Source organism: Achromobacter sp. 1014246743, assembly GCF_059760725.1.
On the sequence record NZ_JCBANA010000026.1, the window covers coordinates 1 to 55242 of the forward strand.

At 63.0% G+C, this 55242-nt stretch carries 57 protein-coding genes; 31 read left to right on the forward strand and 26 right to left on the reverse strand.

Annotated elements, in window-relative coordinates:
• The 3 genes from trbL to trbJ all read right to left on the reverse strand — a co-directional run.
• Positions 1-1023: P-type conjugative transfer protein TrbL (gene trbL, locus AC6LJ2_RS12850; RefSeq protein ID WP_498151492.1), on the reverse strand; the 1023-nt coding region annotated here is incomplete at its 3' end.
• Positions 1020-1250, reverse strand: a complete 231-nt coding sequence (gene trbK / locus AC6LJ2_RS12855) for an entry exclusion lipoprotein TrbK (protein WP_034043834.1) — start codon at positions 1248-1250, stop codon at positions 1020-1022. The genes trbK (AC6LJ2_RS12855) and trbL, both read right to left, overlap by 4 nt.
• 12 nt (positions 1251-1262) lie before the next feature.
• A complete protein-coding gene (trbJ, locus tag AC6LJ2_RS12860; protein WP_498151493.1) occupies positions 1263-2111 on the reverse strand; it encodes a P-type conjugative transfer protein TrbJ in 849 nt (282 codons plus the stop codon).
• Positions 2112-2779: 668 nt separating this feature from the next.
• Here trbJ and trbK (AC6LJ2_RS12865) point away from each other — a divergent pair.
• Positions 2780-2995: an entry exclusion lipoprotein TrbK gene (gene trbK / locus AC6LJ2_RS12865; RefSeq protein WP_498151540.1), complete on the forward strand. Its 216-nt coding sequence runs from the start codon at positions 2780-2782 to the stop codon at positions 2993-2995.
• 667 nt (positions 2996-3662) lie between these two features.
• Here trbK (AC6LJ2_RS12865) and AC6LJ2_RS12870 read toward each other — a convergent pair.
• The 3 genes from AC6LJ2_RS12870 to AC6LJ2_RS12880 form a co-directional block, all read right to left on the reverse strand.
• Entirely contained in the window at positions 3663-4313 is a 651-nt protein-coding gene (locus AC6LJ2_RS12870) for a hypothetical protein (protein ID WP_498151494.1), read from the reverse strand.
• Between the two features lie 88 nt (positions 4314-4401).
• Positions 4402-5280, reverse strand: coding sequence for a helicase RepA family protein (locus AC6LJ2_RS12875; RefSeq protein WP_200012266.1), 879 nt, complete (start codon positions 5278-5280; stop codon positions 4402-4404).
• Between the two features lie 3 nt (positions 5281-5283).
• A complete protein-coding gene (locus AC6LJ2_RS12880; protein ID WP_200012268.1) occupies positions 5284-5508 on the reverse strand; it encodes a helix-turn-helix transcriptional regulator in 225 nt (74 codons plus the stop codon).
• A gap of 94 nt (positions 5509-5602) precedes the next feature.
• Here AC6LJ2_RS12880 and AC6LJ2_RS12885 point away from each other — a divergent pair, with 94 nt between their 5' ends.
• Positions 5603-6574 (forward strand): LuxR family transcriptional regulator, encoded by a 972-nt coding sequence (locus AC6LJ2_RS12885; protein ID WP_233622052.1) that lies wholly within the window; start codon positions 5603-5605, stop codon positions 6572-6574.
• A 444-nt stretch (positions 6575-7018) separates the two neighbouring features.
• Here the strand turns inward: AC6LJ2_RS12885 and AC6LJ2_RS12890 are convergent, their stop codons facing one another.
• The 3 genes from AC6LJ2_RS12890 to guaB form a co-directional block, all read right to left on the reverse strand.
• A complete protein-coding gene (locus AC6LJ2_RS12890; RefSeq protein WP_498151495.1) occupies positions 7019-8227 on the reverse strand; it encodes a tyrosine-type recombinase/integrase in 1209 nt (402 codons plus the stop codon).
• Between the two features lie 308 nt (positions 8228-8535).
• Positions 8536-10128 (reverse strand): glutamine-hydrolyzing GMP synthase, encoded by a 1593-nt coding sequence (gene guaA / locus AC6LJ2_RS12895; RefSeq protein WP_175192160.1) that lies wholly within the window; start codon positions 10126-10128, stop codon positions 8536-8538.
• Positions 10129-10248: 120 nt separating this feature from the next.
• Positions 10249-11709 carry an IMP dehydrogenase gene (gene guaB, locus AC6LJ2_RS12900; RefSeq protein ID WP_175192159.1) on the reverse strand — a complete coding sequence of 487 codons (1461 nt, stop codon included), beginning with the start codon at positions 11707-11709 and terminating at the stop codon, positions 10249-10251.
• A 209-nt stretch (positions 11710-11918) separates the two neighbouring features.
• On the opposite strand from guaB, the gene AC6LJ2_RS12905 reads away from it, so the two are divergent.
• From AC6LJ2_RS12905 to AC6LJ2_RS12930, 6 genes are all read left to right on the forward strand, one after another.
• The gene (locus tag AC6LJ2_RS12905; RefSeq protein WP_498151496.1) at positions 11919-12545 is read left to right on the forward strand and encodes a DUF2239 family protein; all 627 of its coding nucleotides are present in this window, start codon (positions 11919-11921) and stop codon (positions 12543-12545) included.
• A gap of 8 nt (positions 12546-12553) precedes the next feature.
• On the forward strand, positions 12554-13066 hold the full coding sequence (locus tag AC6LJ2_RS12910; RefSeq protein ID WP_498151497.1) for a hypothetical protein: 513 nt from the start codon (positions 12554-12556) through the stop codon (positions 13064-13066).
• A 69-nt stretch (positions 13067-13135) separates the two neighbouring features.
• Positions 13136-13519, forward strand: coding sequence for a DCC1-like thiol-disulfide oxidoreductase family protein (locus AC6LJ2_RS12915; RefSeq protein WP_263914051.1), 384 nt, complete (start codon positions 13136-13138; stop codon positions 13517-13519).
• A 136-nt stretch (positions 13520-13655) separates the two neighbouring features.
• The gene (locus tag AC6LJ2_RS12920; protein WP_263914052.1) at positions 13656-14159 is read left to right on the forward strand and encodes a sigma-70 family RNA polymerase sigma factor; all 504 of its coding nucleotides are present in this window, start codon (positions 13656-13658) and stop codon (positions 14157-14159) included.
• Between the two features lie 15 nt (positions 14160-14174).
• Positions 14175-15122, forward strand: a complete 948-nt coding sequence (locus tag AC6LJ2_RS12925; protein WP_498151498.1) for a FecR family protein — start codon at positions 14175-14177, stop codon at positions 15120-15122.
• 227 nt (positions 15123-15349) lie between these two features.
• Complete coding sequence (locus AC6LJ2_RS12930) at positions 15350-17758, forward strand: TonB-dependent receptor (protein ID WP_498151541.1); 2409 nt, start codon at positions 15350-15352, stop codon at positions 17756-17758.
• A gap of 76 nt (positions 17759-17834) precedes the next feature.
• Here AC6LJ2_RS12930 and AC6LJ2_RS12935 read toward each other — a convergent pair whose 3' ends face one another.
• Positions 17835-18713 carry a LysR family transcriptional regulator gene (locus AC6LJ2_RS12935; RefSeq protein WP_263914054.1) on the reverse strand — a complete coding sequence of 293 codons (879 nt, stop codon included), beginning with the start codon at positions 18711-18713 and terminating at the stop codon, positions 17835-17837.
• 237 nt (positions 18714-18950) lie between these two features.
• Between AC6LJ2_RS12935 and AC6LJ2_RS12940 the strand changes: the two genes are divergently transcribed.
• The 6 genes from AC6LJ2_RS12940 (at position 18951) to AC6LJ2_RS12965 (ending at position 23418) form a co-directional block, all read left to right on the forward strand.
• Entirely contained in the window at positions 18951-19946 is a 996-nt protein-coding gene (locus tag AC6LJ2_RS12940; RefSeq protein ID WP_498151499.1) for a Bug family tripartite tricarboxylate transporter substrate binding protein, read from the forward strand.
• A gap of 123 nt (positions 19947-20069) precedes the next feature.
• Positions 20070-21035, forward strand: coding sequence for a 2-hydroxyacid dehydrogenase (locus AC6LJ2_RS12945; protein ID WP_498151500.1), 966 nt, complete (start codon positions 20070-20072; stop codon positions 21033-21035).
• 282 nt (positions 21036-21317) lie between these two features.
• Positions 21318-21764, forward strand: coding sequence for a GNAT family N-acetyltransferase (locus AC6LJ2_RS12950; protein WP_263914057.1), 447 nt, complete (start codon positions 21318-21320; stop codon positions 21762-21764).
• Positions 21765-21805: 41 nt separating this feature from the next.
• Positions 21806-22072, forward strand: a complete 267-nt coding sequence (locus AC6LJ2_RS12955; RefSeq protein WP_263914058.1) for a hypothetical protein — start codon at positions 21806-21808, stop codon at positions 22070-22072.
• A gap of 87 nt (positions 22073-22159) precedes the next feature.
• Positions 22160-22546: a hypothetical protein gene (locus AC6LJ2_RS12960; RefSeq protein ID WP_263914059.1), complete on the forward strand. Its 387-nt coding sequence runs from the start codon at positions 22160-22162 to the stop codon at positions 22544-22546.
• A 179-nt stretch (positions 22547-22725) separates the two neighbouring features.
• On the forward strand, positions 22726-23418 hold the full coding sequence (locus AC6LJ2_RS12965; RefSeq protein ID WP_263914060.1) for an aspartate/glutamate racemase family protein: 693 nt from the start codon (positions 22726-22728) through the stop codon (positions 23416-23418).
• Between the two features lie 43 nt (positions 23419-23461).
• On the opposite strand, the gene AC6LJ2_RS12970 is transcribed toward AC6LJ2_RS12965, so the two are convergent.
• Positions 23462-23614 (reverse strand): hypothetical protein, encoded by a 153-nt coding sequence (locus AC6LJ2_RS12970; RefSeq protein ID WP_263914061.1) that lies wholly within the window; start codon positions 23612-23614, stop codon positions 23462-23464.
• Positions 23615-23760: 146 nt separating this feature from the next.
• On the opposite strand from AC6LJ2_RS12970, the gene AC6LJ2_RS12975 reads away from it, so the two are divergent.
• A complete protein-coding gene (locus tag AC6LJ2_RS12975; RefSeq protein WP_263914062.1) occupies positions 23761-24054 on the forward strand; it encodes a hypothetical protein in 294 nt (97 codons plus the stop codon).
• Between the two features lie 126 nt (positions 24055-24180).
• Here AC6LJ2_RS12975 and AC6LJ2_RS12980 read toward each other — a convergent pair whose 3' ends face one another.
• Entirely contained in the window at positions 24181-24390 is a 210-nt protein-coding gene (locus AC6LJ2_RS12980; RefSeq protein ID WP_057286732.1) for a cold-shock protein, read from the reverse strand.
• 599 nt (positions 24391-24989) lie between these two features.
• Between AC6LJ2_RS12980 and AC6LJ2_RS12985 the strand changes: the two genes are divergently transcribed.
• The 10 genes from AC6LJ2_RS12985 (at position 24990) to AC6LJ2_RS13030 (ending at position 36585) form a co-directional block, all read left to right on the forward strand.
• Positions 24990-25967, forward strand: coding sequence for a LysR family transcriptional regulator (locus AC6LJ2_RS12985; RefSeq protein ID WP_445656721.1), 978 nt, complete (start codon positions 24990-24992; stop codon positions 25965-25967).
• Entirely contained in the window at positions 25964-27442 is a 1479-nt protein-coding gene (locus AC6LJ2_RS12990) for a SidA/IucD/PvdA family monooxygenase (RefSeq protein WP_498151501.1), read from the forward strand. Before AC6LJ2_RS12985 ends, AC6LJ2_RS12990 begins: the two co-directional genes overlap by 4 nt.
• On the forward strand, positions 27439-28413 hold the full coding sequence (locus AC6LJ2_RS12995) for an ABC transporter permease (RefSeq protein WP_263914065.1): 975 nt from the start codon (positions 27439-27441) through the stop codon (positions 28411-28413). The genes AC6LJ2_RS12990 and AC6LJ2_RS12995 overlap by 4 nt, the downstream gene beginning before the upstream one ends.
• Positions 28410-29327, forward strand: coding sequence for an ABC transporter permease (locus AC6LJ2_RS13000; protein WP_498151502.1), 918 nt, complete (start codon positions 28410-28412; stop codon positions 29325-29327). Before AC6LJ2_RS12995 ends, AC6LJ2_RS13000 begins: the two co-directional genes overlap by 4 nt.
• A complete protein-coding gene (locus AC6LJ2_RS13005; RefSeq protein ID WP_498151503.1) occupies positions 29324-30358 on the forward strand; it encodes an ABC transporter ATP-binding protein in 1035 nt (344 codons plus the stop codon). Before AC6LJ2_RS13000 ends, AC6LJ2_RS13005 begins: the two co-directional genes overlap by 4 nt.
• Positions 30355-31425 carry an ABC transporter ATP-binding protein gene (locus tag AC6LJ2_RS13010; protein ID WP_445656725.1) on the forward strand — a complete coding sequence of 357 codons (1071 nt, stop codon included), beginning with the start codon at positions 30355-30357 and terminating at the stop codon, positions 31423-31425. Before AC6LJ2_RS13005 ends, AC6LJ2_RS13010 begins: the two co-directional genes overlap by 4 nt.
• 77 nt (positions 31426-31502) lie before the next feature.
• Positions 31503-33074 carry an ABC transporter substrate-binding protein gene (locus AC6LJ2_RS13015; protein ID WP_175192145.1) on the forward strand — a complete coding sequence of 524 codons (1572 nt, stop codon included), beginning with the start codon at positions 31503-31505 and terminating at the stop codon, positions 33072-33074.
• 10 nt (positions 33075-33084) lie between these two features.
• A complete protein-coding gene (locus tag AC6LJ2_RS13020) occupies positions 33085-34407 on the forward strand; it encodes an acyl-CoA thioesterase/bile acid-CoA:amino acid N-acyltransferase family protein (protein ID WP_263914071.1) in 1323 nt (440 codons plus the stop codon).
• Between the two features lie 20 nt (positions 34408-34427).
• Positions 34428-35600 carry a CMD domain protein gene (locus AC6LJ2_RS13025; protein ID WP_498151504.1) on the forward strand — a complete coding sequence of 391 codons (1173 nt, stop codon included), beginning with the start codon at positions 34428-34430 and terminating at the stop codon, positions 35598-35600.
• 127 nt (positions 35601-35727) lie between these two features.
• Complete coding sequence (locus tag AC6LJ2_RS13030) at positions 35728-36585, forward strand: class I SAM-dependent methyltransferase (RefSeq protein WP_263914073.1); 858 nt, start codon at positions 35728-35730, stop codon at positions 36583-36585.
• A gap of 106 nt (positions 36586-36691) precedes the next feature.
• Here AC6LJ2_RS13030 and AC6LJ2_RS13035 read toward each other — a convergent pair whose 3' ends face one another.
• A complete protein-coding gene (locus AC6LJ2_RS13035; protein WP_445656727.1) occupies positions 36692-36901 on the reverse strand; it encodes a hypothetical protein in 210 nt (69 codons plus the stop codon).
• Between the two features lie 226 nt (positions 36902-37127).
• Here AC6LJ2_RS13035 and AC6LJ2_RS13040 point away from each other — a divergent pair, with 226 nt between their 5' ends.
• On the forward strand, positions 37128-37787 hold the full coding sequence (locus AC6LJ2_RS13040) for a DUF7716 domain-containing protein (protein WP_498151505.1): 660 nt from the start codon (positions 37128-37130) through the stop codon (positions 37785-37787).
• A 46-nt stretch (positions 37788-37833) separates the two neighbouring features.
• On the opposite strand, the gene AC6LJ2_RS13045 is transcribed toward AC6LJ2_RS13040, so the two are convergent.
• Together AC6LJ2_RS13045 and AC6LJ2_RS13050 are read right to left on the reverse strand one after the other, a co-directional pair.
• A complete protein-coding gene (locus AC6LJ2_RS13045) occupies positions 37834-39090 on the reverse strand; it encodes a hypothetical protein (protein WP_498151506.1) in 1257 nt (418 codons plus the stop codon).
• Positions 39091-39258: 168 nt separating this feature from the next.
• Positions 39259-40206, reverse strand: a complete 948-nt coding sequence (locus tag AC6LJ2_RS13050; RefSeq protein ID WP_498151507.1) for a cupin domain-containing protein — start codon at positions 40204-40206, stop codon at positions 39259-39261.
• 117 nt (positions 40207-40323) lie between these two features.
• On the opposite strand from AC6LJ2_RS13050, the gene AC6LJ2_RS13055 reads away from it, so the two are divergent.
• The gene (locus tag AC6LJ2_RS13055) at positions 40324-40665 is read left to right on the forward strand and encodes a carboxymuconolactone decarboxylase family protein (protein WP_498151508.1); all 342 of its coding nucleotides are present in this window, start codon (positions 40324-40326) and stop codon (positions 40663-40665) included.
• A gap of 125 nt (positions 40666-40790) precedes the next feature.
• Here the strand turns inward: AC6LJ2_RS13055 and AC6LJ2_RS13060 are convergent, their stop codons facing one another.
• The 4 genes from AC6LJ2_RS13060 to AC6LJ2_RS13075 all read right to left on the reverse strand — a co-directional run bounded on the left by AC6LJ2_RS13060 (position 40791) and on the right by AC6LJ2_RS13075 (position 44185).
• Positions 40791-41111 (reverse strand): hypothetical protein, encoded by a 321-nt coding sequence (locus AC6LJ2_RS13060; protein WP_498151509.1) that lies wholly within the window; start codon positions 41109-41111, stop codon positions 40791-40793.
• Between the two features lie 160 nt (positions 41112-41271).
• On the reverse strand, positions 41272-42132 hold the full coding sequence (locus AC6LJ2_RS13065) for an 8-oxoguanine DNA glycosylase OGG fold protein (RefSeq protein ID WP_498151510.1): 861 nt from the start codon (positions 42130-42132) through the stop codon (positions 41272-41274).
• Positions 42133-42296: 164 nt separating this feature from the next.
• Positions 42297-43328, reverse strand: a complete 1032-nt coding sequence (locus AC6LJ2_RS13070) for a DUF4238 domain-containing protein (RefSeq protein WP_498151511.1) — start codon at positions 43326-43328, stop codon at positions 42297-42299.
• Positions 43329-43744: 416 nt separating this feature from the next.
• A complete protein-coding gene (locus tag AC6LJ2_RS13075; protein ID WP_498151512.1) occupies positions 43745-44185 on the reverse strand; it encodes a bleomycin resistance protein in 441 nt (146 codons plus the stop codon).
• A 167-nt stretch (positions 44186-44352) separates the two neighbouring features.
• Between AC6LJ2_RS13075 and AC6LJ2_RS13080 the strand changes: the two genes are divergently transcribed.
• Positions 44353-44925, forward strand: a complete 573-nt coding sequence (locus AC6LJ2_RS13080) for a VOC family protein (protein ID WP_498151513.1) — start codon at positions 44353-44355, stop codon at positions 44923-44925.
• A gap of 159 nt (positions 44926-45084) precedes the next feature.
• Positions 45085-45396 carry a hypothetical protein gene (locus tag AC6LJ2_RS13085; protein WP_498151514.1) on the forward strand — a complete coding sequence of 104 codons (312 nt, stop codon included), beginning with the start codon at positions 45085-45087 and terminating at the stop codon, positions 45394-45396.
• A gap of 61 nt (positions 45397-45457) precedes the next feature.
• On the opposite strand, the gene AC6LJ2_RS13090 is transcribed toward AC6LJ2_RS13085, so the two are convergent.
• Positions 45458-46132 carry an SOS response-associated peptidase gene (locus AC6LJ2_RS13090; RefSeq protein WP_498151515.1) on the reverse strand — a complete coding sequence of 225 codons (675 nt, stop codon included), beginning with the start codon at positions 46130-46132 and terminating at the stop codon, positions 45458-45460.
• 80 nt (positions 46133-46212) lie between these two features.
• Positions 46213-46596 carry a hypothetical protein gene (locus AC6LJ2_RS13095; RefSeq protein ID WP_025136104.1) on the reverse strand — a complete coding sequence of 128 codons (384 nt, stop codon included), beginning with the start codon at positions 46594-46596 and terminating at the stop codon, positions 46213-46215.
• 168 nt (positions 46597-46764) lie between these two features.
• On the opposite strand from AC6LJ2_RS13095, the gene AC6LJ2_RS13100 reads away from it, so the two are divergent.
• Positions 46765-47358, forward strand: a complete 594-nt coding sequence (locus AC6LJ2_RS13100) for a BPSL1445 family SYLF domain-containing lipoprotein (RefSeq protein ID WP_498151516.1) — start codon at positions 46765-46767, stop codon at positions 47356-47358.
• A 27-nt stretch (positions 47359-47385) separates the two neighbouring features.
• Here AC6LJ2_RS13100 and AC6LJ2_RS13105 read toward each other — a convergent pair whose 3' ends face one another.
• On the reverse strand, positions 47386-49299 hold the full coding sequence (locus AC6LJ2_RS13105) for a B12-binding domain-containing radical SAM protein (RefSeq protein WP_498151517.1): 1914 nt from the start codon (positions 49297-49299) through the stop codon (positions 47386-47388).
• Positions 49300-49398: 99 nt separating this feature from the next.
• Here AC6LJ2_RS13105 and AC6LJ2_RS13110 point away from each other — a divergent pair, with 99 nt between their 5' ends.
• Positions 49399-49821: a hypothetical protein gene (locus AC6LJ2_RS13110; protein WP_263914084.1), complete on the forward strand. Its 423-nt coding sequence runs from the start codon at positions 49399-49401 to the stop codon at positions 49819-49821.
• Positions 49822-49828: 7 nt separating this feature from the next.
• On the opposite strand, the gene fhuE is transcribed toward AC6LJ2_RS13110, so the two are convergent.
• The 4 genes from fhuE to AC6LJ2_RS13130 all read right to left on the reverse strand — a co-directional run bounded on the left by fhuE (position 49829) and on the right by AC6LJ2_RS13130 (position 55112).
• A complete protein-coding gene (gene fhuE / locus AC6LJ2_RS13115) occupies positions 49829-52024 on the reverse strand; it encodes a ferric-rhodotorulic acid/ferric-coprogen receptor FhuE (RefSeq protein WP_498151518.1) in 2196 nt (731 codons plus the stop codon).
• A 236-nt stretch (positions 52025-52260) separates the two neighbouring features.
• Positions 52261-53016 (reverse strand): hypothetical protein, encoded by a 756-nt coding sequence (locus AC6LJ2_RS13120; RefSeq protein ID WP_498151519.1) that lies wholly within the window; start codon positions 53014-53016, stop codon positions 52261-52263.
• Positions 53017-53070: 54 nt separating this feature from the next.
• Positions 53071-53733 carry a hypothetical protein gene (locus tag AC6LJ2_RS13125; RefSeq protein WP_263914088.1) on the reverse strand — a complete coding sequence of 221 codons (663 nt, stop codon included), beginning with the start codon at positions 53731-53733 and terminating at the stop codon, positions 53071-53073.
• Between the two features lie 233 nt (positions 53734-53966).
• Positions 53967-55112: an alpha-hydroxy-acid oxidizing protein gene (locus AC6LJ2_RS13130; RefSeq protein WP_263914090.1), complete on the reverse strand. Its 1146-nt coding sequence runs from the start codon at positions 55110-55112 to the stop codon at positions 53967-53969.
• Positions 55113-55242 lie beyond the last annotated feature (130 nt).

Genomic DNA, 55242 nt, shown 5'->3' on the forward strand with positions numbered 1-55242 from the left:
TAGTTTTATATCTATATCTTGCTTCTTTTTTTGTATAGAGCCACCGCCCGCACCAGATATCAAAAAGAGCCCTTTTGCTCGGAGCGCGCAAATGGTGTAAAAGACACAATCCCCGCCCCCCCCCATGCCCGCCCCTACAACCGCGCCAGCCCCGAAGTTGCCGAGACCGCCGGCCGCGCCAACGCCGCCGCCGGTGATGATGCCGGAGATCAGAGGCGGCACCCGGTTAATGAGCAACAGCAGTGCCAGGCAGAAAACCAGCATCACACCCATTTCTTCAAAGTTGAGCGTGCCCTTGCCCATCTTGGCGTAAAACCCGGTCAGCAGATCGTTGCCGATCCCGACCAGAGCGACCATGACAAGCAGGTTGACGCCAACCCCGAGGACGGTCTTGTAGTAGTTGATCGCCATATCAGAGGTCCAGCGCGATCCGCCGAAGCCAAGGAAGAAAATTCCCAGGTACATCAGGCACCAGGACGACACCAGAACAAGCAGCATATTGACTGCAATGGTGGCGAGCAGCAGCAGGATTCCGAGGCTAAGAATTGCCCCGATGACGGTATCAACCGGACTCCACAGGGACGAATTCTTGACGTGCTGCTGAAAGATCATAAAGCCCACATCGACGATACCGGAGGGCGTCACGGACGATATGCCGGTGGCTTTCGAGCCGAGTTGCTGCAACGACTGAATAATCGCATCTGCGATTTCTGGCCCGTTTCGCAGCAGCCAAAGGTAGAAGCCGAAAAACAGGATGAAGCGCACGAACTCCGCAAAGAACTCGCCAACATCGGCCCTTTTCAGGGCCAGTGTGCCGCCCGTCCAGACCAGGGAAATCGTACCCAGGGTCCAGAAAAGCCAGGTCGCGGCATCCATGATGACCGTTTTCCAGCTCGATGCCTTGCTAGCGAATTCCGTCACCACCTGGTCAAGCATGCCCTGGTTGGTCAGCTCGGCCGAGGCACCCGTTGAGAACAATGCGAAGGCCAGGCCGACGCTAAGGGCGAACGCCATTCGTTTCATGGTTTCACCTCCAGCCAGTTCTTAGGATTCTCGGTCGGTGCAATCACCGACCGGCGGGAGCACGCGCCGGCGAACTGCTCGCGCGTTGGCCGATCCTCGATTTTCTGTATGCGGTCGGGCGCGCAGTTTTCCGCGTTCACCTCGGGCATTTGGGCCGGCTGCTTGTTATCGCAGCCGGCCACCAATGCGACGAGAAGGGCGGTCAAGAGGACCGTTGATTTCTTCATGTTCTGGCCCTCCTACGGCTTCACTTGCAGCCAGTTTTTCGGGTTGGGAGTCTTCCCGATCCTGGGTTCCGTCGATGCCTTATGCGCGGCTTCCTGTTGCGCCTCACGGTCGGTTTGGGCCTGCAATTGCGCACCGATGGCGTTCTGCTGTGCCAGCAGCAGGCCACGGATTTGCAGGAGCTGGTTGGACTGCTGGCTGGCGATCTGATTGGCGTAGCCGATGGCTTCCATCTGCCCTTTTGCGCCCTGCGCCTGCGATTGCAGCCGTTCGAGCTGCCGCGCGTCCGCCTGTAGGTTTTCCTGCTGATCTTTGATGCCTTTGAACAGCGCGTCATTCGCGGCCTTTTGCGACTGCGAACCCAAGGCGCGGGTTTTCTCCAGCGCGGCGCGTTCGGTGTCGGAGCAGCCGGCCGAGGTGAAGCAGGGCGACGACTTGTAGTAGGAAACGTCCTGGAACTTGCCCAGGTAGGCGTCCAGGCTACCGACCTGATTGGTTAGGCTGTTCAGGCTGTCAATGGACTGCATCAGCCCGTTGATGGTGGACTGCGCTTGATCCCAAATGTAGGCGGCTGGCGCGACCGTGTTTTGCAGCATGTTTTCGTACTGCTGCAACTGCGTTGCGTACTGCTCGATTTGCTTCTGGACCTGCGCGACTTGCTGAATCGCGGTGACGGTCGTTTGCGACAGGTTAGTCCCGTCGATGACCGGGATGCCCGCTTGCGCCGGCATCGAGCCGACGCCAAGGGTCACGGCGATGGACAGAGCGATTTTAGCCGCTAAATTTTGCGGCTTCGCAGTGAGTAGCTCTCGCTTGTTGCTCAGGGTGCTGATTGTTTTTGCATGCATTGCTTTGACCTCCATCAGTCACTTTCGAATGTGTGCCTGATAATGCCCTGCAATGCGGAATCATATCGACCTAATAATTGGCAAAAACGGTTGACACGAGAAATAGTCATTCAAAAACGCTGGGACTCCGGTGACGTTTTCGTGTGCATCTGTCTCGCCGGCCTGTTCGGCTCAACCTCAGGAACCGGCGGTAGCCGGCCAGCCTCGCAGAGCAGGATTCCCGTTGAGTGCCACCGGCGCGAATAAGGGACAGTGAAGATAGATAATCGGCTCCGCCGATTAGCTAACTTCACACATCCTGCCCGCCTTACGGCGTTGTTTACACCAAGGAAAGTGTTGGTCGCGTTTTGTGGATTCATCTGTAAATGCCGAGCCGAACGTGTGTACGCGTCAAATACACGGCATTACAGGAAAACACAGAGGTTTCCTGCCGATTTCCGCGCGAACTCCTAGACATTTCCCCGCGATTTACACACGCTGTTTGCAGATGCAGCCGATCCGAATTCGAAGTTGCAGGAGCGAGCGCTGCGGACCGCTGGGAACAATCTCTCAAGATTGGAATACTGTTTGGACGCCGAGGGAATTGGGTTTTAGCTGCTAAAGAACATTGGCGGCCTTACTCTGCGCAATGATGAGGTCCGGCTATCATGTCGCCTCCGATATCTCGTGTGGAGACAGAAGTGATGGCGTTGAAGGGGCTTGTGGTTGGCGTGCTGATGGGAGCAGTGTTGGTCGGCTGTGGTGACGATGCCATTGCGGATAAGCAATACGACGTGAGCGACGAAACATGCAAAGTGGATTACTGGAAGACCTTGCCGGCAGGAAAGTCGCGCGATGACCTGGTAGCGCAATGCTTGCGCCGTGGCGAATACAAGCACTCAGAGCCGAAAACCTGGTAAAGCGGCCCGGGCCGGCTCGGCTCGACTTCCGCACCTGACGACCGAAACGGTCAACGAACGGCCTGTACGAACGCAGAAAAGCCCATGTTTTCCGTGCTTTCGTAATCCTATGTTCTTGATTTGTTCCGACTTTATTGACACTTGAGGGGCGGCTTCTCGCGGAAAGAATAATAATATTCTTACCGACATCAGGCCGCCGGCTCACTCCGTGCCGACCAGTCGCAACCGGCGCCAGCCTGAAAACGCGATGTACGGTCCGTGGTGCGATTTTCGGGTCGCGAGGCTACCCAACCATTACCGAACCGCTTTGAACGGCCTCCTGGCCGTCCTGCGCGCTCTTGCAGGGTGTCTGATCTGGTCGCCTCCTATTCCGTCCTCATTGGGCGGATGTAGGACGCTTCATGAAGGGAAACCGGAAACCGACGTTTTTGGTTGAACGCCAGGAGGGGCAGTAGGCGCATTCGGTGGACGCTCTCCTTCCTTGGTGTTCAACCGTCGGCCCATGGCCGACCGGCAAGGCCGGACCGCGCCTCAAGCGCGGGCTGTGCCGCGCAGGATCTGAATATCCTGAATATCCTGCTAACTCCGGGCGGGTGTGCCACGTTTCGGGCGACTGTGCCACGCTATCGGGCGGGTGTGCCACGCCATCGGGCGGCTGTGCCACGCTTTAGGTGTTGCCTGTGCCCTTCTTCTTGATGCGGTCGCCGTCAATCACAAGCCCGATTTGCCGTAATTTTTCGGCGTCCTCTTTGAGCCTTCGACGAGCATCGCGCATGGTTTGACTTGAGGCTTCCCCGGTTACTGCCACGATAACGGTGTCGATATACCACCCGCCTGTTGGCTCTACTTTGTGGCTCAAAACGTGCCGCGCGACAGCCTGGCTGATGCCATGCTGGAGGCGGGCGATGGGGGCTGGGTCGTAGTACAAACGCAAGTCATGCTCAAGCAGCATCACCAGTGCAACGCCAAGCCGCACCCGCCACAAGTTCCGCTCGCCCCCCGTCAGCGGATCGGGACGCGTCATGGGCGAAGGGATAACATGGTCAATCAATCCGCCGATGATTGGGAAATCGAATTGCGGCGTCTCGATAGTGATCGTCGCGGCACGTAACTCAACCAACAGCTTTTCGATCTGCGTGAAGCTGTACCGGCTGTCAGACAGTGTTTTTCGCACACGGGCGGGGTCCACCAAAAGCTCAACGCCACCATCAGAGACATCGCGCCGACGTTCGGCGCAGTACAAAATCGCTTCTACGATATCGGCGTGCCGCTGGCCTAACCTCCCGGTTACGCGACAGCGGCCGAAAGAGGTATCCATCCAATCGCCTTCGCGCGGGCGCGGGCGCAGGCTAGGCTGATAGAGCATCACCCGTGCCTGCGCGCTCGTACTGGTAGGGGTCACGGCATTACCACCGCTCATCGTCCCTCCCATTCACGACGTGCAGGCTGCTCTCCTTCTTCACGTCCACTAGCTCTACCGGCCGCAACACGCCGCCGGCGTGCCTCAAATACCAGCGATCAAGTTCGGTGGCGTCGTAGTTCTGTTTGGATACGCCGAAGCGCACGAAGTAGCCGCGCCGCTCGTTGCCAATGGGCTGCCGCTCATAGACGCGATCACTCAGACGCTTGGCCTCATCCGCGGTCATCTTCGCCACGAAGCCACACCAGCGGGCATTGTCGATTAGAGCTGACGCGCCTCTCGCAGCCTGCTGCTGATCGGCCAGTCCCTCGCGGGCGCTACCTTTGCTGACGTGGTGCAGGTACAGGACTGATGCGCCGGTGCTGGCCGCGACGTACTCAAGGGTGGCGACAAGACGCGCCATGTCGCCGTTGCTGTTCTCATCCAAGCCGTGAATCCGGCTCAAAGTATCGAGCACAATCAGCCGAGCACCAGCGCTAGTCTCAATTAGACGGGCCAACTCTGATTCTTTCATCACGTCCATGCGCTGCCCCATGATCGGCATAACGCTCAGGTTCTCCGCGATGGCTTCCCGAGCCTGCTGATCAAGGTACTTGCCAATAGCGTGAACTCGGCACACAAGCGCCGGCAGCGGGTCTTCTCCAGCGAGATAAATCACGCGTCCGGTGTGCTGCGGGTTGAAGCCCACAAGGTCACCGCCCGCAACGCTGCACGCAATGGACATTGCTGCTTCCAGCGCCCAGAAGCTCTTGCCAGTGGCTCCAGGCGCTACCAGCGCTCCGACTGTTCCCGCAAGGAAGCCGGGCCATATGAAGTCAAGTACAGGCGGCTCATTCTCGAATGCCGCCCGCAAATCAATGGACACAATTCAGCCCCCCATTCCGGGGCGACGGGCCTGGATGCCCGACAACTTGCGGGCCTCAATCCATTCCTCGACATCGGCCAAATCCCACACGACATTTCGGCTAGTGAGCGCAATCCGGCGGGGGAATTCTCCCCGTTGCTCCAGGTTGTAAATCGTGCGCTCGCACAGCGGGATCATCGCCAGTAGTTTTTTCTTGTTGATTAGAGTCCTGTTCGTCGTTGCCTGCATGCATGAACCTCCGTCAGTCACTTTCTAATGTGTGCCTGATCATGCCTTGCAACGCAGTATTGCATCAGCCTAATAATTGGCGATAATGGTTGACATGAAAATTAAATCTACCATTACCGTTTGGGAGGGATGCGATCCCACAGTCTCAGAAGCCATCGGACAGCTTCAGGATCGCTGGCATCCATACTCCAGGTATTCAAAGCGCTACCCCATCGTTCGGCTGATACAGGAGCTGATCGACCCCGCTATGGCCGCATATACGGCGGCGCTGCCGCAACGCTACCTGGGCTACGTCCCTGGCGCGGGAACAGGGGTGAGCTTCAGCGAGATCATTCGGTTGGTGGGGCTTGATGCGATGGTTCGCGTGCAGCGGCAGTTGCTACGCCAGTTCGTCAAAACCGAGGACAAGCAATCCACGAGGGATGAGCGATTTGTGGCGACACTGGAAACGTTGATCGAATTGGTTGGGGACTGCGCCTGCAAACGACCGGCAAAGTCCCGAGTACGCACCACCCGCCTGAATGGCGAACGTCGACAAAGTTTTTGCAGGTTCTGTGGTTCACTAACCGAACTCGCCTTGTACGCTGACGGGAGCGACACCCCGAAGGCCAATGATCTGGAAGAAGAACTTCGACTGAGCAGCCAATACTGCCTAGATCATCGGCCAAGGTTGCCAAGCGGCACATGGAATCCCGCCTATCGGCAAGCGAGGCGATCAGTCGCTCAATTCGATCTCGAATTGAGCAGGCTTAGCCAGCAATGCGCAAAGCCTGCCACTCCCCAAGCGAAATCGGGCAATCAGCTAGTTGATAGCTACGTCTTTCACTACGTGGCGGGTCAATGCTTGCAGCCGGCAGACACAAGCGAACTTCGTAATCAAGCACGGCAGATGGTGGACGCGAAGCTGTCGGATCGTAAAAAGCAGATGCTGATGCTCCAGTGGTCAGGACACAATCAGTCGGATATTGCACGAAGGCTGGGCATCGAACGCCAAGCCGTCTCTAAGGCCATTGCCGCAATCCCCGAGAGATTTCACCTAAAACCAACGAAGCGCCATGGCCGGTAAATCCTTTGCGCCTGGACCCTTTTTGCTCGTGTGGAAATCACGGGGGAACTGTTGAGGAATTCGCGCGGAAATTGGCAGGAAACCGATTGGAAAATGCTATTTTTCCACTATTGGAGCCCGATTCTTCCGCGATTCTGGCCGATTTCGGCGCGACAACCCCGTTTCCTCGCCGATTCCAACGCGATCGCGGCGAAATAGCGGTTCTTTCCACACAGACGTACGCGGAAGAAACGCGGCTGAGGTGCGGGCAGGATAGGTGAAGTAGGCCCACCCGCAAGCGGGTGTTCCTTCTTCACTGTCCCTTATTCGCGCCGGTGGCACTCAACGGGAATCCTGCTCTGCGAGGCTGGCCGGCTACCGCCGGCTAAAGAGGTTGAACGATGGAGTTCTTTAGCGGCTAAAACTGCGTGGGTAAGAAAAGCCCTCCACGCTCCCATCCAAAATTCACGGTTTCAGGCTTGGCTTCCTGAGCGTCCACTCATCGATCATGTCCGCCCAATCCTGTAGCATCGACGTGCGCTGCTCGCGGTACTCGGCCTTGTTGTAAACGGCCCTGACGCCCCTCTGCTCGTGCGCCAAGCACTTCTCGATCCAGTCCGTGTTGTAGCCGGCCTCATGCAGCAGCGTGCTGGCCGTGCGTCGTAAGTCATGCGGGCCGAACTTGGCGAGCGATTTCCCCTCCTTCTGCGCCAGTCGGTACGTCAGCGTTAGCACCTGGTTGAGCGTGGCGCTGCTCATGGGCAGGTCCGAGTCGTACCGCGACGGAAGCACGTAGTCGGACCCGCCGGCAAAGGTCTTGAGGGCGATAAAAATGTCCAGCGCCTGCCGGGACAGGAACACCAGATGAGGATTGCGCCGTTTCATCCGCTCCTTCGGGATCGTCCAAAGCGCCTGACTGAAGTTGATCTCGCTCCAGGTCGCGTTGGTCAACTCGCTCTTACGCACCATCGTTAGCAACAGCAGCTTGGCCGCCGCCCGGATGGAAGGCGTCGTGCCGATGCGCTCCATGTACTGGTACATCAAGCCGATTTCATCGGGCGTCAGCGCCCGGTCGCGTGGCTCGAACTTGGCGATGGTCGTAGGACGTACCAGATTGGCCGGGTTCTCAACCTTTTGGCCGCGCTCGATGGCCCAACGATAGACCTGCAATACGATTTCGCGGGAATGCACTGCCGTTGCCGGTGCGCCTCGCTCCACAATGGCATCGGTCAGCGTACGCAAGTCTTCGTGGGTGATCTCCGCCAGTTTTTGGTTGCCGAATTTCGGCTTCAGTTCACGCTCGAAGACAGAGCGGCGCATGTCACGCGTGGATTCGGCCATCTGATAGCCGCGCAGCCACTTTTCGGCCCACGCACCGAATGTCTCAGCATCCTTGACGCGGGCCTTGTCCCGCGCCTTCTCTTTGGCCGGGGATTTCCCTGCGGCGATCATCTTCTTGGCTTCGCCCAGCCGTTCGCGGGCTTCCGCAAGGGTGATCCCGCCGACACCGTAGCGGCCGAAGGTGATGGTCTCCTGCCTGCCGTGGATTGAGTAGTTGTAGCGGAACGAGATCGACCCGGCAGGCGTCACGGCCACATAGAGGCCGTCGCGGTCATTCACCTTATAGAGCTTGTCCTGTGGCTTGAGGTTGCGCAGCTTGGTATCGGTCAGCATGGGTTGGGTGGCTCTCCACGTCAAAATACCATGCTCAGAACACTCGTATTTTCTCCACTTAAATTCATATAGATCAACGAGTTAGGTAAATTTGATACCATGAACCACTCGTTCTGAGCGACATGGTATCAACTGCCAAGCATGGCATCAGGTTCATTCGATACCCTCTACCATGCCATAAAAAAATGGTGCTTGGCTATGCGAAAATTTACCAGACGGTGCCACTCAAAGAATCAAAAAAGCCCGCATTTACGCGGGCTTAGGTGCTCTTTCTTGCTGTCTGGTGCCGGACTGTACTAGACGTCCGATCACTCCCACTCAATCGTCGCCGGCGGCTTGCTCGACACGTCGTACACCACCCGATTGATCCCACGCACTTCATTGATAATCCGCGAAGACACGCGAGCCAGCAACGGATGCGGCAGCGGCGCCCAATCTGCCGTCATGAAGTCAAACGTCTGCACGGCACGCAGGGCCACGACGTATTCATACGTACGGCCATCGCCCATCACGCCCACCGATTTCACCGGCAGGAACACGGCAAAGGCTTGCGAGGTCAGCTCGTACCAGGTCAGGCCGCTGGCTTCGTCCTTGGTGTTGCGCAGTTCTTCGATGAAGATCGCATCCGCACGACGCAGCAGTTCGGCGTATTCGTGCTTCACTTCGCCCAGGATGCGCACGCCCAGGCCGGGGCCGGGGAACGGGTGGCGGTAGACCATCTGCGGCGGCAGGCCCAGGGCGACGCCCAGTTCGCGGACTTCGTCCTTGAACAGTTCGCGCAGGGGTTCCAGCAGTTGCAGGTTCAGCGTGTCGGGCAGGCCGCCCACGTTGTGGTGCGACTTGATCGAGGTGGCCTTGCCGGTCTTGGCGCCGGCCGATTCGATGACGTCGGGGTAGATGGTGCCCTGGGCCAGCCACTTGGCGCTTTGCTGCTTGCCGGCTTGTTCCTGGAACACTTCGACGAATTCGCGGCCGATGATCTTGCGCTTGGCTTCGGGGTCGGCCACGCCGGACAGCTTGCCCATGAATTGGGCGGTGGCGTCGACGTGGATGATCTTGACGCCCATGTTCTCGGCGAAGGTCTGCATGACCTGCTTGCCTTCGTCCAGGCGCAAGAGGCCGTGGTCGACGAAGACGCAGGTGAGCTGGTCGCCGATGGCCTTGTGGATCAGCGCGGCAGCCACCGACGAATCGACGCCGCCGGACAGGCCCAGGATGACTTCGTCGGTGCCGACCTGCTCGCGGATGCGGGCGACGGCTTCGGCGACGTAGTCGGGCATGTTCCAGTCGCCCTGGCATTCGCAGATCTCGTTGACGAAGCGGGCCAGCATGGCCTTGCCTTGAACGGTGTGCGTGACTTCGGGGTGGAACTGGACGGCGTAGAAGCGGCGGTCTTCGTCGGCCATGCCGGCGATGGGACACGACGGCGTGGACGCCATGATCTTGAAGCCCGGGGGCAGCTCGGTGACCTTGTCGCCGTGGCTCATCCAGACCTTGAGCATGCCGTGGCCGTCGGCGGTGGTGAAGTCTTCCAGGCCTTCCAGCAGCTTGGTGTGGCCATGGGCGCGGACTTCGGCGTAGCCGAATTCGCGGTGGTCGGAGAAGCTGACCACGCCGCCCAGTTGCTGCGCCATGGACTGCATGCCGTAGCAGATGCCCAGCACGGGCACGCCCAGCTCGAACACGGCGTGGGGCACGCGCATGGAGCCTTCTTCGTAGGCCGAAGCGTGGCTGCCCGACAGGATGATGCCCTTGAGGCCTTGCGCCATTTGTTCGCGCACGAAGGCGTCGTCGACGTCGCCCGGATGCACTTCGGAATAGACGCCGGCTTCGCGAACGCGACGGGCGATCAGTTGGGTGACTTGCGAACCGTAGTCGAGAATGAGGATGCGCTGGTGCATGGAGACTCTACCGGTAATGAATGAAACCGCAGTAAATAAAACCGCACCGGCAGACCCGCTGACTGATTTTGCGGTTCTGCCGGTGCGTGATGCATGACATTGTAGTTGACTGTACGGGAATCAGTCGGCGCGGTAGTTGGGCGCTTCCTTGGTGATCTGTACGTCGTGCACGTGGGATTCGCGGACACCGGCCGAGGTGATTTCCACGAATTCGGCCTTGGTGCGCATGTCGTCGATGGTGGCGGCGCCGCAGTAGCCCATCGAGGCGCGGATGCCGCCGACCAGTTGGTAGATGATGGCCAGCACGCTACCCTTGTAGGGGACGCGGCCTTCGATGCCTTCGGGGACCAGTTTGTCGGCGTTGTTGGCCGGGTCCTGGAAGTAGCGATCGGCCGAACCGTCGGTCATGGCGCCCAGGCTGCCCATGCCGCGGTACGACTTGTACGAACGGCCTTGGAACAGCACGACTTCGCCCGGGGCTTCTTCGGTGCCGGCGAACATGCCGCCCATCATGCACGAGAAGGCGCCGGCCGCCAGGGCCTTGGCGACGTCGCCCGAGTAGCGGATGCCGCCGTCGGCGATGAGGGGCACGCCCGTGCCTTCGAGCGCCTTGGCGACTTCGGAGATGGCATGGATTTGCGGCACGCCGACACCGGCGACGATGCGGGTGGTGCAGATCGAGCCGGGGCCGATGCCGACCTTGACGCCGTCGGCGCCGTATTCGACCAGCGCGCGCGCGGCGGCGGCGGTGGCGATGTTGCCGCCGATGACTTCGACCTTGGGGTAGTTCTGCTTGACCCAGCGCACGCCTTCCAGCACGCCCTTGGAGTGGCCGTGGGCGGTGTCGACGATGAGGACGTCGACGCCGGCGGCGACCAGCTTTTCGACGCGCTCTTCGGTGCCGGCACCCACGCCGACCGCTGCGCCGACGCGCAACTGGCCCTGGGTGTCTTTGCTGGCGAGCGGGTGTTCGGTGTTCTTGACGATGTCTTTGACGGTGGCCAGGCCACGCAGTTCGAAGCCGTCGTTGACGATCAGCACGCGCTCGAGGCGGTGCTTGTGCATCAGGGCCTGCGCTTCATCGAGCGTGGCGCCTTCTTTCATGGTGACCAGGCGTTCCTGCGGCGTCATGATGTTGCGCAGGGGTTGGTCGAGGTTTTCTTCGAAGCGCAGGTCGCGGTTGGTGACGATACCGACCAGCTTGCGGCCTTCGACGACCGGCAGGCCCGAGATGCCATGCTGGCGCTGCAACGCAATGGCGTCGCGCACTTTCATCTGGGGGGTGACGGTGACCGGATCGATCACGATGCCGAATTCGTGGCGCTTGACGCGGGCGACTTCACGGGCCTGGGCGTCGGCGGACAGATTCTTGTGGATGATCCCGATGCCACCTTCCTGGGCCATGGCGATGGCCAGGCGGGACTCGGTGACGGTGTCCATGGCGGCGGACACGAGGGGGATGTTCAGGCTGATGTTGCGGGTGAGGCGCGTGGCCAGGGAGGTGTCGCGCGGCAACACCTCGGAATACGCAGGCACCAACAACACATCGTCGAAGGTGAGCGCTTTTTGAACGAGACGCATGGGTAACTCCGGGCGCAAAGCAAGATTATACGCCGCCTGTGTGTTTTGACTAGGTATTGACCCTAGGTCGGCGCAGGATTTTTGCGACTTTTTTCATGGGCGTGGCGCGGCCGCGACTATTTTTACCCGGATCATATTGACAGGCGCTTTTTGTCGGATCACAATGCATTCCATAAAATTTACCCGGGCAAAATTTAGCCTTGACCGCCATGACCACGATTCCCTCCCCCGCCGCAGCGTCCGCGGCCGCCCTGCACACCGCCTTCGAAGGCCACCGCCTGCTGGCGCGCGGCCCGCTGGCCGATGTAGCGCTGGCCGTGCGGCAGACCTCGGCCGCCGGCAGCGATGCCGCCATCCTGGTGTTCGATGACCAGACCGGCAAGCAGGTCGACCTGGACCTGCGTGGCGACGAGGCGCAGATTCGCCAGCGCTACCAGCCGCAGCCGGCTGCCGACGCCGCGCCAACGGAAGATGCACCCGACGCCGCCCCGCGTGGCCGCGGCCGGCCCAAGCTGGGCGTGGTGCCGCGCGAAGTGACCCTGCTGCCGCGCCATTGGGACTGGCTGGCCGCGCAACCCGGCGGCGCCTCGGTGGCGCTGCGCAAGCTGGTGGAACAGGCGCGCCGCGACAACGAGGCGCGCGACCAGCAACGCCAGCGGCAAGAGGCCGCGTACCACTTCATGTCCAGCATGGCGGGCAACCTGGCCGGTTTCGAAGAAGCCACGCGTGCGCTGTATGCGGGCGACCGAGAGCGGTTCGCGCGGCAACTGGCCGACTGGCCGCAGGACGTGCGCGACTACGCGATGCACCTGGCGTGGGCGGACGCGGCGGCGTAGGCAGCACGATGAACCGCCGTGTCTGGTCATGTGGCGCCCTGGTCGCGGTGGCGTTGGCGCTGGCCGGCGCCTGGGGCTGGCACGCCTGCCGGCAACCGGGCGCGTCCGACGTACCCCGGTTGGAGGCCCTGCTGGCCTACGTGCAACCGCTACGCATCGCGGGCTATTCGGCCAAGGGGCCGAAGCAATTGGCCTACGGGGCCGTTCGGTATTGCGAACCGGCAGGTGCATCGTGCGCGTTGCCGGATCGGCCGGCAAGCCAGGCCTTTGATGCGCAAGCGGCAGCGCAGCATGCGGATTTGCGCAGGCGTATCCGCGAGCTGGGATTGGCCATCGACGCCTTTCGTATCGAGTACGACGCGTCGGGCGCGGTGGCGCATGCCACGCTGGATGTGGCGGACCGTCACCTGCTCTGGTACGAATATTCGCCGCAGGAACCGCTGCTGCCGTCGCACCCGCAATTGGTCGTCACGCCCCTGGCCGGGCCGTGGTATCTGCAGGAAGATATCGACTGGAACTAGGGCCACGCCCCGGCCACCGCCCCGGCCCACGGCAGCACCGCGCCGCGCACGCTGGTAAGCTCTGTCTATATGGATGCCACCCCCCGGAACTTCCTGCTGTACGACGGCGACTGCCCGTTCTGCACGAATTACGTGCGGATGGTGCAGTTGCGCAAAGCCGTGGGGCCGGTGGCGCTGTTGAACATGCGTGAACATCCGGACCTGGCCGCGGCCTTTCGCAAGCAAGGCTACGACCTGAACGAAGGCATGCTGCTGCGGCTGGACGGCAAGACCTACTGGGGCGCCGACTGCATCAACCGGCTGGCGTTGATCAGCACCGACAACGACCTGTTCAACAAAGTGAATGCCGCGGTGTTTCGCAGCCCGTGCCTGTCGGCGGCGCTGTATCCGTTCATGCGGCGCGGGCGCGCGCTGACGCTGGCGCTGATGGGCAAGAAGAAGATGCCGGCCTGACGTCGCGGCCCGCCGCGGCAGCGAGCCGCGGCAAGCATCGCGTGCCCCACCCGCTGGCCGAGCGCTTCGGCGAAAGCCGCTTGCCACAACCAAATGCAACGCATTATCATTCCGGTCCCACTTTACGGCCACCGGTATGGCAAGCCGCTTATCACGCGCGAAGGGATTCCTGCCCTTCTACGAGGAATTGCTGCGCACGTGGACGCGACGCCTGGGCAACCGGCCCGCGGCCGAAGACCTGTCGCACGACACCCTGCTCAAGTGCCTGGAGGCGGACGACGCCACCGTGCGGGAGCCGCGCGCCTATCTGCATCAGACGGCGCGCAATCTGGTCATCGACCAGCATCGGCGAGAAGGCGGCGTCGAGATGCTGCCGCTTGATATCATTGCGGCCCATCCCAGCCGCCTGGGCGACCCGCTGTCGCAGGCCCGGTCGGGCCAATTGACGCAAGACCTGGAACGCGCCCTGGCCGAGCTGCCCGAAAAATGCCGCCAGGTGTTCCTGTGGCAACGGCTGGAAGGCCTGAGCCAGGCCGAGATCGCCGAGCACATGGGCCTTAGCAAGAACATGGTCGAAAAATACATGATCCGCGCCTTGCGCCACCTGCGGCAGCGCCTTAGCGCGCATGCGCCGCACTAGCCGCGCGCCGCTGCCATGACGCACTCCCTGCCCGCCCCGCCCCCTCCGGATGAAGCCGCCGCGCGCTGGTTTGCGCGCGCGCAGTCGGGCGACATGACCGAGGCCGAGCGGCAGGCGCTGCGCGATTGGTTGGAAGCCGATCCGCGCCACCGCTACGAATACGATTTTCTTGACCGCCTATGGCAAGCGTCCGGCCAGGTGCAGCCCGAACGCGTGCAACGCCAGGCCGCTGCGCCACGCCGCCGGCGTTTTCTGGTGGGCGCGGGCGCGACGCTGGCGCTGGCGTTGGCAGGCGGCGTCGTGCTGATGATGCCCGGGGACAAGGTGATGGCGTTGGCGACCGGCATCGGCGAGCGCAAGCAATTGCAGCTGCCCGATGGCTCGCTGCTGGAACTGAATACGCGCAGCCAGGTTCGGGTACGGCTGGGCAAGGCGCAGCGCCTGGTGGAACTGGTGGCGGGCCAGGTGATGTTCACGGTGGCGCACGATTCGCAGCGGCCATTCGTCGTCGATGTGGGCCGCGGGTCGGTCACGGTCACGGGAACGCGCTTCGAGGTGCGGCGCGGCGACACCGGCGCGGACGTGGTGGTCGAGTCCGGGTCCGTGCGGGTCGACGGGCCGCCCGGCCTGGCGGGCGCCACGGCGGCGCTGACGGCCGGACAGCGCGTGGCGCTGGACGCCCAGGGCCGCCTGGGGCCGGTGACGGCGGCCGATGTCGACGCCGTGCTGGCCTGGCGCAACGGCAAGCTGGTGTTTTCCAACGCGGCGCTGGCCGACGTGGCGCGTGAAGTGTCGCGCTACCGCCGAGTGCCGATCGTGGTCGATGCCGCGTCGGCACGCATGCGCCTGACCGGCATGTTCAATACCGCCGACCCCGACAGCCTGCTGGCCGCCCTGCCCCAGTTGCTGCCGGTGACGGTGCGCCTGCTGCCGGACGGCACGGCGCAGGTGAGCGCGCGCTGATCGTTGCCGGAATCGGCTGTCGCGCCATCGTTACAAATTCCCATTCAGGTTTTTTTGCCGGATTGCGTCTTCCGCAAAAGCCCTCCGATGTCATGGCGCCTGTCCCGGGCGCCGACAACGGCGGGCCCCCTTTGGCAAAGAACAGGAGCAGGAACGTGCAGGCAGGGTTGGAACACTTGGGATTGGACGCGCGCAGCCCGTTGCGCAGCGCTGGGCGAACCGGCGCGCTGCGCCTGGCGCCGGTCGTGCTGGCGCTGGCTTGCGCGTTTGCGTCGGCCGCCTCGCAGGCCCAGGGCACGACGGCGGCGCCGATCGCATTCAGCATGCCCGCCCAGCCGCTGGACGCCGCACTCAAGCGCCTGGCGCAGCGCACGCCACTGCAACTGTTCTACGCCCCCGAGGTGGTGGCAGGTCTGCAAGCGCCGGCCCTGTCGGGCAGCTACACGCCCGAAGAGGCGCTGGCCCGGTTGCTGCGCGGCAGCGGCCTGGAGCAGCGCCGCGAAGGCAATGCCATCGTGCTGCAACGGGCTGCCGCGGCCCAGGCTGGCCCGGTGACGCTGGCCGCGGTGGAAGTGAGCGCGTCACGCACCCAGTCGGACCTGGCCAGCCCGACCCGGCAGACCACGGTGATCGAGCGTGACCAGCTGCAGGAATTGCGCACGGGTTCCGACAGCCTGGCCACGGTGCTGGCCAAGGCGGTGCCGGGCATGGCCGATTCCAGCCGCACCATTACCGACTACGGCCAGACGCTGCGCGGGCGCAGCATGCTGGTGCTGGTCGACGGCATTCCGCTGAACACCAACCGCGATTCCGCGCGCAACCTGGCCAATATCGACCCGGGGCTGATCGAACGGGTGGAAGTCCTGCGCGGCAGCAGCGCGATCTACGGCGCCGGCGCCACGGGCGGCATCGTGTCCATCACCACGCGCCCGGCCGGCGGCCCGGACGTGGCCGAGACCACGCTGACCGCCACGTCGCCGTTGACCCGCCTGCGCGCCGACGGCCTGGGCGGCCAGTTGCAGCAACACTTTGCCGGCAGCCAGGGCAAGCTGGACTATGCCTTCGACGTGGGCGGCCGGCATATCGGCAGTTCGTACGACGCCAACGGCCACCGCATCGCCCCCGAGCCCAGCCAGGGCGACATGTTCAACGCCAACGCCTTCAACGTGGGCGCGAAACTGGGCGTGCGGCTGGACGACAATCAGCGCGTGCAGTTGTCGGTCAGCCACTACAACGCCGACCAGGACACCCACTACGCGTCGGACCCCGCCGTGGCGCGCCTGCCGCCGGGGTCGGCCACGGCCCGCCCGCTGGACGGGCTGCAACTGGACGACCAGAACCAGATCCGCAATACCCTGGTCAACCTGGAATACCAGCATCAGTCGCTGTGGGGCAGCAAGCTCAGCACCCAGGTGTATTACCGCGACTACTACACCCGCTTCACGCCGTTCGATGCGCGCGCCGTGGTCACGCGCGGCAACAACGTCGACCAGGTGATGCAGAATTCGCACGTGCTGGGCAGCCGCATCACGGTGGACACGCCGCTGGGCGATGCCAAGCGCACCAAGCTGCTGTGGGGCCTGGATTTCAACCAGGAACGCAGCGACATGCCCAACGACATCTTCGACCCCGTGGCGTACGACGCCAGCGGCGGCCGGGTGTTTCGCCGCACCGGCACGGTGACCTACATGCCCGAGCTGACCACCCGCAGCACCGGCCTGTTCGGCCAGCTGGAACACAAGTTCGACGACCAGTGGTCCGCGCAGGGCGGCGTGCGCTACGAGTATTCCAGCGCCCGTTTCGACGATTTCGTGCCGCTGTCGCAGTCGCGGGTGGCGAATCCGCAGACGATCAAGGGCGGCTCGGTCAGCTACGACGCGCTGCTGTTCAACGCGGGGCTGGCCTATTCGCCGGTGCGGGGGCAAGAGTTCTATACCTCGTTCAGTCAGGGCTTCCAGTTGCCGGATATCGGCGTGCAGATGCGCAATGCCCGCCCGGGGTTCAACATCGCCTCGTCGGACCTGCAACCGGTCAAGACCAACAACTATGAAGTGGGTTGGCGCGGCGGCTTCGGCAATACGTCGGCGACGCTGGCGGTGTTCTATTCGACGTCCAAGCTGGGCGACGTGCAAAGCTTCAACAACGGGCTGATCCTGACCCGCACGCAAGAGAAGATCTTCGGCGTCGAAGGCAGCCTGGACTACAGCACCGACGATGACCGCTGGGGGGCCGGCGGCACCTTCACGTGGACGCGCGGCCGCGAAACGCCGGACGGCCAGCCCAGCCAGCCGATGACCGGCTACCGCATTGCGCCGCTCAAGCTGACCGGCTATCTGCAATACCGCCCCAGCGAGCACTGGAGCAACCGCGTGCAGGTCACGTATTTCGGCAGCAAGGACTACCGGCTGGACGGCGTGAACAGCTTCGGACGCCGCGAGGTCAGCAGCTACACCACGGTGGACCTGATCAGCCGCTACGAACTGAGCAAGCAGGACACGCTGACGCTGGGCATCGAAAACCTGTTCAACCGCGACTATTACCCCCAGTACAGCCAGTTGATGCGCAACAGCCTGAACAGCAGCCGCCTGCCGGCCGCGGGCATGGCGCTGACGGCGATGTACACGCATCGCTGGTAGGCGCGGAGCGCCTGGGCGGCTCGCGCGGGTGGAACGACGCCGTCCGCGCGGGCAGCTCGGACGGCGCCGGCCTCGATCACGCCGTTTCCGCGACTTGCGTGAGAAACGCGGCCAGCGCGGGGTTGTCGTGCTGCGCGTGCCAGGCCAGGTACATGTCGGCGTAGAGATCGCGCTGGCCCAGCGGCCGGAATTCCACGCCTTCCAGGCGCAGCTCGCGCGCCGAATCCGGCACGATGCCCACACCCAGGCCGGCCCGCACCAAGGCCAGCAGGGTGTGCGTCTGGCTGGCGCGCTGCACGTATTGCGGCTGCACGTCGGCCAGCCCGAAGGCGCCGACGATGCGGTCGTAGAAGTATTTGCCTTCGCGCGGCGAATACAGCACGAATGGCTGGCCCTGCAACAGGCGCAGCGGCACGACGGCGTGCGCACATAGCGGCGAACCGGCAGGCAGCGCCAGCATCAGCGGCTCGCGTTCGATCAGGCGGGCCTCGATGCCGCTTTGCTGCGGCACGCTGCGCGCCAGGATCGCATCCACCTCGCGCGCCACCAGCAGGCGCGACAGATCCGTGCTGACGGTTTCGCGCAACTGGATGTCCACGCCGGGCAGCCGCTTGCGCGCCCGCACCACCAGTGACGGCATCAGCCGGTACGACGCCACCGCCGTGAACCCCAGCGTGATGTGGCCGGCCTCGCCGCCCGAGGTGCGGCGGGCGATGGCCGCGGCGCGCGCGGAATATTCCAGCAGGTGGCGGGCATCGCGCAGAAATGCCCGGCCCGCCGCGCTCAGTTCCACCTGGCGGCTGCTGCGTTCGAACAGCGTCACGCCCAGGTCTTGCTCCAGCAACTGGATCTGGCGCGACAGCGGCGGCTGCGTCATGCACAGGCGCTGCGCCGCGCGGCCAAAGTGCAGTTCTTCGGCCACGGCGATGAAACATTCAAGCTGGCGGAATTCCATCGATTCAATCCTTGAATTGATCAATGCTATTTATAGCTCGAACAGTCATCCATCGGCAGGCATTCCTATACTCGGCCGCAAGGGTCAGACCCAGGTCCACCGACACAAAAGGAGGCGTTGCGCCGTGTCGGCGGACCCTGCCCCCAGCACATCGAGGCGAGCCGCCGCAGCCCCATTTTTCGCGGCCGGAATTGCCCGACCTTCGTCGCTCCACCCATCCACCACAAAGAGAAAATCATGGAGACAAACCGACCCGCGCGCCCCCGCATCCGGCTTATCGCCGCGCTGCTGGCCCTGGCCGCCAGCAGCGTCCTGCCGAGTGCGGCGCAGGCTGCGCCCTACCCTGAACGCCCCATCAACCTGATCGTGCCGTTCGCGCCGGGCGGCGGCACCGACATCTCGGCGCGGCTGCTGGCCGCGGCATTGGGCGACAAGCTGTCCGCGTCCGTCGTGGTGGACAACCGCCCCGGCGCGGGCGGCCAGATCGCCGCCGACCTGGTGGCGCGCGCCAACGCCGACGGCTACACGCTGCTGTTCGCCAATTCCGGCATGCTGGCCATCAACCCGTGGATCTACAAGCTGCATTCGGACCCGGCCAAGGCCTTTGCACCCGTGTCCTTATTTTCGGACCTGCCATTCGTGCTGGTGGTGCCAGCCACCCTGCCGGCCAAGGACGTGTCGGAACTGGTGGCGCTGGCGCGGACGCAGCCCGGCAAGCACACCTATGCCAGCTCGGGCACCGGCGGCGCGCCGCACCTGTCGGGCGAGATCTTCCAACAGGCCACCGGCGTCGACCTGATGCACGTGCCCTACAAGGGAGGCGGTCCGGCCATGACGGACCTGATGGCGGGCCGGGTCGACATGCTGTTCGCGTCGGTGCTGGAGACCATTCCCTACGTCAATTCCGGCAAGCTGCGCGCGCTGGCGGTGACGGGCGCCACGCGCTCGCCCGCCCTGCCCGGCGTGCCCACCATCGACGAGGCCGGCGTGAAGAACGCGCAGACGGGTTCGTGGACGGCGGTGCTGGCCCCCGCCGGCACGCCGCAAGCGGTGATCGACAAGCTGTCCGCCGCGATTCGCGAGGTGGCCAGCGACCCCGTCATGAAGACCAAACTGCAATCCCAGGGCGCCGTGGCCCATGGCTCCACGCCCCAGCAACTGGAAGCCCTGGCCGCCAGCGAGCGCGAACGCTACGGGCAGATCATCAAGACCCGGCATATTCAAGTCCAGTAGTTCACGTCCGGTAGCGGTGCCGGTCCGCCGCCCCAGGGCAGCGGGCCGGCGATATCCCTGCCGCGTCCTTCCCCCTCGGCAGCCCGCGCGATGCAGGCCGCCTTTTAACCCCGCACCCCAGCCATGACATCCACTTTGACCGCCCCCGCCGCCGACCTGCTGATGGTCGGCCCCCTGCTGCCCGAACTGACCGCCGACCTGGAATCGCGCTACCGCGTGCACCGCTGGTGGGAAAGCCGCGACCAGGCCGCGCTGCTGCGCGAACACGGCCCGGCCATCCGCGGCATCGCCACCAGCGGCCGCTTTGGCGCATCCCGGTCGTTGATCGATGCGCTGCCTGCCCTGGAAGGCGTGTTCAGCTTCGGCGTCGGCTACGACACCATCGACGTGGCGGCGGCGCAGGCGCGCAACGTGCTGGTCACCAACACCCCCGGCGTGCTGGACGCCTGCGTCGCGGACACCGCGCTGGCGTTGATGCTGGCGGCCCCTCGCCGCATTGCCGAAGCGGACCGCTTCGTGCGTGCAGGCCGCTGGCCGCAAGAGGGCTTCGGCCTGGGTACCCGCATGAGCGGCAAACGCTGCGGCATCGTGGGCCTGGGCAATATCGGGCGGCAGATCGCATGCCGCGCCGAAGCCTTCGACATGCCCATCCTGTACACCAGCCGCAAGCCGCGGGCAGATGCGCCCGGCCACTATCAATACTGCGCCGACGTGCTGGAACTGGCCGCCCAAAGCGACTTCCTGGTGCTGGCCGTGCCGGGCGGCGCGGCAACCCGGCATCTGGTCAACGCCGCCGTGCTCGACGCGCTGGGGCCCCAAGGCTGGCTGATCAACATCGCCCGGGGCAGCGTGGTGGATGAAACCGCACTGGTCGCCGCGCTGCGCGACGGGCGCATTGCCGGCGCGGGCCTGGACGTGTTCGAACACGAGCCGGCCACGCCCCCGGCGTTGAACGGGATGGACAATGTGGTGATGCTGCCCCATATTGCCAGCGGCACCCACGAAACCCGGCGCGCCATGGCGGACCTGATGCTGGCAAACCTGGATGGCTGGTTCCGGGACGGCACGACGGTGACCCGGGTGGTCTAGGTAAATGTGTCCGACTTGTGGACACTGGACCTTGCAATCTATCGCATATCTGATAAATTTCTCATTGCACTGGCTCGTGCCGGCGAGCCGTTGTGCTTGTTGTTGTAATTTTCTCCGGCCTTCGGGCCGGATTTTTTTTGCCTTTTTTCATCATCCCTGTGCCATCCGCCTGCATCAAGCCGGCTTTGGCGCCTATCAGGCCGGCATGGCCCGCCTCAGCGCGCCGCTCGCATTTGCAGCCGTGGTAGCCTGACCGCCCGACAAAACATCGCTGGGCATTCCATGATCGCAGTCCACAGAATCGAGCCGTCCCATTGGGCGCTGGCCTATCCCCTGATCGCACAATTGCGCAAGCTGGACGAAGCGGAATTCCTGCATCGCGTGCGGCGTCAATCGCACACGGGCTATGAGCTGGTCGGCGCGTACCTGGACGGCAAACTGGTCGGCGTGATGGGTATCCGGCCGGTGCATACCCTGGCGCGCGGCCCGCACCTGCACGTGGATGATCTGGTGGTCGACGCAGCCGTCCGCGGCAGCGGCGCCGGACGGGCGCTGATGGCGTACGCCGAAGCCGATGCCCGGGCTCGCGACATGGGCGCCGTGTTCCTGGATGCCCGGCCCGATGCGGTGGCGTTCTATGAACGCGAAAAATATGTGTTGCACCCGGCCCCGTCGATGAAGAAGATCATCGACAAAGGCGCCGACACCCCGGTGACGCAGGCTTCCTGACGGGAGTATCGTGGCATTGGCTGTTCGAAAAGGAGCCGGCCATGCCTGACAGTCCCGCCCTCGAAGCCAGCGCGTCCCAACTGGGCAACCTGGCGCAGTTCCTCATCTGGGTGTCCGAACACCCGCGCACCTATGCCGACATCATGGACGCCTGGCGCACGTCGTGCCCCCGCCTGTCGGCCTGGGAAGACGCCACGGCCAACGGCCTGATCGACCTGACCCGCGGCCACGCCAGCGGCCCGGCCGTTGCGGTGCTGACGCCCAAGGGCCGCGCCTGGCTGGATGCGCGCGAAAAAAGCGCAGCGTGACCGAAGCCAGGGCAGCGTGGTGCTATGGTGCGGACATGACGGCCGACAACCGGCCGTCGCCCAAATACTTCCCCTGAAGGCACGACCATGGAAAATCCCTTTGGCGATTCGGACGACACGTCCAGCAACCGGCGCCAGTACCTGGTCCTGATCGCGGCCTCGAAAGACAACGCGTCGATGGCCCAGAAGCTGCTGGAAAACCTGAAGACGCACGTGGACGAACGCGCGGCGCCCCTGTGGATCGATGCCAAGGGCATCGGCGTGTTGCTCACCACCGAATTGGTCGCCTCGGAAATCTGGCAGGCCATGTTCCAGAAGGCGCCGGGGCAAGATTTCGGCGACACCCGCAACATGCTGGTGCTGGAACTGGGCAAGGACTGGGCCGCCCGCCGCGACGACAAGATCGAACACTGGCTGGCCAGCCACGTCGGCACGCCGCTGCCGGCCCCGCGCCGCCCGGATAAACGGCGCTGACGGCAACGAGCCGGCGGACATGCTCGCCCCGCAGCCGACGCGGGGGGGCAAAGTATCCATATGCTTCAACGCTATTCCAATGGATAAGAATTCGCGAAGAAAGCCCGGCACCGGCCACAATCGCTGCCTTGCCGTATTTCGCATCCCGCATTCGGCCCGACTTACCGGAGCAGCAATTCTTGAAAACCATAGGCATTCTGGGCGGTATGTCCGCCGCCTCGACCCAGATCTATTACCGTGAACTCTGCAACCAGACCCGAGCCCGCCTGGGCGGGCTGCATTCGCCGGAACTGCTGATCCGTTCGCTGGATTTCGCCAGGATCGAAACGCTGCAGGCGCAGGGACAATGGGACCAGGCCGCCGATATCCTGAACCACGAAGCGCGCGCCCTGGAGCGCGGCGGCGCTGATTTCCTCCTGCTGGCGACCAATACCATGCATAAGCTGGCAACGCCGATGATGCAGGGCGTGTCGATTCCGCTGCTGCATATCGCCGATGCCACCGCCGCCAGCATCCAGCGCCGCGGCTTGCGCTCGCCCGGCCTGATGGCCACCGCCTTCACGATGGAACAGTCTTTCTACACGGACCGTCTCGTCGCCGCCGGCCTGGAGCCGGTGATTCCCGAGCCGGCCGACCGTGCTCGAACCCATCGCATCATCTACGAAGAGCTCTGCCGCGACGAGATCAATGAAGACAGCCGGGCCGAGTTCGTCGCCATCGCCAGCCGCCTGATCGACCGCGGGGCCGATTGCCTGATTCTGGGCTGCACCGAGGTCGGCATGCTGCTCAACCAAGGCAACGTCGCCGTGCCCGTGTTCGACACGACCCTGGTGCATTGCGAAGCCGCGCTGAGCCTGGCCCTGGCGCAGTGAATACGTCGGCCCGCCGCGGCCCCGCGGGCAGGCCGACCACAGCCTAGCAGTTGCCTTTCTTTGCCTGCCCCGGCGGACAGAAACCGCCACGGCCACCGCCGTCGTGGGGATCGACCACGATGGACCCGCTGGGGGTATAGACCGCACAGCCGGTCAGCAACAAGACGATGGCGGCCAGGCTACAGAGCGTTTTCATGATGCAACTCGCAAGATTGAGACGCCGCGAGTGTAGGAGAGGATCGGGAAACAGGGTTCGGCGATTGGTAACACTTGGCCGACCCGCAACAAACCTGGCCCTGTTTTTGGCGGATTATACTGGATATATAACCAGTGTTTTTCGCCATGCCGTTCAAAGTCCCCCTCACCCATGCCGAGCTGCGCGTCATCCGCGAGCGCCAGCCCTGGAACGCCGATGTGCTTGCCCTGCTCTGGGAGGTCAAGCGCATGCGCTCGCTGCTGCTGCGCATGCATCAGGTCTCGTGCGACCTGAAACGGCCCGCCGGGCTGATGGGCGATATCTACGACGAACTGCTGGCCAGCCTGGCCCAGGAACCCTGCATCCTTGAACGCGACCAGATGACGGCCGAACTACTCGAAACGCCTGCCGGTCAGCGCAAAGGCATGGCGCCGCGCTGAAAGGCCTTCGTGTTGGTCCAGATGGCGAGTGCGGCCCAAAACGAAAGGGCCGGATCCAATGTTTCAAAGGATCCGGCCCCACAACCTGCTACCGAACTGCTTGCATTGCAGCAAGCAGCCCAGCGATTAAATCGATTTGATCATGGTCGCCGTAGGACCTTTTTGCCCTTGGCCGGCGACGAACGAAACACGCTGGTTCTCTTCAAGAGATTTGTGTCCATCACCCTGAATTTCAGAGTAATGGGCGAAGAGGTCTTTGCCACCGAGCTCCGGCATGATGAAGCCGAAGCCCTTGTCGTTGTTAAACCACTTCACGATACCAGTTTCAATCTTCAATGTAAGTCCTAGATTTGCAGGGAAAAATGTTCCCGGCGCCACTATCAGTCATTGCCCTGAACAAAGATACGCCTGTTTCAGAATAATACATCTACCCTTCCCTCCCCGCCCCGTCCACCGACGCCCCCGTCATCGATCAGATCGTCCGCTTTCATCGCGACGCTGATCGAGGGAATCCACGATGGAGTCAGCGTGCCCCCCCGAGCAATGCCGTTCAGGCGTCAGGAAAGCGACCCGCCCACTGCCTCATCTCGCTTGTCGTGGAAGTCGTCCCACTCCGCGCCACATGCCGAGCAGACAAACGCCTCGTGGGTCACGCCTTTCCGCGCCATAGCGAGGCTGCGGACATAGCCAAGGCTGAGCAGCCCAGCATGCCCCTGGGCGCCCCGCTGGTTCTGAATGATCCCTCTGCACGCCGGGCACAACGATCCCCGCTTGCGACGGGCGGCTTAGGGGAAACCCGGTAAGTCATTGAAATAACGTGCAGTAATGAAAAGGCATCAGGAAATCCCCATTAGGGAATTTGCTTATGCCCTTTAATTATTTGTACAGCGCATACTGGGTGGGCAAGAATGCGTTCTGAGCATAAAGCACCCCAGATGGAACTTCGCCAACTCGAGGCCTTCGCGGCCGTCATGTCCACAGGCAGCGTCACCGCTGCCGGGCGGCTGCTCGGCCGCTCGCAACCGGCCATCAGCCGGCTGCTGCAAGAACTGGAAGCCGAGATCGGCTACGCCCTGTTCGCCCGCAGCGGCCCCCGCGTGACCCCCACCGACCAGGGCTTCCTGCTGTACGACGACGTCGAACGCGCCCTGTCCAGCCTGCAGCAGATACGCGGCCGCGCCGAGGAAATCGCGCGCGGCCAGGCGCAGCCGTTGCTGCTGGCCGCCACGTCGGCGCTGGCGGCCGGGCTGGTGCCCGATGCCCTCAAGCGCATCGAAGCGCAAAGCGGCGCCGCGCGCATCCAGTTGCGCAGCGCATCGCCCGAACGCGTGGTGCACGCGGTGCTGAGCGGCGCAGCCCAGTTGGGCGCGACCAGCCTGCCACTGGAACACCGCGGCCTGACGGTGCACTGGATCGGGCAGGCGCCCTGTGTGGTCGCGCTGCCGGAAAACGACCCGGCTGCACGCCATGACGTGGTGCCCGTGGCCGAGCTGGCCGGGCGCCGCGTCATCACCATGGCCAACCCGTACCGTCTGCGTCGGCGCCTGGACGCCGCGCTGCCGCCCAACGGCAACCCGCTGGGCGCCATTGAAACCAATTCGTCCGTCAATGCCCTGGCCGCCGTGCGCGCCGGCCTGGGCGTGTCGGTGCTGGAACCCATTACCGCCTACGGTGCGCCGATGGCGGGCGTGGTGATCCGGCCGATCGACCTGGACATCCCTTTTTTCTTCGGGGTCATCACCCCGCAGTCGCAAGCGCTGACGCCGGCCTGCCAGGCCTTGGCCGATGCCCTGGCGCAGGCCGCGGCGGCGCTGCTGCCCGGCTTCGTGCTGCACGACGCCTGCCAGCACGGCGCGCTGCTGCAGTCCATCTACGGTGATGAAGCCCCTCTTACGGATACCCCCGCACTATGACTTTGCCCATTGCCGCCCCGGCGCCCGCGCCGCAAGGCCTGGCCGATCTGGAGGCCCGCCTGCGCCAGGACCTGTCCTGGCTGGAAATCCCCGCCAAGAACTGGGTCACGCCGCGCCTGGTCGACGGCCAGCCCGTGCTGGACGTGGCCATCGTGGGCGGCGGCATGGCCGGCCTGGCCGCGGCGGCGTCGCTGACGCACCTGGGCGTTGTCGCCCCCATCTTCGACCAGGCGCCCGAAGGCTATGAAGGCCCCTGGGCCACCACGGCCCGCATGGAAACGCTGCGCTCGCCCAAGCAACTGACCGGCCCCGCGCTGGGCCTGCCCGCCCTGACCTTCCGCGCCTGGTTCGAGGCGCAGTTCGGCCTTGAGGCCTGGGAAGCGCTGGACAAGATTCCGCGCCTGCAATGGATGGACTACCTGCGCTGGTACCGCCGCGTGCTGAACCTGGACGTGCGCAACGAACACCGCATCCTGGCCGTGCTGCCGCGCGCCGACCAGTTGGTGCAGCTGGACATCGAATCGCCCGCGGGCCGCAGCACGGTGCTGGCGCGCCGCGTGGTGCTGGCCACCGGCCGCGACGGCCTGGGCGGCGCCTATGTGCCGGCCTTTGCGCACAAGCTGCCGCGCGACCGCTGGGCCCATTCGTCGGACGTGATGGACTACGCCACCCTGGCCGGCAAGCGCGTCGGCGTGGTGGGCGCGGGCGCATCGGCCATGGACAGCGCGGCCACTGCGCTGGAAGCGGGCGCTGCCAGCGTGGACCTGCTGATCCGCCGCAACGACATTCCCCGCATCAACAAGGGCAAGGGCGCCGGCAACCCGGGCCTGACCCACGGCCACCTGCACCTGCCCGACGACTGGAAGTGGAAGATCCGCCACTACATCAACGCCGCCCAGGTGCCGCCCCCGCGCGGCAGCACGCTACGCGTGTCGCGCCATCCCAACGCCTTCTTCAACCTGGGCTGCGGCGTGCAGGACGTGGAACTGGCCGGCGACGACATTCGCGTCACCACGCCCAAGGGCGTGTTCACGCTGGACTTCCTGATCTTCTCGACGGGCTTTCGCATCGACTGGACCGTGCGTCCGGAATTCGCGGCGCTGGCCCCGCACGTGCGCGCCTGGGGCGACCGCTACACCCCGCCGGCCGGCGAAGAAGACCAGGAACTGCACGACTCGCCCGACCTGGGCCCCGTGTTCGAACTGCAGGAAAAGACCCCGGGCGCCTGTCCGGGCCTGGACCGGGTGCATTGCTTCTCGTACCCCGCCGCCTTGAGCCAAGGCACCGTGTCCGGCGACATTCCCGCCATCAGCGAAGGCGCCAAGCGCCTGGCGCAGGGCATCGCCGGCCTGTTCTACCGCGAAGACGTGGCGGTGCACTACGCCAACATGGAAGCGTTCTCTGAACCGGAAGTATTCGGCGACGAGTGGACGCCTGCCCCGGCCCCCGCCAAGCACGCGGAGACCGCGCAATGACCGGTTGGCTGCTACGCCGCATCGCGCAGGCCGCGGTGGTCGTCTTCCTGATGACGCTGATCGTCTTCGTGGGCCTGCACGCCATCGGCAACCCGGTAGACATCCTGATCGGCCAGGACGTCGACCAGATCGACCGCGCCCGCATCATCGCCGAACTCGGCCTGGACAAGCCCCTGTGGCAGCAGTACCTGGGCTTTCTGAACGGCGCGTTGCACGGCAACCTGGGCAACAGTTTCGTCTACAACATCCCCGCCGTGGAACTGGTGATCCAGCGCCTGCCGGCGACCCTGGAATTGGCCATCGCCGCCCTGATGCTGGCGGTCATTGTCGGCCTGCCGCTGGGCCTCTTGGCCGGCCTGTATCCCGACAGCCGCTTTTCGAAGCTGGTGATGGCGGGCAGCATCGTGGGCTTTTCGCTGCCGACCTTCTGGGTCGCGCTGATGCTGATCATGACCTTCAGCGTATCGCTGGGCTGGCTGCCGGCCAGCGGCCGCGGCCAGACGGTGGAATTCCTGGGCTTTCAGTGGTCTTGGCTGACGGCCGACGGCTGGCGCCACCTGATCCTGCCGGCGCTGAACCTGTCGCTGTTCAAGATCTCGCTGGTGATCCGCCTGACGCGTGCCGGCGTGCGCGACGTGATGCCGCTGGACTTCGTCAAGTTCGCCCGCGCCAAGGGCCTGTCGCCGTTTCGCGTGGTCTGCGTGCACGTGCTGCGCAACACCATGATTCCGCTGGTGACGGTGCTGGGCCTGGAACTGGGTTCGACCATTGCGTTTGCCGTCATCACCGAGAGCATCTTCGCCTGGCCGGGCGCCGGCAAGCTGATCCTGGACAGCCTGAACGCGCTGGACCGCCCCGTGATCGTGGCCTACCTGATAGTGGTGGTGTGCCTGTTCGTGACGCTGAACCTGATCGTGGACATTCTTTATAAAGTGCTGGACCCCCGGGTGCGGCTGGAGGCATCGGCATGAGTGCCACGTCTACCCCTAGCCCTACGCCCGCTCTGCGCCGCGAGTCCCCCTGGCGCCGCAACCTGCTGGAATTCCTGTCGTCCAGGACGGCGGTGTTCGGCCTGGTCATCGCCACCCTGCTGATCCTGGCGGCCGTGCTGGCGCCGTGGATATCGCCGCAGAACCCGTACGACCTGCTGCAGATCGACGTGCTGGATTCGCGCCAGCCCCCGGGCACGATGAACGGCCTGGGCACTTTCCATTACTGGCTGGGCACCGACGGCCAGGGCCGCGACCTGCTGTCGGGCATTCTGTACGGCCTGCGCATTAGCCTGATGGTCGGCGTGGGCTCGGCCCTGATCGCCGGCATCATCGGTACGCTGCTGGGCCTGTTGGCCGCCTACGCCGGCGGCAAGGTCGATGCGCTGATCATGCGCCTGGTCGACCTGATCCTGTCGTTCCCGTCCATCCTGGTGGCCATGATGATCCTGGCCTACCTGGGCAAGGGCGTGGGCAACGTGGTGCTGACGCTGGTGATCCTGGAATGGGCCTACTACGCCCGCACCGCGCGCGGCCAGGCCCTGGTCGAACGCCGCCGCGAATACGTCGAAGCCGCCCGCTGCCTGGACATTCCCAACTGGCGGATCATAGGGAAGCACATCCTGCCGAACTGCCTGCCGCCGCTGATCGTCATCGGCACCTTGCAGATCGCGCGCGCCATCACGCTGGAAGCCACGCTGAGCTTCCTGGGGCTGGGCGTGCCGGTGACCGAACCGTCGCTGGGCCTGCTGATTTCCAACGGCTTCCAATACATGCTGTCCGGCGAATACTGGATCAGTTTCTACCCCGGCATCGCGCTGCTCGTCACCATCGTGGCGATCAACCTGGTGGGCGACCGCCTGCGCGACGTGCTGAACCCGAGGACCCACAAATGACCGCCGTCCGCCCCGCCGCGGCGCCGGCCGCCGCATCGAACCCGGCCGCACCGGCCACGCTGGAAGTGCGCAACCTGCGCACCCATTTCTTCACCCGCGCCGGCACCCTGCCCGCCGTGGACGACGTGTCGTTCACGCTGGAACGCGGCAAGATCCTGGGCCTGGTCGGCGAGTCCGGCTCGGGCAAGTCCGTCACCGGCTTTTCCATCATGGGCCTGGTGGACGCCCCCGGCCGCGTGGTCGGCGGCCAGGTGCTGTTCCAGGGCCGTGACCTGACCAAACTGGCCCCGCGCGAACTGCGCAAGCTGCAGGGCAACCGCATCGCCATGATCTTCCAGGATCCGATGATGACGCTGAACCCCGTCTTGCGGGTGGACGTGCAGATGATCGAAACGGTGCGCGCCCACAGCAGGATGAGCAAGTCGCAGGCCCGCGAACTGGCCCGCGACACGCTCGGCATGATGGGCATACCCAGCCCGGAAGAACGCCTGCTGGCCTACCCGCACCAGTTGTCCGGCGGCATGCGCCAGCGCGTGGCCATTGCGATCGCCATGCTGCACCGCCCCGACCTGATCATTGCCGACGAGCCGACCACCGCGCTGGACGTCACCATCCAGGCGCAGATCCTGTCCGAAGTGCAGAAGCTGGCGCAACAGCACGGCACCAGCCTCATCTGGATCACCCACGACCTGTCGGTGGTGGCGGGCCTGGCCGACGAAGTGGCCGTGATGTACGCCGGCCGCATCGTCGAACACGGCAAGGTCGACGACGTGCTGGACCGCCCGCAGCACCCCTACACGGTGGGCCTGATCGACAGCCTGCCCAGCAACAACCAGCGCGGCCAACGCCTGCGCCAGATTCCCGGCATGACGCCCAACCTGCTCCACCTGCCCGCCGGCTGTGCGTTCGCGGCGCGCTGCGCGCGCGCCACGGCGCAGTGCGGCCAGGCGCCCGCCATCACCGACGTGCTGCCCGACCACCAGGTGCGCTGCTTTCACCCGACGATTCAATTGCGCGAGGTGGCGGCATGAGCCAGCAATCCGCTATCGGCACGCCGTTGCAAGCGCAGCCTGACACGACGGCCGGCGCACAAGCCGGCGTCACGCCCCTGATCGACCTGCGCCAGGTCAGCAAGCGCTTTGGCGAACGCCCCGTGGGCGCCGCTGGCCGCGCCTTGCAGCGCCTGGGCCTGTCCAAGCCGCCCGCCATCACGCGCGCCGTCGACCATGTCGACCTGATCGTGAACCCCGGCGAAGTGGTCGGCCTGGTCGGTGAATCCGGCTGCGGCAAGTCCACCCTGGGCCGCATCGCGGCGGGCCTGCTCACGCCGTCCGGCGGCGAAGTGCTGATCAACGGCCGCCGCCCGGCCGAGATGACGTCGGCCCAAGCCCACGCTGCCCGCCTGAAAGTGCAGATGATCTTCCAGGACCCCTACGCCAGCCTCAACCCGCGCCTGCGCGTGGACGAGATCGTGGGCGAAGCGGCCCGCATCCACGGCCTGGTGGGCAACGGCGAATTCGATGACTATGTCAGCGCCCAGCTGCAGCGCGCCGGACTGGACCCCGCGCTGCGCCAGCGTTATCCGCACCAGTTCAGCGGCGGCCAGCGCCAGCGCATCGGCATTGCCCGCGCCCTGGCCGTGCAACCGTCGATGCTGGTGTGCGACGAAGCCGTGGCCGCGCTGGACGTGTCCATCCAGGCGCAGATCCTGAACCTGTTCATGGACCTGCGCGAACAGCTGAACCTGACGTATCTGTTCATCAGCCACGACCTGGGCGTGGTCGAGCACCTGTCGGACCGCGTGGTCATCATGTACCTGGGCCGCGTCGTGGAAACGGCCACGGTCGACGAAGTCTTCCAGCGCCCCAACCACCCCTATACGCAGGCGCTGCTGGCTGAAATCCCGAACCTGAAATCGCGCCACAAGACCTTTACCGCCATCAAGGGAGAGATTCCCAGCCCGCTGAACCCGCCTTCTGGCTGCCACTTTCATCCGCGATGTCCGCATGCGATGCCGCGCTGCAAAACCGAGGTTCCCACTTTGAAGGGAATCGCCATCAACCACCTGAGCGCCTGTCACCTGAACGACATGGCCTGACGCTCGCGGACCGCGGCGCTACCGCCGCGATCCATGGAACCTTTACTGATCGTTCCCCCTCACCAAGGACGCCGAACATGAAACGCCTGATTCTCTCGACCCTGACCGCCGCCATCCTGGGCGTGTCCGCCGCGGCCTCGGCCGACAACCTGTCCATCGGCTTTGCCGACCCGTTGTCGTCGCTGGACCCGCAACTGAACAACCACGCCGGCGACCGCTCGGTGGCCCTGCACTTCTGGGACCTGCTGATCGAAAACAAGTGGAACAAGCTGCAGCCCGGCCTGGCCGTGAGCTGGAAGCCGCTGGACAGCACCACCTGGGAATTCAAGCTGCGCGAAGGCGTCAAGTGGCAGGACGGCACGCCGTTCACCGCCGACGACCTGATCTACTCCTACACCCGCGCCCGCGCCGTGCCCGGCAGCGTGGCCACCTACGCCGGCTATCTGCGCACCATCGACACGATGACCGCCAAGGACCCGCTGACCCTGATCGTCAAGACCAAGGCGCCCAACCCCGACCTGCCGCTGAACCTGGCGTCGGTGCACGTGGTCAGCAAGCACGTCGGTGAAAAGTCGACGACCGAAGACTACAACTCGGGCAAGGCCATGGTCGGCACCGGCCCCTACAAGTTCGTGTCCTACACTCCCGGCGACCGCGTCCTGATGGAACGCAACGACGGCTACTGGGGCGAGAAAGCCACCTGGGACAAGGTCAACTACCGCTACATCAACAACGCCGCCGCCCGCACCGCCGCGCTGCTGGCCGGCGACGTGGACGTGATCGACAAGGTCTCGGTGTCTGACCTGGCCAAGCTGCAAAAGGCCCCCAACGTGTCCGTCTACCCCTACGACGGCCTGCGCGTGATGATCCTGCAGCCCAGTTTCAACCCCGCGCCCAACCAATACATCACCGACAACAACGGCAAGCCGCTGGACAAGAACCCGCTGCTGGACGTGCGCGTGCGCCAGGCGCTGAACCTGGCCATCAACCGCAAGGCCATCGCCGACCGCATCCTGCAAGGCGCCGCCACCGAAGCCAACCAGTGGATGCCCAAGGGCACCTTCGGCTACAACCCCGACGTGAAAGACATCCCCAACGATGTCGAACAGGCCAAGAAGCTGCTGGCGGCCGCGGGCTTTCCGGACGGCTTCAAGCTGACCATGCACGTGCCCAACGACCGCTACCCGCAAGGCCCGGAAACCGCCCAGGCCGTGGCGCAGTTCTGGACCCGCATCGGCGTCAAGACGCAAGTGGAAGTCGTGCCGTGGGCCGTGTATTCGGGCCGCGCCAACAAGAACGAATTCGCCGTCAGCATGCTGGCATGGGGCAACGGCACGGGTGAAGCCAGCTACGCGCTGGTCAACATCCTGGCCACCGTCGACGCCAAGAAGGGCCTGGGCGCGTCCAACTGGGGCCACTACAGCAACCCCAAGGTCGATGCCGCGCTGGACCAGTCCACCTCGGAATTCGACGTGGCCAAGCGTGAAGCCATCCTGCGCGACTCGGTCAAGCTGGTGGCCGACGACGTCGGCATCATCCCGCTGTACCACTACAAGAACATCTGGGCCACCAAGAAGGGCCTGAAGGTCACCCCGATGACCAGCGACCGCACCGCGGCCATGATGGTCACCAAGGACACGGGCAAGTAAGGCACGCATCATGGTCCCTACCCTGAGCATCCAACCCGTCGACGCGCTCATCGACGTGCCCCGCCACATCCGGGTCGAGCACGTCGCGCCCGGCCAGACGGTCGAGATCACCGCCTTGACCCGCCGCAACGGCGTGCTGTGGCAAAGCCACGCCGCTTTCGTGGCGGGCGAGGACGGCGCGGTCGACCTGTCGCGCGACGCCCCGGCGTCGGGCGACTACGCCGGCGTGTCGCCCATGGGCCTGATCTGGTCGCAGTCCCCCGTGGACTCGCCCAGCCGCGAACACTTCAACCACCCGGTCACCGACGCCCTGGTCACCGACATCGTCGTGCGCGCCTCGGGTGCGCAGGCCCAGGGCCGCTTCGTGCAGCGCCTGGCCGCCGACGGCGTCACCCGCATCGAGGTGCGTGAGGAAGGCCTGGTCGGCACGCTGTACCTGCCGGCCGGCGCCACGCCCGGCTCGCACCCCGCCGTGCTGATCCTGAACGGCTCGGGCGGCGGCATCAACGAACCGCGCGCGGCGCTGTATGCCTCGCGCGGCTACGCCGCCTTTGCGCTGGCCTACTTCAAGGCGCCGGGCCTGTCCGACTACATCTCGAACACGCCGCTGGAGTATTTCCAGACCGGCCTGCGCTGGCTCCGCAAGAAGGTCCAGCCCAAGCACGACTTCGTCGCCATCAGCGGCCAGTCGCGCGGCGGCGAACTGGTGCTGCTGCTGGGCGCCACCTTCCCCACTGAAGTGTCGGCGGTGGTGGCCTACGTGCCCGGCGCCGTCGTCCACAGCGGCCAGAACGCCTGCGACCCCAAGATCGGCCGCGAAGGCCCGACCTGGCTGCTGGGCGGCAAGCCCCTGCCCCACGTCTGGGAAAACAACCGCACCGCCACCTGGGCGCCGTTTGACGAAGGCCCGTCGCCGCATCGCCACGAAAAGGCCATCCTGACCGCCTTGCAGGACCCGGACGCCGTGGCGCGAGCCCGCATCCGCGTCGAAGACATCCAGGGCCCGGTCATGCTGCTGTCCGCCACGGATGACGGCTCGTGGCCGTCCAGCCTGTATTCGAAGATGGTGCGGGACAAGCTGGCCGAGGTGCAGCACCCCTATCCGGTCAAGTGGCTGGACTACCAGAACGGCGGGCATTCCATCCTGTTCCCGTACGTGCCCACCACGCAACTGGTCTATGCCCACCCCGTGTCCGGCAAGATCAGCACCAGCGGCGGCAACCCCAAGGACAACGCCCGCGCCGACCAGGAATCCTGGGAAGGCGTGCTGACGTTCCTGGACGCGGCGGTGAAAGCCCGCGCGGCCAGCGCCGCCGCCAAGCCGGCGCAATGACACTCAAGGAGACGCTCTCAATGGCCCAACAACCTATCGTCTACGACGCCGCGAAAGACCTCGTTGACCAGCTCGTCGGCCTGAAGGCCGACAGCACCACCTACGCCGCACGCCACCAGCGCGACAAGGTCGCCGCCGCCACCCAAGGCAGCTACGACGCCCTGTTCGACCCGGCGCTGCCCGGCCTGACCCTGGCCGAGCGCCTGCTGGTCGCGCTGTATGCGTCGCGCCTGACGCCGTCGCCCGCCCTGGCGGCCCACTACCGCCAGCGCCTGGTGGACGCCGGCGCCAACGCCGCCGACATCCAGGTGGCCGACGCCGGCAAGCCCGCCGACGCCGCCGATCCGCGCCTGGCCGCGATCCTGGAATTCACGCGCAAGCTGATCGAAAAGCCCGTCGAAGGCGACGAGGCCGCGCTCAAGACCCTGCCGGCCGCGGGCATTTCGACGCCGGCCGTGGTGACCTTGTCGCAGCTGATCGCCTTTCTGTCGTACCAGGTGCGCCTGGTGGCGGGCCTGGACGCCATGAAGTCGCTGGCCGAGCAACCCGGCCGCGCGGCCGGCACGCCCGCCGCGCCCTTCCCGGCCAACACCGCGGCCACCGCGCCCGGCGAAGTCATCAAGAACCACGGCTTTACCAACGAATCGCTGGAATGGAAAGCCTGGCTCGACGTCATCGACCTGGACAAGGCCACGCCCGACCAGATCACCGTGCTGGAAGAAAGCCACCCGAAGGCCAAGGTGTCGGATTACTACCGCTTCCTGGTGCACCAGCCGGAAATCCTGCGCCAGCGGTCCACGGCATTCAACGCCATCATGTACGCCCCCGGCGGCCTGTCGCGCGCCGAACGCGAGCTGGGCGCCACCGTGGTGTCGCGCGTCAACGGCTGCGTGTACTGCGCGTCGGTGCATGCGCAGCGCTTCGAGCAACTGGCCAAGCGCAATGACGTCATCGCCCAGGTGTTCGAGAACCCGGCCACCGCCGGCACCACCGCGCGCGAACTGGCGATCGGCAAGTTCTCGATCCAGATCACCGATGCCCCCGCATCCGTCAATGCCGACAGCATCCAGGCCTTGAAGGACGTGGGGCTGACCGAAGGCGAGGTGCTGGATTTGCTGCATTCGGACGCGATCTTTGCGTGGGCCAATCGCCTGATGCTGAACCTGGGCGAGCCGGTTTTTCCGCAAACCTGACGCGGTAACCCTGCCGGCGTCAGTCTGCGGCACCGGCATCAGGCGAAAGGCGCCGCGTTTTCGTTAAACTGACGTTTTCCCGCCTTCTTTTGCGCCCCGCTGCCCGCGGGGCGCATTGCCTTGCCCCATGTCCGAAAAAACCCACGACATCCGCCCCGGCCAGTCGATTGAACTGCTCAAGGCCCTGCACATCCTGACCCGCGACGGCAAGATGAACCAGGACAGCCGCAGGAAGCTGAAACAGGTCTACCACCTGTTCCAGTTCATCGAGCCGCTGCTCAAGGACGTCCAGGAAGAACGCGGCGCCGTCACCCTGGCGGATCATGGCGCGGGCAAGTCGTACCTGGGCTTCATCCTGTATGACCTGTTCTTCAAGGAACAGAAAGACGCCGCCAAGGGCGGCTCGCACATCTACGGTATCGAAACCCGCGAAGAACTCGTCAAGTCATCCGAAGAACTGGCCAAGCGCCTGGGCTTTGACGGCATGTCGTTCCTGAACCTGTCGGTGGCCGAATCGATAACCTCGGACAAACTGCCCAAGACCATCGACGTCGTCACCGCCCTGCACGCCTGCAACACCGCCACCGACGACGCCATTCATTTCGCGCTGGAAAAAAAGGCCAAGTACATCGTCGTCGTGCCCTGCTGCCAGGCCGAAGTAGCATCCGTGCTGAGAAAGAACAAGGCCCGCGCCCTGGCCGACCCCCTGGCCGAAATCTGGCGCCACCCGCTGCATACGCGTGAATTCGGCAGCCAGATCACCAACGTGCTGCGCTGCCTGCAACTGGAAGCCCACGGCTACCAGGTCAGCGTGACCGAATTGGTCGGGTGGGAACACTCGATGAAAAACGAACTGATCATCGCGCAGTACAAGAACCTGCCGAAGAAAAAGCCGGCCGAACGCCTGACCGAGATGCTGGACCGGATCGGCCTGCAGGAATTGAAGGATCGGTTTTTCTTGCCGGATGCGGCGGTGGCAGCGTAAAGCAAAAAGCGAAACCGGCAATGGGTTTCGCTTTTTTTTGTCTTTTGACGGCTTTCGACACGGACAGGCCGGCGACCTCGCCCGCTTCAGCATGCGCGCCGCGGAATCAATTGCTGCGCCGCAGCCGATCCGAGGACTGCTTGTTCAGCCGCTTCGCTTCGGCTTCGGCGTAGTCTTCTTCGCCCTCTTCGTACTTGCCGTCATACATGCAGCTGCTGCGGACCCAGCCGCATTCGCCAACGACCTTGGCGCAGCCCGAACTGAGCACCGCGAGAAACAGCACGACACCGTAACGGCCCAACGTTTGAATCGACATAATGCTCCTTGAGGTTCCCGGTAGTGTACGGGTGAGGATGACGGCTACGGCCGCCAACCGCAGTAAAAAATGGTGTCAAAGGCCGGTGGCGGGTCAATGAAACACACGGTCCTACCCTTGTGGCGGGAGGCTGAATCAATGACGGTAGGCCCCTGCATCTTCGATGCTGGAGAGCAGCCCATGCATCAGAATCTGGCATCATCGCCCTTTTGGGCGGCCCCTTCCCATGCGCAAACTCCTCTGCCTTCGCGACGGCATCGAAGCCATCGCCGCGTGTCATGACGACCGCGACGTCTGGGACCGCTATTGCTGGGTCTACGTGACTGATGACGTGCCGCTTGTCGACGCCCAACTCTATCTGTCGACCCGCGACGACGAAGACGATCCTGCCGTCGATGAAGACGGCGAGGAACATCCCGCCTTCGCCATGGCGCACGGGCTGGTCACCTATCTTGAAGCTCCGACCTTCGCCGCCGTGTTATGCGTTCAGAAACGTCAGCAGCCGATGTCGCAGCTCGAAGACTATGCGGCTGCGCTAGCACACTATGCCGAGCGGGATGCGTTCCTGGACCGTGGCGAGTTCTATAGCGACGGCAAAGAACCCGAGCCGACGCCGGGGCTATCCCGCGACATTTACACGGAATACGACCTGCACCTGACCGCGTGCCCGGCAGACCGCCTGCTGGCTGCCGCCAAGGCAACCGCTGAATTGCTGGGTATCAACGCAGCCGAAGCGTTGAACCGTTGCCGGCAGCTTCCGCTGGTACTGGGCGAACGCGTCGACGCCCGCGAACGCGACCGCATCGAAGCGCGCTTCGCCGACACATCCCTGCCCCTGCAAAGAACGACCTACGTGCCCCTGGCGTGGCAAATGGGCCGCCCTTGAAACCGTTGACGCAAGAGGCCTAGCCGCAAACGGCCTAGCCGCGCGATCAGCGCGGCGCGCCGATCTGCAGCAAGGTGAATTCGCGCCGCATGTAGCGGTTCATCACCTGCGCCAGAATCGGGTTGCCGGCATTTTCCACCTTCGGCGCCGTCAGGTTCACCACCGCCGCGCACAGCTTGCCGGCCTGGACCGCCTTGCCCGAGAACTTGGCCGGCACCGCATCGGCCATGCTCGCCTTCCAGACCGCATCGATGCCATCAACGGCCTGCTTGGCGGTCGCGCAATCCGCGTAGGACAGCGACATCACCACCGCCGGCACGGCGTCGATCTGGACGTCCGCAATGATCCCCGAGAAGTAAGGCGGAATACCGTGCCCGTTGGCCTCGGTCGCCGCCTTGAGATTCTGCTTGGCGGTGTCGATATCGCCATTCGCCGACAGCAACACCTTCGCCGGATCCACCGCGTTAAGCCCCATCACCGGGGAAATCACCGCGGCCTGAACGATGCGGCCGCTGTTCGCAGGCACTCCTTCCTGCAAGCCGGCCACAGCCGCTGCCACCGCATCGCTGTCTGCCACCGAAGGCTTGGGCTGCGCCAGGCTCTTCATACCCCCCGCCGAAGGCGCCTGGATCAACACCGAATCCAGCGGCAGCACAAAGCTGGCCTTGCCCATCATGCCGCGCCACGGGCTTTTCGCATTGGCCTTCTTCAGATCCATCGCGCCCTCGGCGCCATTGGCGATCAGGCCCGGCACACCGCCCTCCACCGCAACAAAATCGTCCTGCTTCAGATTGGCGACCAGTTTCTCGACCGCTTGCTTATCCTTCAGCCCCCAATAACTGACATTGGAGGGCGCCAGGCCAAACCCGGCGAAATACAAAACCTCGTCCACCGCGACTTTCGCATTCAGCGACCACTGGTCCAGGCCATAACCGATGGATTCGATCGGCTGGATCGGCTGCGCCAGACTCAGCCTGCGCATACCGTCTGCCGTCGGCCCGGATTTTTCCAAACCGCGCCAGGCCTGCACGTCCATAAAGAAAATCTGCATCGCCTGCGGCGTGGAGAGCGCCGCTTGCGGTATCTGCTTCAAGGCCTGCTGCAATGTCTGCGTACTGTCCTGTGCCGCGGCCGACGTTCCAAATCCTGCCAGCATGCAGAGTGCAAGAGCCTTTAAGCGCATCAACTTTCTCCGTTTTTCTTGATGGTTTTGACGTGTGGGCGAACCGAGGTCCAGCGAGCCGATCCCGCCAGGCGCTGTCACGAAAACAGGCTGCAGCGCATTGTGAAACTCGCCTTTCACTGGTCGGCATGTGTCGCGGTCAGAATTTAGGGACACGACAGAATCGATGGAAGATAGTACATGAATGCGTGAGGATCGATTCCGATGCACTCAATTGCTTGGGTTGTCTGAACTCCAAAGCTCATTGCCTTGGGCAGGTCAAACCCGCCCGTTCACCGGGTTGCGGCGTCACACGTTCGCCCTGTTCTTGCGCCATTGCCCAGGCGTGCTGCCCAACGCATGCCGGAACGCCTTGCCAAACGCCGCTTCCGATTGATAACCCACGGCCTCGGCAATATCCGCCAGCGTCCGGCGCGTCTGCAGCATCAGTTTGCTCGCGTGCATCATGCGCACCGCCAACAGCACGGCGCCGGGCGTCATGCCCGAGGCTTCCTTGAACCGCCTGGCATAGGTGGCTCGGGACATGGCCGCAGCGGCGCCCAGGGTATCCAGCGTCCAGGAGTGCTGCGGGTCGGCCAGCATCGCCTGCAACGACGCGCACAGGCGCTCGTCCGCAATCAAGGCCAGCCAGCTCGGTTGGGGCGCGGCAGAGGGCTCGCCCTCGCCATAGGCACGCATCGCATAGGCCAGTAACGCCTGCGCCAAGGCATTGGCGATCGCCCACGCACCGGGCTGCCTGGCCGATACCTCATGCCGCAACAACTGGGTCAGCGTTCGCAACGCGTCAATGCCGGGCGTCTGATGCAGGCACACCTGCAAGACGGACGGTAATTGCTGCATCAACAGCATGCTGCCGCTTTGACTGTAGAGAAGCCGACCGCAAAGCAGATCCACTTCGCCGTCACCGTCGGCATTCGCGGTGCGGGTCACGGGCAACAGCGCGTCGACCGGTTGCCCTTGCGTCACCCTCGATGCCGCTTGCCCCGCCCCGGCATTCATGCCGCTCAGCGTATGCGCCTGCCCTTGCGGCAACAACACAAAGCTGCCCGGCGACAGATCGAGAAACGTGCCCGGCAACGACTGCACCCGACACCGCCCGTCCAACACCAGATGAAAAACGGCCTGCCCGGGCGGCAAGGGTTCGTGGGGCAGGATGAAACTGCCGCTCAGCGCGCAACGCGTATCCAAGCGGATTTCACCCTGCGCCAGGGACAGCAGCTGACTCAACGCATCCATGAGACGAATTCGCTAAATATCAAGACTTAACTATGCCATGGATCGCATTTCGCCGTCCTACACTTTCCCTCATGGCTTTGGACATCAACGCCCTTCCCCTGATGAAAAGGAACGAACATGCTCGACTGGAACGAATACCGCACGCAACTCATGGGCCGCATCGGCGAATTCGGCAAACTGTCGCCCGACACCCTGGGCGGCTACCGGACGCTGTCGGGTGCCGGCAAAAAGACCGGGCACCTGGACGCCAAGACCCGCGAACTGATTGCCTTGGCTGTCGCGGTCACGACGCGCTGTGATGGGTGTATCGCCGTGCATACCGACACAGCCGTCAAACTGGGCGCGTCGCGTGAAGAGATTGCCGAGGCGTTGGGCGTGGCGGTGGCGATGAATGCAGGTGCGGCGATGGTGTATTCGGCGCGGGTGATGGATGCGTTGGGGAGTGCAAACTCAGTATGAGAGTACGAAGCATTGCCTGAAAGGAGTGTCAGCCGTGGTTTCTGTGCCCGGCCTCGGTCTGACACCCGTGCAGCCAACGACGGTGAAGACAATTCGCCGCAGTGTCCTGGGAAACATTCGCCCCCTCAGTCCTGAGACCACCACAACATCAGTGCGAAAAAGCGATTATCCGAATGTCGCACCATATAAATGTTTGCCGACATTTCATCTGCACCAATATCAAAGGACCAGAGGAACTGATCAACATGTAAATCCGCTCTGAGTAAACACAAAAGTTTTTCAGCACTTTGACTGAATGCTGGTCTCAACAATCCTTGCTCGCCCAAAGCAGCCTGAAGCCAGCTCCCAAGTTGATCCGCGTTCATCGGACTTGCGACCGGCTTGCGTCGCGGATTATTGAATCGTGTATGCGCTTGTTTGGCGGCTTCGACATAGGTCCACAGCACGCCTCCTTCTGTATACAACGCATGCGACCTTTCACAGAGGTCATTCAGAAAATCCAGAGTCTGGGTCGATAACATATAGGTGGTACTACTATTTTCAAGCCAAAACTGAAACCCAATACCCGTTATTTTCAGCGATTGGCCCGCATTGAAATGCAGTCGTCTAACAGCTATAAGGACCGACCGGCACGGCTTTCCGTGCCAGAATCAGATCATGCCTATACCGATGCTTAGGTCGATGACTTTCCCAGTTAGCATGCACATAGGCACGCCAGGGTTCTCTGGGCCCACGACCATTAGGGCCTGACATGGAACCCAATGAGAAGAGCATCTGTTCAACGTCCTCTCCCGTATGAAGATGTCCCAAGTCCAGGGTATTGAGAAGCAACGCCAGCTCCTCGACCTCGATGCAAAACGCCTCGTAGTTGTCGGCCTTGTTCAACGGACTTAACGCGTACTGACGTCTGCCCGTATTACCGGTGCTACTGTGTTGGATGCGCACAATATTCTCTCCAGTCAGCAGATTTATGCTGAGACTGGTCCACTGATCCATGATGAAACGATCGGGCCCTTCAGCGCGCTCCGGCGCGAAGAAATAAAGCAACTTAGTAAAGTATGCCGGCCCTAGTTGCTGAATGGGTCGGATAATATCGAAAATTTCGTAAGCCTCACGCCTGCTTAGCTTCTCGCGTCGCAGCTGCTCCAAGTTTGCTCTGATACATACTGCTTGGCTCCAAGCCGTACGGGCCTTAACACTACCGCCGGGCCCTGTTCCTTGCGCCCCCCACGCCATTACCGCTAGATAAGCATCAAGTACGTTGTCAGATTGGCGGCAAAACTCTTGCACTTCAAAGCGATCCATAGGGTGCTTAGCAAGCGTAGGGCATTTAATGCCTAACGTCTTCTCGGCCCAGACATATGGCGATTCGTTATTGAATGCGGGTTGGCGCCGAAACCTGGTCTGAACGAATACGTCGAGATGCTGCGGCAAGAATCGAACGCCCGCATCGATAGGTAGAGACATGGAATAGATTTCTTTGGTATCTGTATTTAGGCAGCCCGATAGACCCATGGCACGAACCACCTTAATCACTGCGCAATGAACAAAAACAGTGCCCAACTACAATCTCAAGCATGAGAAATATTAGCTTAACACCATTATTACCAAGAAACCACCCGCGGAAATTATCATTTGGACATGGGCCCCAAATCTATGCAATGAGACAGATCGGATTGCATCATTTTTTCGAAAATTTCATCCATAACAGTCCCAAGATCAAATTTCTCATTAATAGAATTATAAAGTTGCTCTCTTAATTCATTGGACACCCGAATATCTAAAGACGATATATTCGCAGCCCCGCCCCGCTTCAAACCACTTACGTCAATCAACTCTGGATTTAAATCACAAATCGTGTCATAAATATTTTCATGATAATTTTTCAATGCCAATTCAATAGAAACTATTTCCGAGCCGTATACGTAAGTTAAGGCCTGCTGCACTTGATAATAATTTAATTGCCCGGCAAGATACTTTAGATTTGGCATTCTTTTTTCATCAAAAAAAATAATAGCCAACCCAGGCGATATTGGCATAGCAAAGACATCCCCATCCACAGCAGGAAGCGCGGATACCATCTTAATCTCGCACGGCCCGCTGCGAGCGGTTACAACGGGATTATCTCCGATGATGAATCGTGTTCCTTTAGGTGCGGGAAATAGGACGGCTTTCTTTTTTCTGAGAAAATCTCTATATATATCTATATTTTTTTCAATCTGATCAAGAAATCTAGATCTTACATGCGCAAGATCTACATTCACTTTTTCACGATATATGTCTTTCACTAGATTTACGAAATTCTCCACAGTTTTTTGTCTCTGCGGCACTCTACACATCTGCGCAGCAACAAATGAGATGAGATGTTCTTTATCTAAGTTAGATAAATTTTGTAGCGTTTTTTGCCTCACCACCTCCCGCAATACCGTTAATCCGTTCGAGTCTATATCTTGAAACAACGATAACTCTAGTGATAATTTTTCATGATTGGGATAGTCGTAGAAAAATTTTATTACGGCCGCCTTGGTGGTATTAGAACCCTTAATATCTTTCGGCCAATCTTTATCGATAAAATATATTCGGCTACCACCATCCATTGAAAAAAAAGCTAGCAACTTATCCGGAATATAATGATGCCTTTTTGGCCCGCTGTTTTTTTTCATAAAAATTCCTATTGCCGCGTTATTACCAAAATTAAATGAATTAGCTCAATTACAGAGCCACCGCAATCCTTTAGCCCAGAATGTCGACAAAAAACAAAATATAGAATGAATCATCCAGAATCTCGCTTGAGAGAAACACTGCCCAAAATAATTTTTCTCAAATAGCTACTGCCAAGTAGCTATCTTACACTTGATTTTTGTTACCTTAGGCATACGCTTTGCTTTTATTGACGCGACAAAATACCGATTCACTCATGATTTTATGAATGGAATTCGGCCCACAACGGTTCACAGATCTTGGCTTAGGTAGTGATACGACTCCAACAGGAGTCACTAGATGAACGTTAGAACTTACTCATTAGAGCGTCCCAAAGATGGCACTTGTGAGCGATTGCCATATGTACCCTCTGCCAAGCTTATTTATCCACTACTCCTGCCCCGCACTTTCTCTCCCCTACCTTGGCCGAAAACCGCACCAAATACCCATCCGGGTCCTGCACCAGGAATTGCCGCACCCCCAGCTCAACGGCATTGCTGCGATACCATTTTTCCTCCGGCGCCAGATACAACGGCCAGCCCGCATCAGATAGCGCAGCAAGTAGCGGTTCAAGAGAAGACACCGTGATCTGAAAATTCACCCCACGGCCAAAGGGTGCAGTGAGCGGACCAGTCACCCAGTTGCGCCCGCCCTGCTGTTCCAGCATCACTTGCGCGCCTTCATAGTCCAGGTACGCAAAGCCCTCCTCCATCCGGCTATACAGCACGGCAAAGCCGCAGATATCCACCCAGAATTTCAAGCTGGCCGAAATATCGGTAACCAGCAACTCAGGTACCAACTTGGCCCAACGATCTGTCATGGTGCATTCCTTTATGTCTGCGCTGAACGTCGCACGCTCAGCACGATAATTTTCGTCGCGACAACAAAAATCAGATTTATCTGAGTCTCTTGCCGCCGCCCATCCAGTAGCTTGAAACCGCCAAGCCGCCACATTCTGGCACGCTACGCAACTACCGGAGGCGCAAGATGAATCATCCTGAACTGAATCCGTTGGCACAGATTATCCGCATTCCCGCAGACGTCCCCCGCCCCAGGAAACTGGCGCATCTTGTATTCCGTACGCAGCAGTTGAACGTGATGCGGGATTGGTACTGCGCGGTATTGGGCGCGCATGTCGTCTTTGCCAATGAACAGATTGCGTTCATGACCTATGACGATGAACACCATCGCGTGGCGCTGATCAATGAGCCCGCAGACGCTGCCTTGGCGCAACGTGCCGGCTTTCACCATGCTGCGTTTACCTATGACAGTCTGGCCGAGCTTTTGCAGACCTACAGCCGTTTGAAGCGGGATGGCATCGTGCCGCATCTGTGCATCCTGCACGGCCCCACGGTCTCGATGTATTACCGGGACCCGGACGGCAACGATATCGAATTGCAGATCGACGTATTCGAAACGGCGGACGAAGCGACGACATGGATGGTTGGCGAGGCATTTTCGAATAATCCCATCGGGATTCTTTTCGATCCCGATGACATGGTTCACCGGTATCGGGCCGGCGAACCGCTGCCTGCGCTCATCAGGCGCGCCGACATGTAGCGTGGCCCGGCCGCGCGCAGATCTTCACAGACGATCACAACTCTCCCGTACCTGATCGCCTCTGCGCGCTGCACAATAGCGAAATATATTCATCACGGCGCACCCGCGAAACTGGCGGGTCGCACGTGCAGCCCCCCGAGTTTTCAAAGGATGCGCACCATGCCGACCTTCCGAATCCAATTGCTTGCCGGCGCTGTGCTGCTTGGCGTAGCCGCCACCGCATCGGCCATCACGACGGACCCGGTGTTTTCCACCCCCGCACTTGGTTTGTCCAAGCCCGCCACGGTGCAGGGCGACGGTTCGTCGCAAAATGGCGCAGAGGTCTGCGAGCCGAAAGAACGGCTGCGGATCGGACTGTCGGACAGCGACACGAAGCTGGTGCTGCCATGGTTCGTCAGCGAACTCAAGGACGCGGTGAATGAAGGCCGGTCGGTCGAGGACACGGCCAAGGGGCTGGCGCAGGGGCTTTGAAACCGCGCGTCGTGAGAACTTGATTGGCCGTCAACGACGCCTCCTGTGCGACGCCGCGCCACTAGAACAACGATAGATTGGTCGCATTCCCTTGCGGCATCGGGGTGGCACACCAGCTTTCTGCCGGCGCGCCGCGCAGCATGGCCATGGCCTCATCAGGCGAGGCCCCCAGCCAGGCGTCATAGGCGGTATCCGCCAGCAACACGACCATGCGCTTTTCTTCATGGCTGCGGTGGTACCGCTGGAACAAGGTGTGATCGTCGGCGTTGACGGTGATCATGCTGTAGGTTTCCAGCACACCGCCCTCGGCATCCAGACCGCGCTCCCAGATACCCGCCAGGCCCAGAGGGTGGCCATCGGCTCGGGCGAAGCGCGTGGGTATCTGGAATTTCTGACGCCAGTCCGGTTCGAAGATGGCGTCGGCCGGGATAATGCAACGTTGACGGTCGAACCAGGCGGCCTGGAAGGTGCGGGCCGTTTCCAGTCGGTCTGACCGGGCGTTGAAGGTGGACAGTTTTGGCGAGGGCGCGGCGCCGCGCCGGGTCAGGCCCCAGCGTCCGACCACGGCTTCGCGCGGTTCACGATTGCCGTTGCCATTGCCCTTGATTGGCAGACGTACGAACAGCCCATTCACGCCCGGATGCATATCGTGGGCATACGGTTTTTCGGGGATCGGCACGCCAAATAGCTTCAGCAGCAGTTCGGCGTCTTTCAGGGTCTGGTAGTGGCTGCACATGGCACCCTCCCATCGGAAGGGTCAGTATATGACTTGCCTCGCGGCACGCCGATCCTGTTGTGCCTACAAAAGCCCGCCCCCTATTTCTTCGGCGCGTACACCAGCTTGATCGGCGTACCCGGCTTGAAATTCGCAGACTGCGGACCATACTCCGGGTTGAAAGACGGGTGCCACGCACGCAACTCGGTGTCCGACAGCCATTCCAGTTGCAGCTGATCTTCCGGGGTAGGCGCATCGAACTGCGCCAGGGATTTCACGGCGGACTGGCACGCTTCCGACACACCGCGATCCAGAATCGAGACCTGCGTTTTTTCCGTCCACGTCAACGATCCGGCTTGTGGGCATTTGCGCACTTCGACGTGGTATTTGCCGTCAGGCGACGGCAGATCGACGATGATCTTGTTGGGGCCGCAGGCCGTCAGCAGGACGGACACGCCAAGCAAGAGCGGGAGGCTTTTTTTCATCGGTGAACCCTCTGGCCATTGAACCGGCCGGACTGGAAACAGCTAGGGATCATACCGTGCGATGCCGGCCCGCAATCCACACGGCCCACCCAAAGCCGGGGTATCCTGCCCCTGAGCGCTCGCTCTCTGACGCGTCGTCAAGGGTCTTGCCGACCCAAAGGAACCGCCATGCTTGATCTCTCGTCGAAATCGCGCCGCATCGCCCTGACCGCTTTGACCCTGGGCCTGGCCAGCGCGCTCTTCACCGGCTGCACCACCACCGGCCCGCAATCGACGGCGTCTGCCGCCGACAAGCGCCAGGAATTGAACGCCGCCGCCACGGCGACCCTGTCCAAGCTGTACGAGGCCGCGCCGCAATCCAAGCAGCTGGTGGCCCAGGCGCGCGGCGTGCTGGTGTTTCCGGCGGTGTTGAGCGCCAGCTTCATTGTCGGCGCCCAGCATGGGTCGGGCGTCCTGCGCGTGAATGGTGAGGACACCGGGTACTACAGCATCACGGGCGGGTCCATTGGCCTGCAGATCGGCGCGCAGTCCAAGGCCATGGTGGTCATGTTCATGACGGACGAGGCCCTGGCCAAGTTCCGCAGCAGCAGCGGCTGGACGGTAGGCGCCGACGCGACGGTGGCCGTGGCGAATCTGGGCGTGAACGGCAATATCGACTCTTACACCGTCCAGCAGCCCATCGTCGGCTTCGTGCTGAACAACGGCGGCCTGGTCGCCGGGGTGTCTGTGGACGGCAGCAAGATTTCGCCGTTGCTGCTGTAGCCGCCGGGCGGGTCGTCCAGACCCGCCCTACCCCCGCTGGCTCAACGCGCGGCTGATGCGGTTCTTCGCGACCGTGGTCTTGGGCACCTTGAACGGGAACCACGTCCGCACGTCTTCGTCCAGACCGATGCCGTGCATGTAGTTGTAGATTGCTTTTTTCAGCGCCCGCCCCAGCGCGTCGTGATCGACGCCGGTGGGGTCATGAAAGCCGATGTCGTTCTTGGCGAAGGTGACGTCGGGCAGCGGCTGCAGCGTGACGCCGTATTCCTCGGGGTTCTTGCCCACCGGGGAATGCACCGTACAGGCAAAGCGGTGGAAAAAGCCGCTTTGGATGCAGTCGTTCTCGAACAGCTGGCGCACGTATTCCAGCGCGTCCACAGTGTCTTGCACGGTCTGGGTGGGAAAGCCGTACATCAGGTAGGCGTGCACCAGGATGCCGGCATCGGTGAAGGCGCGGGTGACGCGGGCGACCTGGTCGACCGAGACGCCTTTTTTCATCAGGTTCAGCAGGCGGTCGGACGCGACTTCCAGCCCGCCGGACACGGCGATGCAGCCGCTGTCGGCCAAGAGTTCGCACAGCTCGGGGCTGAAGGTCTTTTCAAAGCGGATGTTGCCCCACCACGAGATGCCGGCGTTGCGCTCGATCAGCTCGGTGGCCAGGGCTTTCAACGACTTGGGCGGCGCGGCTTCGTCGACGAAGTGAAAGCCGGTCTGGCCGGTTTCGCGGACGATGGCTTCGATGCGGTCGGCCAGCACGGTGGCGGACGCGCCTTCGTAGCGGCCGATGTAGTCCAGGCTGACGTCGCAGAAGCTGCATTTCTTCCAGTAGCAGCCGTGGGCAACGGTGAGCTTGTTCCAGCGGCCGTCGCTCCAGAGACGGTGCATGGGGTTCAGCATGTCCAGCAGCGACAGGTAGCGGTCCAGCGGCAGGCCATCCCAGGTGGGAGTGCCGACTTCGGCAAACGCCACGTCGGGCTCGACCATGTTGATGTACCGAACCTGGCCGGATTCGGCATCGCGCAGGAAGGTGCGCACCAGGCGTGAGCGCGAGCGCTTGCCCTGCACGTGTTCCAGCAGGGCCAGCAAGGGGCGTTCGCCGGCGTCCAGGCAGACGTAGTCGATATAGTCGAAGACTCGCGGGTCTTTCAGTTCGCGCAGTTCGGTGTTGACGAAGCCGCCGCCCAGCACGGTGATGATGCCGGGGTCGTGCGCCTTGATGGCCTGCGCGATGCGAAAGGCGGCGTAGACGGCGCCGGGGAACGGCACCGACAGCAGCACCATGGTGGGCGCGTGGCGTTCCAGGGCTTCGTGGGTCAGGTCGCGCAGGGTTTCGTCGACCAGGTTCAGCGGCGCGGCCAGGGCCTGGGCCAGGGGGTCGAAGGTGGGTTGGCTGCCGGCCAGCGATTCGGCGTAGCGCACGAATTCGAAGCGCGGGTCGATGCCGTCGCGCAGCACGTCGGCCAGGTCGTTCAGGTACAGCGTTGCCAGATGCTTGGCGCGGTCTTGCAGGCCCAGGGCGCCAAAGGCCCAGCCCAGGGGATCGCCGCCGTCTTCGTCCATATAGACGTCCAGCGTGGCAAAGCGCGGCCCTTCGGGCAGGAAGTTGCGGCCGGCGATGCGGTGCGCCAGGGTGGAGTCCCGGCCTTGCAGGAAGGCGATGACCGGGCCGATGGTGGCCAGGTAGCGCGGCTGCATGGCGATGAAGGCCTGGATGGGCGGGGTGTGCTTTTCCAGGGGCAAGGCGTCGATCTGGGCGGCGACGGCGCGCAGGCCGTCGGCCGACAGCAGGCGCAGCACCAGGGCCAGCGCCAGGTCTTCCTGCACCGCCGGGACCTCGCGCGAACGCAAAAAGCCGGTCAGGTAGGCCGTGGACGGGTATGGGGTGTTGAGCTGCGTCATCGGCGGAATGACCGACAGGACGCGTAAAGGCTTAGGGGACATGAGGCACGGCAAGACTGCCGTCAAAGCGGGGATCAGGGATGATTATAGGCAGTGCGGCCCCTGGCCCGTTGGCGCAGGCCGATTCGCTACACTTGCCCCATGCGCCACGCCCCCGACCCGTTCGCCCCGCCCAGAAAAGCGCGCCCCGTGCGCCAGAACTCGCTGCTGTGGATCATCGAGCCCCTGGAACGGGACGCGAATTTCACGCATCGCAAGATGTTCGGCTGCGATGCGGCGTATCTGGATGGGTCCCTTTATCTGGTCGTGGCCGACCGGGACGAACCCTGGAATGGGGTCATGGTGTGCACCTCGCACGATCGCCAGGCGGCACTGATGCAAGACGTGCCCGGGCTGGTGCCGCATCCGCAGTTGAGCAAATGGCTGTACCTGCCGCAGACGGATGAAGGTTTCGAAGCGCGGGCGGCGCAGTTGGTGGAACTGGCGCTGGCGCGAGACCCGCGACTGGGCGTGGTGCCCAAGCCGCGGGCCCGGCGGCGCAAATCGTGGCGCGCCGAGGACTGAAGCTGCCTCAATACTGGTAGCGCACCGTCAAGGTTGCGCTACGCCCCGCGCCCCACGCCCCCTGGTTGTAGAACCCCACCTGCGAGTAATACTTGCGGTCGAACAGGTTGTTGACGTTCAACTGCGCCGACAGGTTGCGGTCGAACTTGTAGCGCGCCATCAGGTTGGTCAGGGCGTAGCTGCCCTGGCTGACGCGTTCCTGCCCGTTGGGGCCGCTGGCCAGGGTGTAGATGCGGCTCTGCCAATTGACGCCGCCGCCCACGGTCAGGCGGTTCCAGCTGCCGGGCAGCTGGTAGGTGGTGAACAGGCGCACCAGGCTGCGCGGCTGGTCGGTCTGGATGCCGTTGCCGTCGCCGTCGCGCGCGGTCCAGTGCGAATAACCGGCGGCCACGTTCCAGCCCGGCGAGACTTCGCCCGACATTTCCAGGTCGAAGCCGCGGCTGCGGGTGCCTTGGCCAGCGCGATAGGCCTGATTGATGGTGCCGGGCACGAATTGGCCCGGGTCGACCTGGGCCACGTTGTCCTGGTTCATCTGGAACACCGCGGCGGACGCGTTCAGGCGGCCTTCCAGGAATTCGCCTTTGACGCCGGCCTCGTAGGCCTTGCCTTCCAGCGGATCCAGCCAGCTGCCGTTGCGGTCTTGATAGCTTTGCGGGTTGAAGATGCCGGTGTAGCTGACGTAGGCGGTGTAGTTCTCGTTGATGTCGTACAGCAGGCCGGCGTAGGGCGTGAAGGCGTCCTTGTCGAAGGCCTGCTTGCTGCCCCCGCCAAAGCCCACCGAGTCCGTCTTCCAGGTGCTGTAGCGCCCGCCCACGATCAGCTTCAGCGGATCGGCCAGGCTGAAGCGCAGCGCGCTGTACCAGCCGGTCTGCTTGGTGGTGTAGCGGCTGGCGGTGCTGGAATCGCCCCACTGCGGTTCGGGATACGAGCCGTCCCAATCGTAGAAATTGCCCACCGGCGCGGCACCGGACGCCGGGAAGCGGCCGCGGAAGTCGGCGTACTGGCGGCTGAAGCTGGCGCCGAACACGGCTTCATGGGTGCGGCCGAACAGGTTGAAGGGGCCCGAGGCCTTCACGTCCAGGCTGTTCTGCTGGCGGTCGCCGTAGTACCAGGCCGGCGAGCCGTTCACGCCCAGGCCGGTGTTGCGGTCCGGCAGGCCGTACAGGTACAGCAGCTTGCCGTCCATTTCGTTCTTGGAATACGAGGCCGTCGTCTGGATGCGCCAGTCGTTGTCGAAGCGATGTTCCAGGCTGGCGAAGGCGCCCTGCGTGGTGCTGGCCCACGAGGTCCAGTCCGCGCCGGTGTTCAGCGAACGCTTCCAGTCCGTGCGGCCGCCGTCGGCGTACCACAGCGGAAAACCGCCCCAGCTGCTGCCCTTGGGCTGGTTGTCCTGGTAGTTGAAACCCACGCTTAACGTGGTGCGCGAGGTCAGGTCCGCGTCCACCACGCCGTAGAAGACCTTTTTACGGTTCTCGTAGTTGTCCAGGAAGGAATGGTTGTCCTGGTAGGCCGACACGATGCGGCCGCGCACGCTGCCGCTGGCGTTCAGCGGCGACGACAGGTCAACGGTGGCGCGATAGGTATCCCAGCTGCCGGCGCTGACACTCATGTCGGCCGTGAACTCGCGGCTGGTGGCGTGCTTGCGCACCAGGTTGACGGACGCCGACGGGTTGCCTGCGCCGGTCAGCAGGCCGGTGGCGCCACGCACGACTTCGACGCGGTCGTAGATGATGGGGTCCTGCGACGACTCGCCCCCCGCATAGCCCATATCGAACGACGTAGGGATGCCGTCGTACATGTAGTTGCTGATGGCAAAGCCGCGCGAGTTGAACGAATAGCGCTCGCTGTCGTAGTTCTGCACCGAAATGCCCGGCGTGCTGGCCATGACGTCGGCCAGCGACCGCATGTTTTCGTCATCGATGCGCTGGCGCGTGACGACGGTGACCGATTGCGGGGTGTCACGCAGCGACATCGTCAGGCCGGTGCTGGCGGCGGTGGCGCGCGGCGTATACGAGCCGGTTCCTTCCGTGGTGGTGAGATCGCCCTGGCCTTCGACCTTCACGGCGGGCAGCGTCGCGACGTCAGCCTGCTGGGCGAACGCAGCGCTGCTGGCAAGCGCCATCAGTACCAGGCTGGTGGTGCGCCGCAAGGCGGCGCGAGGACGAACGAGGCAGAGGTGGCCGACGGGCCGCGGGTCTTGCATGATGACTTCCTTGCACGGGCTGGAACAATAATTTGCAAGGGAGTGTAATGCAAACGCTTCTCATGTAGTTTCTTGTTGCAAGGACGCACCGAAGGTTGCGTCCCTGTTTGTTGATGCTTGTTGGAAGCTAGCGGCCGTGGCACGCGCGCGGGGCGCATCGTGCCATGGCCGCCAGAGCCACGCGGCCGTCTCACCGAGGCATCTGCATGATGAATGCGCTCGGGCGGGGCCGGAATTTACTCAACACTCTCTTTCTGTTTTTCACTTGCCCCGCCAAGCAACGCCTCGCGCAGACCATCCCCTTGGGGCTGAATGACCGCATCATTGAGCCGACCGTACTCGGCAGCAACCATCGCGCCCACCAGACCCATCCCTATCCCCGCGCCCATGCCTGCCTGGATATAGTTACCCGCCGGAGGAGGCATGCTCATCGTATTCACCAAAAGCCCCGTGGAATCGGGCGGCGCATCAGGAGCAGGCAGCACTTGCGCTGCAGCGCCTGACAATGCCTCTATCTTGGCCTGTGCTTGGTCGGGAGAATCCAGCGGAATACTTCGGGCCGATCCTGACAATACCAATACGCGAATGGGGGCGTTTGAACTGGTTGGCAGGTACAGGCCGCAATCCGCCACCATCACAAAATTCCGCGAGTCTGCACCAGCAAGGGGGCCTTCTTTCACGACGCGGTGGCTATAGCAGAGCGCAGGCCCCACATAAAAAATGCCCCGAGCGTCTTTCCCGATGGGGCGATAGTCGCCAGCCGCCAGCCGGGAACCCCATAGATGCGTGAAGTGTTTTCCCGTGTACTCGAAGGGCTCGTTCAAACGTACGGCGGGCTGATTCGCGTCGACTGGCTTCAAGGTCAGGGGTTGCGTGCCGCAGCCAGCAATCACGACAGCCAACCCCATTGCGCATACCGCCTTGGTAAAACGATGGGACAGGCGAAGCGGCTGGCGCATGTCCCCCATCATTGCGTTCATTTGGATTTTCATGACAACCCCAGAGACGGCGCCGCAGAAGGACGCCGCTCATTCCGTGAATTCGGGCTAACGGCTGGAAAGCTTCAGCACATCCCGGGCCATCAGGTCCGAGCACGCCACGGCTGCTTTCCCCAAGTAATCCTTCAACAAGGCCGCCTTGTTATCCAGCAATTGGTCCTTGGTGGGCGGATTCTTGTCATCGCCCTGCACGGTGGCGCATGCGGACTGCGCCACCACCGCTTTGGTCGACGCATCAATCAATCGAAGCCGGACGTTATAGGTGACGCGATAGTGTGCCCAATCAGTCGGGTAGTAGTTGATCATCCAGCCCAGCGTCTTCACATCCAGGATGTAGTCGCTACCCGGATTGGCCGCGACGACCGTGGCGACGTCGTCTTTCTTGGCGACATCCGTCGACGCGACGGATGTCGTGCGCTTGGCCGCAGCCAGTTGGTTTTGCAGCGCTACCGAGATGGCAAGGGCGGGATCTTCAATCCCGTTCTCTTTCACGATAGCGTTGCCTTCCGAAATCATGGCGGCGGCACCAAGTACCGCGAAAGCGGCCTTGCCTGCGGTGAAAGCGGTGAAATCGGGCTGCCCATATCGTGCCGAAGCCACCGATTTGCCTTCCAGCTTGTTCAGCGAATCTTGCGTAATGGGTGTGTGTTTGACTGTGGTGCAAGCGCCCAGCGTCAATGCCAGGGCAACAGCGATACTGAACCGGAACATCGAAATCTCTCTTCTTAAGCTTGTTGGATAGAAAATTTCTGACGTAGGGAATGCGCGCAGGCCTTCCCTGCTCCGGCCATCAAGGCGGCTGCAGTGTGATTGGCCCTGGGTGGGCCGAAGCGGCTGAATATTACCGTTAGTTAGAAAATCGGACCACAATTTACCCCGGCGAATGACAGGTAATTTGTGGCCCGACGTATTGCCTGGATCAGGGAGATTCGTGCCCTTGCGATTCACCGAAACCGCAGATGCCGCCGCTGCAGGTCGGCCACGGTCTGGCAGCCCATCAGCTTCATGGCGCGTTCGATTTCGATGCGCATGAGGTCCAGCGCCCGTTCCACGCCGGGCCTGCCGGCGGCGGCCAGGGGGAACAGGTAATAGCGGCCCAGGCCCACGGCCTTGGCGCCCAGCGCCAGGGCCTTGAGCACGTGCGTGCCGCGTTGCACGCCGCCGTCCATCATGACGTCGATGCGGTCGCCGACGGCGTCGACGATTTCGGCCAATTGGTCAAAGGCGCTGCGCGAGCCGTCCAGCTGCCGCCCGCCGTGGTTGGACAGCACGATGCCGGTGCAGCCGATGTCGACGGCGCGCCTGGCGTCTTCGACGGACATGATGCCTTTCAGGCAGAACTGGCCGCCCCACTCGGCCACCATCGCGGCGACGTCGTCCCAGTTCATGGCGGGGTCGAGCATGTCGGTGAAGTAGCGGCTGATGGACATGGCGCCGCCGCCCATGTCGACGTGGGTGTCCAGCTGCGGCAGCCGGAAGCGTTCGTGGGTGACGTAGTTGATGGCCCACGCCGGCTTGGCGGCAAACTGGGCGATGCCGGCCAGGTTCAGGCGAAACGGAATGGCAAAGCCGGTGCGTTTGTCGCGTTCGCGGTTGCCGCCGGTGATGCTGTCCACGGTCAGCATCATGACCTGCACGCCGGCGGTCTTGGCGCGCGCCATCATCTCGCGGTTCAGGCCGCGGTCTTTGTGGAAGTAGAACTGGTAGACCTGGGGGCCGCCGCTGATCTGGCGGGCTTCTTCCAGGCTGACGGTGCCCAGCGACGACACGCCGAACATCGTGCCGAACTTGCCAGCGGCCGCAGCCACGGCGCGTTCGCCGTCGTGATGGAACAGGCGCTGCAGGGCCGTGGGCGAGCAATACACCGGCAGCGCCAGCTTCTGGCCCATCACCGTGACGGACATGTCCACCTGGGCCACGCCGCGCAGCACGTCGGGCACCAGGTCGCAGGCCTCGAAGGCGTCGGTGTTTCGGCGGTAGGTGGTTTCATCGTCGGCGGCGCCGTCGATGTAGTTGAAGATCGGGCCGGGCAGCCGCTGGCGCGCCATGCGGCGAAAGTCGTGGAAATTCTGGCACTGAGTCAGACGCATTGCGGGGTCCTTGGTCAACGCTGCAGGGGCGCGTCGCAGCGCAGCTTGAGAGCGGATTCAACGCCGCTGCAAGGCGGCAACAGGGCCGCTACAGGGCAGCCTCAAGACCACTTCAAAGCCGCTTCAAAGC

Coding starts and splice junctions, on each gene's coding strand:
- AC6LJ2_RS13000 (WP_498151502.1), top strand. CDS start 28,410: ATGAGTGCCACGTCTACCCCTAGCCCTACGCCCGCTCTGCGCCGCGAG.
- trbJ (WP_498151493.1), bottom strand. CDS start 2,111: ATGGAGGTCAAAGCAATGCATGCAAAAACAATCAGCACCCTGAGCAAC.
- AC6LJ2_RS12960 (WP_263914059.1), top strand. CDS start 22,160: ATGGAAAATCCCTTTGGCGATTCGGACGACACGTCCAGCAACCGGCGC.
- AC6LJ2_RS12955 (WP_263914058.1), top strand. CDS start 21,806: ATGCCTGACAGTCCCGCCCTCGAAGCCAGCGCGTCCCAACTGGGCAAC.
- AC6LJ2_RS13100 (WP_498151516.1), top strand. CDS start 46,765: ATGCTTGATCTCTCGTCGAAATCGCGCCGCATCGCCCTGACCGCTTTG.
- AC6LJ2_RS13085 (WP_498151514.1), top strand. CDS start 45,085: ATGCCGACCTTCCGAATCCAATTGCTTGCCGGCGCTGTGCTGCTTGGC.
- AC6LJ2_RS12995 (WP_263914065.1), top strand. CDS start 27,439: ATGACCGGTTGGCTGCTACGCCGCATCGCGCAGGCCGCGGTGGTCGTC.
- AC6LJ2_RS12915 (WP_263914051.1), top strand. CDS start 13,136: ATGGATGCCACCCCCCGGAACTTCCTGCTGTACGACGGCGACTGCCCG.
- AC6LJ2_RS12870 (WP_498151494.1), bottom strand. CDS start 4,313: ATGGATACCTCTTTCGGCCGCTGTCGCGTAACCGGGAGGTTAGGCCAG.
- AC6LJ2_RS13035 (WP_445656727.1), bottom strand. CDS start 36,901: ATGTCGATTCAAACGTTGGGCCGTTACGGTGTCGTGCTGTTTCTCGCG.
- AC6LJ2_RS12890 (WP_498151495.1), bottom strand. CDS start 8,227: ATGCTGACCGATACCAAGCTGCGCAACCTCAAGCCACAGGACAAGCTC.
- AC6LJ2_RS12945 (WP_498151500.1), top strand. CDS start 20,070: ATGACATCCACTTTGACCGCCCCCGCCGCCGACCTGCTGATGGTCGGC.
- AC6LJ2_RS12910 (WP_498151497.1), top strand. CDS start 12,554: ATGAACCGCCGTGTCTGGTCATGTGGCGCCCTGGTCGCGGTGGCGTTG.
- trbK (WP_034043834.1), bottom strand. CDS start 1,250: ATGAAGAAATCAACGGTCCTCTTGACCGCCCTTCTCGTCGCATTGGTG.
- AC6LJ2_RS13125 (WP_263914088.1), bottom strand. CDS start 53,733: ATGTTCCGGTTCAGTATCGCTGTTGCCCTGGCATTGACGCTGGGCGCT.
- AC6LJ2_RS13020 (WP_263914071.1), top strand. CDS start 33,085: ATGGTCCCTACCCTGAGCATCCAACCCGTCGACGCGCTCATCGACGTG.
- AC6LJ2_RS13005 (WP_498151503.1), top strand. CDS start 29,324: ATGACCGCCGTCCGCCCCGCCGCGGCGCCGGCCGCCGCATCGAACCCG.
- AC6LJ2_RS13010 (WP_445656725.1), top strand. CDS start 30,355: ATGAGCCAGCAATCCGCTATCGGCACGCCGTTGCAAGCGCAGCCTGAC.
- AC6LJ2_RS13040 (WP_498151505.1), top strand. CDS start 37,128: ATGCGCAAACTCCTCTGCCTTCGCGACGGCATCGAAGCCATCGCCGCG.
- AC6LJ2_RS12905 (WP_498151496.1), top strand. CDS start 11,919: ATGACCACGATTCCCTCCCCCGCCGCAGCGTCCGCGGCCGCCCTGCAC.
- AC6LJ2_RS12925 (WP_498151498.1), top strand. CDS start 14,175: ATGACGCACTCCCTGCCCGCCCCGCCCCCTCCGGATGAAGCCGCCGCG.
- AC6LJ2_RS12950 (WP_263914057.1), top strand. CDS start 21,318: ATGATCGCAGTCCACAGAATCGAGCCGTCCCATTGGGCGCTGGCCTAT.
- AC6LJ2_RS12920 (WP_263914052.1), top strand. CDS start 13,656: ATGGCAAGCCGCTTATCACGCGCGAAGGGATTCCTGCCCTTCTACGAG.
- AC6LJ2_RS12970 (WP_263914061.1), bottom strand. CDS start 23,614: ATGAAAACGCTCTGTAGCCTGGCCGCCATCGTCTTGTTGCTGACCGGC.
- AC6LJ2_RS12985 (WP_445656721.1), top strand. CDS start 24,990: ATGGAACTTCGCCAACTCGAGGCCTTCGCGGCCGTCATGTCCACAGGC.
- AC6LJ2_RS12885 (WP_233622052.1), top strand. CDS start 5,603: ATGAAAATTAAATCTACCATTACCGTTTGGGAGGGATGCGATCCCACA.
- guaB (WP_175192159.1), bottom strand. CDS start 11,709: ATGCGTCTCGTTCAAAAAGCGCTCACCTTCGACGATGTGTTGTTGGTG.
- AC6LJ2_RS13130 (WP_263914090.1), bottom strand. CDS start 55,112: ATGCGTCTGACTCAGTGCCAGAATTTCCACGACTTTCGCCGCATGGCG.
- AC6LJ2_RS13015 (WP_175192145.1), top strand. CDS start 31,503: ATGAAACGCCTGATTCTCTCGACCCTGACCGCCGCCATCCTGGGCGTG.
- AC6LJ2_RS13105 (WP_498151517.1), bottom strand. CDS start 49,299: ATGTCCCCTAAGCCTTTACGCGTCCTGTCGGTCATTCCGCCGATGACG.
- trbK (WP_498151540.1), top strand. CDS start 2,780: ATGGCGTTGAAGGGGCTTGTGGTTGGCGTGCTGATGGGAGCAGTGTTG.
- AC6LJ2_RS13080 (WP_498151513.1), top strand. CDS start 44,353: ATGAATCATCCTGAACTGAATCCGTTGGCACAGATTATCCGCATTCCC.
- AC6LJ2_RS13110 (WP_263914084.1), top strand. CDS start 49,399: ATGCGCCACGCCCCCGACCCGTTCGCCCCGCCCAGAAAAGCGCGCCCC.
- AC6LJ2_RS13055 (WP_498151508.1), top strand. CDS start 40,324: ATGCTCGACTGGAACGAATACCGCACGCAACTCATGGGCCGCATCGGC.
- fhuE (WP_498151518.1), bottom strand. CDS start 52,024: ATGCAAGACCCGCGGCCCGTCGGCCACCTCTGCCTCGTTCGTCCTCGC.
- AC6LJ2_RS13090 (WP_498151515.1), bottom strand. CDS start 46,132: ATGTGCAGCCACTACCAGACCCTGAAAGACGCCGAACTGCTGCTGAAG.
- AC6LJ2_RS13065 (WP_498151510.1), bottom strand. CDS start 42,132: ATGTCTCTACCTATCGATGCGGGCGTTCGATTCTTGCCGCAGCATCTC.
- AC6LJ2_RS12975 (WP_263914062.1), top strand. CDS start 23,761: ATGCCGTTCAAAGTCCCCCTCACCCATGCCGAGCTGCGCGTCATCCGC.
- AC6LJ2_RS12940 (WP_498151499.1), top strand. CDS start 18,951: ATGGAGACAAACCGACCCGCGCGCCCCCGCATCCGGCTTATCGCCGCG.
- AC6LJ2_RS12935 (WP_263914054.1), bottom strand. CDS start 18,713: ATGGAATTCCGCCAGCTTGAATGTTTCATCGCCGTGGCCGAAGAACTG.
- AC6LJ2_RS13095 (WP_025136104.1), bottom strand. CDS start 46,596: ATGAAAAAAAGCCTCCCGCTCTTGCTTGGCGTGTCCGTCCTGCTGACG.
- AC6LJ2_RS13075 (WP_498151512.1), bottom strand. CDS start 44,185: ATGACAGATCGTTGGGCCAAGTTGGTACCTGAGTTGCTGGTTACCGAT.
- AC6LJ2_RS13050 (WP_498151507.1), bottom strand. CDS start 40,206: ATGGATGCGTTGAGTCAGCTGCTGTCCCTGGCGCAGGGTGAAATCCGC.
- AC6LJ2_RS13070 (WP_498151511.1), bottom strand. CDS start 43,328: ATGAAAAAAAACAGCGGGCCAAAAAGGCATCATTATATTCCGGATAAG.
- AC6LJ2_RS12990 (WP_498151501.1), top strand. CDS start 25,964: ATGACTTTGCCCATTGCCGCCCCGGCGCCCGCGCCGCAAGGCCTGGCC.
- AC6LJ2_RS13025 (WP_498151504.1), top strand. CDS start 34,428: ATGGCCCAACAACCTATCGTCTACGACGCCGCGAAAGACCTCGTTGAC.
- AC6LJ2_RS12880 (WP_200012268.1), bottom strand. CDS start 5,508: ATGCAGGCAACGACGAACAGGACTCTAATCAACAAGAAAAAACTACTG.
- AC6LJ2_RS13120 (WP_498151519.1), bottom strand. CDS start 53,016: ATGAAAATCCAAATGAACGCAATGATGGGGGACATGCGCCAGCCGCTT.
- AC6LJ2_RS13030 (WP_263914073.1), top strand. CDS start 35,728: ATGTCCGAAAAAACCCACGACATCCGCCCCGGCCAGTCGATTGAACTG.
- guaA (WP_175192160.1), bottom strand. CDS start 10,128: ATGCACCAGCGCATCCTCATTCTCGACTACGGTTCGCAAGTCACCCAA.